Source organism: Serratia sp. PGPR-27, assembly GCF_022678525.1.
Lineage (GTDB): Bacteria > Pseudomonadota > Gammaproteobacteria > Enterobacterales > Enterobacteriaceae > Serratia > Serratia nematodiphila.
Window position 1 is genome coordinate 1 of sequence record NZ_JALBYS010000025.1, and the last position, 56,659, is coordinate 56,659.

Annotated in this window: 55 protein-coding genes (1 of these 55 cut by a window edge); 26 read left to right on the plus strand and 29 right to left on the minus strand. The window is 60.1% G+C overall.

Annotated elements, in window-relative coordinates; genetic code table 11:
- The 3 genes from MMS95_RS14785 to MMS95_RS14795 all read right to left on the minus strand — a co-directional run.
- On the minus strand, window positions 1-583 hold a 583-nt coding region (locus MMS95_RS14785), incomplete at its 3' end, for a glycine--tRNA ligase subunit beta (RefSeq protein WP_242141858.1).
- A 9-nt stretch (window positions 584-592) separates the two neighbouring features.
- Window positions 593-1,510 carry a glycine--tRNA ligase subunit alpha gene (gene glyQ, locus MMS95_RS14790; RefSeq protein WP_004933966.1) on the minus strand — a complete coding sequence of 306 codons (918 nt, stop codon included), beginning with the start codon at window positions 1,508-1,510 and terminating at the stop codon, window positions 593-595.
- A 766-nt stretch (window positions 1,511-2,276) separates the two neighbouring features.
- Entirely contained in the window at window positions 2,277-4,265 is a 1,989-nt protein-coding gene (locus MMS95_RS14795; protein WP_242141860.1) for an autotransporter domain-containing protein, read from the minus strand.
- Window positions 4,266-4,461: 196 nt separating this feature from the next.
- Between MMS95_RS14795 and MMS95_RS14800 the strand changes: the two genes are divergently transcribed.
- From MMS95_RS14800 to ghrB, 8 genes are all read left to right on the plus strand, one after another.
- Window positions 4,462-5,028, plus strand: coding sequence for a DNA-3-methyladenine glycosylase I (locus MMS95_RS14800; RefSeq protein WP_033631404.1), 567 nt, complete (start codon window positions 4,462-4,464; stop codon window positions 5,026-5,028).
- Entirely contained in the window at window positions 5,025-5,477 is a 453-nt protein-coding gene (locus tag MMS95_RS14805) for an N-acetyltransferase (RefSeq protein ID WP_015376160.1), read from the plus strand. The genes MMS95_RS14800 and MMS95_RS14805 overlap by 4 nt, the downstream gene beginning before the upstream one ends.
- Window positions 5,478-5,724: 247 nt before the next feature.
- Entirely contained in the window at window positions 5,725-6,387 is a 663-nt protein-coding gene (locus MMS95_RS14810; RefSeq protein ID WP_004933954.1) for an OmpA family lipoprotein, read from the plus strand.
- Between the two features lie 124 nt (window positions 6,388-6,511).
- On the plus strand, window positions 6,512-7,546 hold the full coding sequence (locus tag MMS95_RS14815) for a LacI family DNA-binding transcriptional regulator (protein ID WP_015376159.1): 1,035 nt from the start codon (window positions 6,512-6,514) through the stop codon (window positions 7,544-7,546).
- Window positions 7,547-7,711: 165 nt separating this feature from the next.
- On the plus strand, window positions 7,712-8,464 hold the full coding sequence (locus MMS95_RS14820; RefSeq protein WP_015376158.1) for a xylose isomerase: 753 nt from the start codon (window positions 7,712-7,714) through the stop codon (window positions 8,462-8,464).
- A gap of 7 nt (window positions 8,465-8,471) precedes the next feature.
- Window positions 8,472-9,437 (plus strand): sugar kinase, encoded by a 966-nt coding sequence (locus MMS95_RS14825; RefSeq protein ID WP_033645233.1) that lies wholly within the window; start codon window positions 8,472-8,474, stop codon window positions 9,435-9,437.
- A gap of 129 nt (window positions 9,438-9,566) precedes the next feature.
- A complete protein-coding gene (locus MMS95_RS14830) occupies window positions 9,567-10,835 on the plus strand; it encodes an MFS transporter (RefSeq protein ID WP_004933942.1) in 1,269 nt (422 codons plus the stop codon).
- Window positions 10,836-10,908: 73 nt separating this feature from the next.
- Window positions 10,909-11,886, plus strand: coding sequence for a glyoxylate/hydroxypyruvate reductase GhrB (ghrB, locus tag MMS95_RS14835; protein WP_033631399.1), 978 nt, complete (start codon window positions 10,909-10,911; stop codon window positions 11,884-11,886).
- Between the two features lies 1 nt (window position 11,887).
- Here the strand turns inward: ghrB and MMS95_RS14840 are convergent, their stop codons facing one another.
- Window positions 11,888-12,040, minus strand: a complete 153-nt coding sequence (locus MMS95_RS14840; RefSeq protein WP_015376155.1) for a hypothetical protein — start codon at window positions 12,038-12,040, stop codon at window positions 11,888-11,890.
- 195 nt (window positions 12,041-12,235) lie between these two features.
- Here MMS95_RS14840 and MMS95_RS14845 point away from each other — a divergent pair, with 195 nt between their 5' ends.
- From MMS95_RS14845 to MMS95_RS14860, 4 genes are all read left to right on the plus strand, one after another.
- Window positions 12,236-14,299: an alpha-amylase gene (locus MMS95_RS14845; RefSeq protein ID WP_156866337.1), complete on the plus strand. Its 2,064-nt coding sequence runs from the start codon at window positions 12,236-12,238 to the stop codon at window positions 14,297-14,299.
- A 135-nt stretch (window positions 14,300-14,434) separates the two neighbouring features.
- Window positions 14,435-15,685, plus strand: a complete 1,251-nt coding sequence (locus MMS95_RS14850) for a valine--pyruvate transaminase (RefSeq protein ID WP_004933935.1) — start codon at window positions 14,435-14,437, stop codon at window positions 15,683-15,685.
- Window positions 15,686-15,759: 74 nt separating this feature from the next.
- Window positions 15,760-15,981 (plus strand): ribbon-helix-helix domain-containing protein, encoded by a 222-nt coding sequence (locus MMS95_RS14855; protein ID WP_004933932.1) that lies wholly within the window; start codon window positions 15,760-15,762, stop codon window positions 15,979-15,981.
- On the plus strand, window positions 15,981-16,361 hold the full coding sequence (locus MMS95_RS14860) for a type II toxin-antitoxin system VapC family toxin (protein WP_004933929.1): 381 nt from the start codon (window positions 15,981-15,983) through the stop codon (window positions 16,359-16,361). Before MMS95_RS14855 ends, MMS95_RS14860 begins: the two co-directional genes overlap by 1 nt.
- Window positions 16,362-16,371: 10 nt before the next feature.
- On the opposite strand, the gene MMS95_RS14865 is transcribed toward MMS95_RS14860, so the two are convergent.
- The 3 genes from MMS95_RS14865 to ibpA all read right to left on the minus strand — a co-directional run bounded on the left by MMS95_RS14865 (window position 16,372) and on the right by ibpA (window position 19,147).
- The gene (locus MMS95_RS14865; protein ID WP_242141862.1) at window positions 16,372-18,030 is read right to left on the minus strand and encodes a putative transporter; all 1,659 of its coding nucleotides are present in this window, start codon (window positions 18,028-18,030) and stop codon (window positions 16,372-16,374) included.
- Window positions 18,031-18,197: 167 nt separating this feature from the next.
- Complete coding sequence (ibpB, locus tag MMS95_RS14870) at window positions 18,198-18,626, minus strand: small heat shock chaperone IbpB (RefSeq protein WP_004933922.1); 429 nt, start codon at window positions 18,624-18,626, stop codon at window positions 18,198-18,200.
- 107 nt (window positions 18,627-18,733) lie between these two features.
- Entirely contained in the window at window positions 18,734-19,147 is a 414-nt protein-coding gene (ibpA, locus tag MMS95_RS14875) for a small heat shock chaperone IbpA (protein ID WP_004933919.1), read from the minus strand.
- A 309-nt stretch (window positions 19,148-19,456) separates the two neighbouring features.
- Between ibpA and MMS95_RS14880 the strand changes: the two genes are divergently transcribed.
- Window positions 19,457-19,804 carry a YceK/YidQ family lipoprotein gene (locus MMS95_RS14880; RefSeq protein ID WP_004933911.1) on the plus strand — a complete coding sequence of 116 codons (348 nt, stop codon included), beginning with the start codon at window positions 19,457-19,459 and terminating at the stop codon, window positions 19,802-19,804.
- Between the two features lie 30 nt (window positions 19,805-19,834).
- On the opposite strand, the gene MMS95_RS14885 is transcribed toward MMS95_RS14880, so the two are convergent.
- Entirely contained in the window at window positions 19,835-21,115 is a 1,281-nt protein-coding gene (locus MMS95_RS14885; RefSeq protein WP_021504162.1) for a DUF3748 domain-containing protein, read from the minus strand.
- 38 nt (window positions 21,116-21,153) lie between these two features.
- Window positions 21,154-21,567, minus strand: coding sequence for a hypothetical protein (locus tag MMS95_RS14890; protein WP_242141864.1), 414 nt, complete (start codon window positions 21,565-21,567; stop codon window positions 21,154-21,156).
- A 39-nt stretch (window positions 21,568-21,606) separates the two neighbouring features.
- On the opposite strand from MMS95_RS14890, the gene MMS95_RS14895 reads away from it, so the two are divergent.
- Both MMS95_RS14895 and MMS95_RS14900 read left to right on the plus strand, forming a co-directional pair.
- The gene (locus MMS95_RS14895) at window positions 21,607-22,575 is read left to right on the plus strand and encodes a threonine/serine dehydratase (RefSeq protein ID WP_242141867.1); all 969 of its coding nucleotides are present in this window, start codon (window positions 21,607-21,609) and stop codon (window positions 22,573-22,575) included.
- On the plus strand, window positions 22,562-23,503 hold the full coding sequence (locus MMS95_RS14900; RefSeq protein ID WP_242141869.1) for an ornithine cyclodeaminase family protein: 942 nt from the start codon (window positions 22,562-22,564) through the stop codon (window positions 23,501-23,503). Before MMS95_RS14895 ends, MMS95_RS14900 begins: the two co-directional genes overlap by 14 nt.
- A gap of 25 nt (window positions 23,504-23,528) precedes the next feature.
- On the opposite strand, the gene yidA is transcribed toward MMS95_RS14900, so the two are convergent.
- The 5 genes from yidA to dnaA form a co-directional block, all read right to left on the minus strand.
- Window positions 23,529-24,344, minus strand: a complete 816-nt coding sequence (gene yidA / locus MMS95_RS14905; RefSeq protein WP_021504165.1) for a sugar-phosphatase — start codon at window positions 24,342-24,344, stop codon at window positions 23,529-23,531.
- Between the two features lie 124 nt (window positions 24,345-24,468).
- Window positions 24,469-26,883, minus strand: a complete 2,415-nt coding sequence (gyrB, locus tag MMS95_RS14910) for a DNA topoisomerase (ATP-hydrolyzing) subunit B (protein WP_004933898.1) — start codon at window positions 26,881-26,883, stop codon at window positions 24,469-24,471.
- Window positions 26,884-26,901: 18 nt separating this feature from the next.
- Entirely contained in the window at window positions 26,902-27,987 is a 1,086-nt protein-coding gene (recF, locus tag MMS95_RS14915) for a DNA replication/repair protein RecF (protein WP_004933895.1), read from the minus strand.
- A 45-nt stretch (window positions 27,988-28,032) separates the two neighbouring features.
- Window positions 28,033-29,133, minus strand: coding sequence for a DNA polymerase III subunit beta (dnaN, locus tag MMS95_RS14920; RefSeq protein WP_004933892.1), 1,101 nt, complete (start codon window positions 29,131-29,133; stop codon window positions 28,033-28,035).
- Window positions 29,134-29,137: 4 nt separating this feature from the next.
- Window positions 29,138-30,532 (minus strand): chromosomal replication initiator protein DnaA, encoded by a 1,395-nt coding sequence (gene dnaA, locus MMS95_RS14925; protein ID WP_004933889.1) that lies wholly within the window; start codon window positions 30,530-30,532, stop codon window positions 29,138-29,140.
- A gap of 682 nt (window positions 30,533-31,214) precedes the next feature.
- Here dnaA and rpmH point away from each other — a divergent pair.
- From rpmH to MMS95_RS14970, 9 genes are all read left to right on the plus strand, one after another.
- A complete protein-coding gene (rpmH, locus tag MMS95_RS14930; protein WP_000831330.1) occupies window positions 31,215-31,355 on the plus strand; it encodes a 50S ribosomal protein L34 in 141 nt (46 codons plus the stop codon).
- Window positions 31,356-31,372: 17 nt separating this feature from the next.
- Entirely contained in the window at window positions 31,373-31,732 is a 360-nt protein-coding gene (gene rnpA, locus MMS95_RS14935; RefSeq protein WP_004933883.1) for a ribonuclease P protein component, read from the plus strand.
- Entirely contained in the window at window positions 31,696-31,953 is a 258-nt protein-coding gene (gene yidD / locus MMS95_RS14940; protein WP_004933881.1) for a membrane protein insertion efficiency factor YidD, read from the plus strand. The genes rnpA and yidD overlap by 37 nt, the downstream gene beginning before the upstream one ends.
- A 2-nt stretch (window positions 31,954-31,955) precedes the next feature.
- The gene (gene yidC / locus MMS95_RS14945) at window positions 31,956-33,593 is read left to right on the plus strand and encodes a membrane protein insertase YidC (RefSeq protein ID WP_004933876.1); all 1,638 of its coding nucleotides are present in this window, start codon (window positions 31,956-31,958) and stop codon (window positions 33,591-33,593) included.
- Window positions 33,594-33,689: 96 nt separating this feature from the next.
- The gene (mnmE, locus tag MMS95_RS14950; RefSeq protein WP_118892614.1) at window positions 33,690-35,054 is read left to right on the plus strand and encodes a tRNA uridine-5-carboxymethylaminomethyl(34) synthesis GTPase MnmE; all 1,365 of its coding nucleotides are present in this window, start codon (window positions 33,690-33,692) and stop codon (window positions 35,052-35,054) included.
- Between the two features lie 149 nt (window positions 35,055-35,203).
- The gene (locus MMS95_RS14955) at window positions 35,204-36,004 is read left to right on the plus strand and encodes an MBL fold metallo-hydrolase (RefSeq protein WP_060558010.1); all 801 of its coding nucleotides are present in this window, start codon (window positions 35,204-35,206) and stop codon (window positions 36,002-36,004) included.
- Window positions 36,005-36,137: 133 nt separating this feature from the next.
- Window positions 36,138-36,863 (plus strand): 4'-phosphopantetheinyl transferase superfamily protein, encoded by a 726-nt coding sequence (locus MMS95_RS14960; protein WP_004933861.1) that lies wholly within the window; start codon window positions 36,138-36,140, stop codon window positions 36,861-36,863.
- Window positions 36,864-37,024: 161 nt separating this feature from the next.
- Window positions 37,025-37,591: an NADPH-dependent FMN reductase gene (locus MMS95_RS14965; protein WP_004933859.1), complete on the plus strand. Its 567-nt coding sequence runs from the start codon at window positions 37,025-37,027 to the stop codon at window positions 37,589-37,591.
- Window positions 37,592-37,667: 76 nt separating this feature from the next.
- The gene (locus MMS95_RS14970) at window positions 37,668-38,720 is read left to right on the plus strand and encodes a hypothetical protein (RefSeq protein ID WP_099982548.1); all 1,053 of its coding nucleotides are present in this window, start codon (window positions 37,668-37,670) and stop codon (window positions 38,718-38,720) included.
- Window positions 38,721-38,755: 35 nt separating this feature from the next.
- Here MMS95_RS14970 and MMS95_RS14975 read toward each other — a convergent pair whose 3' ends face one another.
- On the minus strand, window positions 38,756-40,093 hold the full coding sequence (locus MMS95_RS14975; RefSeq protein ID WP_033631389.1) for an NCS2 family permease: 1,338 nt from the start codon (window positions 40,091-40,093) through the stop codon (window positions 38,756-38,758).
- A gap of 234 nt (window positions 40,094-40,327) precedes the next feature.
- On the opposite strand from MMS95_RS14975, the gene MMS95_RS14980 reads away from it, so the two are divergent.
- The gene (locus tag MMS95_RS14980) at window positions 40,328-40,732 is read left to right on the plus strand and encodes an NUDIX domain-containing protein (protein ID WP_033631388.1); all 405 of its coding nucleotides are present in this window, start codon (window positions 40,328-40,330) and stop codon (window positions 40,730-40,732) included.
- 46 nt (window positions 40,733-40,778) lie between these two features.
- Window positions 40,779-41,447 (plus strand): 6-phosphogluconate phosphatase, encoded by a 669-nt coding sequence (yieH, locus tag MMS95_RS14985; protein WP_033631387.1) that lies wholly within the window; start codon window positions 40,779-40,781, stop codon window positions 41,445-41,447.
- Here yieH and MMS95_RS14990 read toward each other — a convergent pair.
- From MMS95_RS14990 to atpA, 14 genes are all read right to left on the minus strand, one after another.
- Entirely contained in the window at window positions 41,444-42,184 is a 741-nt protein-coding gene (locus MMS95_RS14990; RefSeq protein WP_015376138.1) for an amino acid ABC transporter permease, read from the minus strand. The two genes, yieH and MMS95_RS14990, sit on opposite strands and share 4 nt — an antisense overlap.
- Window position 42,185: 1 nt before the next feature.
- Window positions 42,186-42,899 carry an amino acid ABC transporter permease gene (locus MMS95_RS14995; RefSeq protein WP_015376137.1) on the minus strand — a complete coding sequence of 238 codons (714 nt, stop codon included), beginning with the start codon at window positions 42,897-42,899 and terminating at the stop codon, window positions 42,186-42,188.
- 81 nt (window positions 42,900-42,980) lie between these two features.
- A complete protein-coding gene (locus MMS95_RS15000; protein WP_015376136.1) occupies window positions 42,981-43,820 on the minus strand; it encodes an ABC transporter substrate-binding protein in 840 nt (279 codons plus the stop codon).
- A 168-nt stretch (window positions 43,821-43,988) separates the two neighbouring features.
- Window positions 43,989-44,723 carry a phosphate signaling complex protein PhoU gene (gene phoU, locus MMS95_RS15005; RefSeq protein ID WP_004933833.1) on the minus strand — a complete coding sequence of 245 codons (735 nt, stop codon included), beginning with the start codon at window positions 44,721-44,723 and terminating at the stop codon, window positions 43,989-43,991.
- 11 nt (window positions 44,724-44,734) lie between these two features.
- On the minus strand, window positions 44,735-45,511 hold the full coding sequence (gene pstB, locus MMS95_RS15010; protein ID WP_004933831.1) for a phosphate ABC transporter ATP-binding protein PstB: 777 nt from the start codon (window positions 45,509-45,511) through the stop codon (window positions 44,735-44,737).
- Window positions 45,512-45,559: 48 nt separating this feature from the next.
- Entirely contained in the window at window positions 45,560-46,450 is an 891-nt protein-coding gene (gene pstA, locus MMS95_RS15015) for a phosphate ABC transporter permease PstA (RefSeq protein WP_004933824.1), read from the minus strand.
- A 1-nt stretch (window position 46,451) separates the two neighbouring features.
- Entirely contained in the window at window positions 46,452-47,408 is a 957-nt protein-coding gene (gene pstC / locus MMS95_RS15020) for a phosphate ABC transporter permease PstC (protein WP_004933822.1), read from the minus strand.
- Window positions 47,409-47,499: 91 nt separating this feature from the next.
- Window positions 47,500-48,540: a phosphate ABC transporter substrate-binding protein PstS gene (gene pstS / locus MMS95_RS15025; protein WP_004933819.1), complete on the minus strand. Its 1,041-nt coding sequence runs from the start codon at window positions 48,538-48,540 to the stop codon at window positions 47,500-47,502.
- A 335-nt stretch (window positions 48,541-48,875) separates the two neighbouring features.
- Complete coding sequence (glmS, locus tag MMS95_RS15030; RefSeq protein ID WP_004933817.1) at window positions 48,876-50,705, minus strand: glutamine--fructose-6-phosphate transaminase (isomerizing); 1,830 nt, start codon at window positions 50,703-50,705, stop codon at window positions 48,876-48,878.
- Window positions 50,706-50,856: 151 nt separating this feature from the next.
- Window positions 50,857-52,230, minus strand: a complete 1,374-nt coding sequence (glmU, locus tag MMS95_RS15035) for a bifunctional UDP-N-acetylglucosamine diphosphorylase/glucosamine-1-phosphate N-acetyltransferase GlmU (RefSeq protein ID WP_015376135.1) — start codon at window positions 52,228-52,230, stop codon at window positions 50,857-50,859.
- Between the two features lie 290 nt (window positions 52,231-52,520).
- Window positions 52,521-52,940 (minus strand): F0F1 ATP synthase subunit epsilon, encoded by a 420-nt coding sequence (locus tag MMS95_RS15040; protein WP_004933814.1) that lies wholly within the window; start codon window positions 52,938-52,940, stop codon window positions 52,521-52,523.
- Window positions 52,941-52,960: 20 nt separating this feature from the next.
- The gene (atpD, locus tag MMS95_RS15045; protein WP_004933813.1) at window positions 52,961-54,343 is read right to left on the minus strand and encodes a F0F1 ATP synthase subunit beta; all 1,383 of its coding nucleotides are present in this window, start codon (window positions 54,341-54,343) and stop codon (window positions 52,961-52,963) included.
- A gap of 32 nt (window positions 54,344-54,375) precedes the next feature.
- Window positions 54,376-55,239 carry a F0F1 ATP synthase subunit gamma gene (gene atpG / locus MMS95_RS15050; protein WP_004933811.1) on the minus strand — a complete coding sequence of 288 codons (864 nt, stop codon included), beginning with the start codon at window positions 55,237-55,239 and terminating at the stop codon, window positions 54,376-54,378.
- Between the two features lie 59 nt (window positions 55,240-55,298).
- On the minus strand, window positions 55,299-56,659 hold the 3' portion of the coding sequence (gene atpA / locus MMS95_RS15055) for a F0F1 ATP synthase subunit alpha (protein ID WP_004933808.1). It continues 181 nt past the right edge of the window; only the last 1,361 of its 1,542 coding nucleotides appear in the window; the start codon falls outside the window, past its right edge — the gene reads right to left on this strand; its stop codon occupies window positions 55,299-55,301.

The window sequence follows — 56,659 nt, forward strand, 5'->3', positions numbered from 1 at the left end:
CTTCGCCCATGAAGCGGTGGCCACGCACGGTGCGCGCAGATTCGATGCCCAGCACGGTGCCCGGGATCAGATCGGCGCCCAGCAGCATCGTAACGGTGTGCACCGGACGCACGAACTGCACGTCGGAGTCGCCCCAACGCATCAGTTTCGGGATCGGCAGTTTAGCCAGCGCGGTGCTGACCATGCCGGCCAGCAGTTGTTGCGCCGACTGGCCTTTGACGTGGGCGCGGTACATCAACCACTCGCCCTTGTCAGTCACCAGGCGTTCAGCCTGATCGACGGTGATGCCGCAGCCGCGCGCCCAGCCTTCGGCCGCTTTGCTCGGTTTGCCTTCGGCGTCGAACGCCTGGGCGATCGCCGGGCCGCGTTTTTCAATTTCGCGATCGGCCTGCGCCGCGCTCAGGTTGGCCACTTTCAGCGCCAGGCGGCGCGGTGCGGCGAACCAGCTCACTTCACCGTGTTCCAGGCCGGCGTTGTCCAGCTCGGCGGTGAAGTTGGCGGCGAAAGATTCCGCCAGGGAACGAAGAGCCTTCGGCGGCAGCTCTTCCGTGCCGATTTCCACCAGGAAAGTCTGTTGAGTCATGGCTGCCTCTTAGTTCTCGTTCTTCTTGTTGCACATCGGGAAGCCCAGCGCTTCGCGGGAAGCGTAGTAGGCTTCGGCAACGGCTTTGGTCAGCGTGCGGATGCGCAGAATGTAGCGTTGGCGCTCGGTGACCGAAATCGCCTTGCGCGCGTCCAGCAGGTTGAAGGTATGACCCGCCTTCAGGATGCGTTCGTAGGCCGGCAGCGGCAGCGGTTTTTCCAGCGCCAGCAGCGATTGAGCTTCTTTCTCGTACTGCTCGAAGCAGGAGAACAGGAAGTCGACGTCGGCGTATTCGAAGTTGTAGGTGGACTGCTCCACTTCATTCTGATGGAACACGTCGCCGTAGGTGGTGACGCCCAGCGGGCCGTTGCTCCACACCAGATCGTACACGCTGTCCACGCCCTGGATGTACATCGCCAGACGCTCCAGACCGTAGGTGATCTCGCCGGTCACCGGCTTGCACTCCAGGCCGCCGACCTGCTGGAAGTAAGTGAACTGCGTCACTTCCATGCCGTTCAGCCACACTTCCCAACCCAGGCCCCAGGCGCCGAGCGTCGGGTTTTCCCAGTTGTCTTCCACGAAGCGAATGTCGTGGATGGTCGGATCCAGACCCAGCTCTTTCAACGAGCCCAGGTAGAGTTCCTGAATGTTGTCCGGCGATGGCTTAATCACCACCTGGAACTGGTAGTAGTGCTGCAGACGGTTCGGGTTTTCACCGTAGCGGCCGTCGGTCGGGCGGCGAGATGGCTGCACATAGGCGGCGGCCATCGGCTCCGGCCCCAGTGCGCGCAGGCACGTCATCGGGTGTGAGGTTCCCGCGCCGACTTCCATGTCCAATGGTTGAACGATGGTGCAGCCCTGGCGCGCCCAATAATCCTGCAGTGTCAGGATCAGGCCCTGGAAGGTCTTGGTATCAAACTTTTGCATGTTGAATTCGCACGCGATACAAGTGGATTTAGATGGAATGAGCCAGTATACCCGTTGACCGTAAGATATACAGCCAGAATCCGGCAACAAGTGCGAATCGGGGCGAGAAACGCTGGATTTTCGCGCGCGGCGCGCGCAGGACAGGGCACCGGTTAGCCGGCTAATTTCACCGGCGACGAACGGGGCGAAAATACGGCCCGCCAAAAACATTAGAATAACTTAACAAAAAACGAGACTAATCGTTGCTTAAATCGTCACTTATTCGCCCGCAGCTCCTGTTCTCACCAACCCTATTTACGCAGATTGAAATGCACACATGCTTATATTTGCCACAGGGAAAAGTTACGCCAATGTTATTTTTGTTAATTTTATCAACTAAAAAACTCGCCTCACCGGCAGATAATGTGACTAACCGCCAAATTATTTCTTATATCGTGAAAAATAAGGAGAGATCACGCGATGGGCCGCTGCAGCGACTCGAGGAGAAACAAGCGGATATGTAATACGCCAACAATGAGCCACATAAACCCATTGACAGTTAATCTTTGGTTATACAATAATAATTAAAATTTTCCCTGGTGTTGGCCAAGTGGCTACCTGATCCTTTCATAGGATCAGTTTTTTTTTGTATTTCCGTCAGCATCATGACGGCCCGCATAATTAATTCCCGCCCGCTTCCTCTTAATTAGTTTCCCTTATAAGAACGTATCGCTTACGCAATGCCATTTAGCGCGCCTTTGGCAAACGCGCTCTGCAGGCACCCCATTCAAAAACGCGCGCTGACGCCGACGTTATACATAAACTGCTCGCCGCTGCTCAGCCCGCCGGTTTGCGAGACGGTGGCGAAGGCCGATACCCTGTCCGTCAACGGCATGTTGGCCCCGAGCGTGACATCCACCCAGTTTTTGTCCTGGCCCGCACTGTCGCGAGTAAATGAGGTTTGCGTCGATTTCAGGCCGCCGCCGGCGCGGTAAACGTCGTCGCCGAACTGGTGCTGATAACTCACTTCCGCATAAGGGTTAAACACGCCGAATTGCGTATCCAGCCGCCAACCCAACGCACCGATCTGCGAGTGGTAGGTTTGATCGTTGAAGCGCATGGCGGTGCTGTCATCGCCGTCTTCGCTGTAACCGGAAACGCGGCTGTAATCCCAGGCGAACTGCGCCACCGGCCCGGTGGTCAGGTAAGAAGCGATCGGGAAGTCATAGCCGGCGGTCACGCGCGCCCCCCACTGCCTGCCGGTGGTCGAACCGGTTTCGGTGCGCGTCAGCGGCCCCAGCCGCATGCTGCGGCGGATGTCGTCATAATCCATCGTCGCATAGTGCAGATCGGCGTTGACCCAGCCGTGCTCGAATATCGCCAGTGAACTGAAAGCCGAGAACAGCAGCCCGCGCGCCTTGTAATCAAAGCGGCTGGAAGGATGCTGATCGTCGTTGGAACCGGCGATCAACGCGCCGATCAACCAGCTGTCGGTCAGCTGATAGTCCACGCCGACGGTCAGGTTGTGGGTGGTGGCGTTGCCGTCCCCCGCGGCCCGGTTATCGGCATAGTCGTAGTGCTGGCCAGCGTAACCGCCGAACACGCCCAGCGAACCCTGCGGATTGTCGCCGTTGCGCAGCTGCTGGAAACGGCTGTCGAGCGTGGCGCGGCTGTCGCGCGCCATCGCCGCCGTCGCCTGATTCAGCGCCACCACCTGCGCCGGGCCATCCAATACCGCCTGGATATAATCCGCAATCAGCAGGTGCGCCTGTGGGCTGGGGTGGAAATGGTCGGAGAACAGATAGGACTGGCCGGCGTCGAAGCCGGGCATGTCGGAACGGCAAATCGCCGAAGAAACGCCTGGCGGGCAAGCCATGCCGGCGGTGTTGGCGAAGCCGAACTGCGCCGGATTGGCGATCGCTTCGGCGAACAGCTTGTTGACGTCCACCCGCACGATATTGCCGCTTCCCTGCGCCAGCAAACGGTCTTCGCTTTGATTATAGAAATCGGTCAGCTGAGCGGCCTGCGCGCTCAGGCCGTCATACGCCGCGATAAGCTGCGCGGCGATCGCCTGCTGCACCTGAGGAATGGCGCTGCCCTGCTTCGCCGCTGCGGCCAACGCTGCGTGGATCGCCTGCGTGCGTGAAGCGTTGTCCGGCGTCGCCACCGAATTAAGCGTGGCATAGGCCGCCTGGATCGCCGCCCCCTGCACCGGTGACAGCGCCTGTTGAATGATCAATTCCATCAGCTGCGGCGTGGAGCCGATGTTCGGCACCGTCGGCACGATCACCGTGCCGGCGCCGGCGTTCAGCAGCGAATGCACCTGCGCGGCCGCCGCGGCGGCGCTGTTATAGGCCACGCCGGGCGCGGTAGCGGCATTCAGCGCCGCCGCCGCCAGATCGTTGCCGCCGATCCAATGAATATACAAACCGTCGCCGTCGGCCTGGCCATTGACCCGGTTCAGGTAACGCTGCACCTGCTCCTGGGTGTTGTCGGCCGGGTTCAGGCCCGGCACCGCCACGGCGCCGCCAGCGGCGTAGTTCTCACCGCCGTTGTCCGAAGCCACCAGCGCCGCGCCGATGCGCTGCGCCAACGCTTCGTCGTACAGCAGGTGCTGGCTGCCGTCATAGGTGAACCGGCCGTTGTTGCCGGTATCGCTCAGGCTGTCGCCAAAGACGTAGAGTTGATCGTACGCCTGAGCCGGAAGGGTCACACTGCAAAGTAACGCCACTGCAAGCGCCGCCGGGCGGGGCATGCACGTTATTTTTAGAGGCATGAATCGACTCCTGAGAGCCTGCAAATGAAGGCCATGTCGTTTTTATCGTTGGTCAGTTTTCCACCGGCCATGTAGTAACTATTGTCGGCTTTTTCGTCACGTCAAGCGGGCTGATGACAAAACAATCAGAGACTTGCCAAGTTCGGCGCTTCGAGCGATGATTACTGTTCATAAACACAGCATAAGGACATTCAGGATGGCAGACGAACGTTGCGGTTGGGTGACGGCCGATCCGTTGTATCTCGAGTATCACGACAAGGAATGGGGCGCGCCCACCACCGACGCGCGCGAGCTGTTTGAAATGTTGTGCCTCGAGGGGCAGCAAGCCGGCCTTTCCTGGATCACCGTCCTGAAAAAGCGCGAGAACTACCGCCGCGCTTTCCACGGTTTCGATCCGCAGCGGGTCGCCGCCATGACCGAACAAGACGTGGAAAACCTGCTGCAGGACAGCGGCATCATCCGCCATCGCGGCAAGATAGAAGCCATCATCACCAACGCCAAGGCCTATCTGGCGATGGAGGCGGCCGGGGAGAATTTCGTTACCTTCATTTGGGACTTCGTCGGCGGCCAGCCGCAGCTCAACCGCTGGCAAGCGCTGAACCAGGTGCCGGCCAAAACCGAGCAGTCCGACGCCATGTCCAAGGCGCTGAAAAAGCGCGGCTTCAAGTTTATCGGCTCCACCATCTGTTACGCCTTCATGCAGGCCAGCGGGCTGGTGAACGATCATCTCACGGGGTGCATGTGTTACCCAAAGCCACGGTGATCCGCCCCTGTGGCCCGGAGGATATCGAACGGCTGATGGCGCTGTGGCTGCCCAGCACCATCGCCGCCCATCCGTTCGTGGCGGAAAAATACTGGCGTGAGAGCGCCGCGCTGGTGCGGGAAAACTACCTGCCGCGCGCGCAAAGCTGGGCCTGCTGGCACGAAGGCGAGATCGTCGGCTTTATCAGCGTGCTGGACGAGCAGTTCATCGGCGCGCTGTTTGTCGATCGGGCGTTTCACGGCCGCGGCGTCGCCCAGGCGCTGATGACGCATGTGCAGCAGCGCTACCGCCGACTCAGTCTGGAGGTGTACCAACAGAACCTGCGCGCCTGTGCGTTCTACCACAAGCACGGCTTCCAGATAACGCAGCGCCTGTTCAATGATGAAACCCAGGCCTATACGCTGATCATGAACTGGCCGGCAGTCGAAAACTCAACCGGTTACGCTTAAAAAAGGCGCATCCGCACCCCGGATGCGCACAATTAGGAATCCGCTGCATGGCGCCGCCCGGCGTTTTGCCGCATAACTCCCCCAGCACTTACCCGCGCTCATCATTTGTCACGTTTTTTTCCGGAACTGCCGGCGAAACCGCGCGTCATAGGTAGCGCGGCGATGCGGGCTCCCTGCGTCACCCACTTTTTTGCGTCCCCGTTTTGGGCCGGCGCGTACAGATTCTGATGCCATTAAGGACAAGAACATGAAAAAACGCATTGCAATTATTGCCGGCGCCGTGAGCCTTACGCTCGCGCTGTCGGCCTGTACCACCAACCCTTACACCGGTGAATCCGAAGCCGGCAAATCCGGCATCGGCGCAGGCCTCGGCGCCGCACTGGGCGCCGGCGTCGGCGTGCTGTCCTCTTCCAAGAAAGATCGCGGCAAGGGTGCGCTGATCGGCGCAGCGGCCGGTGCAGCCCTCGGCGGCGGCGTAGGCTATTACATGGACGTGCAGGAAGCCAAACTGCGCGACAAGATGAAAGGCACCGGCGTCAGCGTCACCCGCCAGGGCGACAACATCGTGCTGAACATGCCGAACAACGTGACCTTCGACAGCAGCAGCGCCACGCTGAAACCGGCGGGCGCCAACACCCTGACCGGCGTCGCCATGGTGCTGAAAGAGTATCCGAAAACCGCGGTCAACGTGGTCGGCTACACCGACAGCACCGGTTCCCGTTCGCTCAACATGAACCTGTCGCAACAGCGCGCCGACGGCGTAGCCAGCGCGCTGATCACCCAGGGCGTGGCGGCGAACCGTATCCGCACCACCGGCGCCGGCCCAGACAACCCGATCGCCTCCAACAGCACCGCGGAAGGCAAGGCGCAAAACCGCCGCGTCGAGATCACGCTCAGCCCGCTGCAGTAATCCCGTGCGGGGCGCCACCTGCCCCCCGCCGCCTCCCTGCGATTTTCTCCTTACCCTTCAACATTCCCGCCCGCACATCGGGTATGGTAGTCTCCTTGGCAATTAACCGCAGGAGGGATCGGCTGTGAGCACTGTCAAGGCAACGCGCGCATCGGGACGCGCCACCATCAGCGATGTGGCCAGCATCGCCAAAACCGGCAAGACCAGCGTGTCGCGCTATCTGAATGGTGAACAACACCTGCTTTCCGACGATCTCAAACAGCGCATCGAACAGGCGATCCAGCAGCTCGACTACCGGCCAAGCCAGATGGCGCGCAGCCTGAAGGGCGGCCAGACCCGCCTGATCGGCCTGATCCTCGCCGATATCACCAACCCCTATTCGGTGGACGTGATGCGCGGCATCGAGGCCGCCTGCCGCCAGCACGGCTTTACCCTGCTGGTGTGTAATACCAACAACGAAGTCAATCAGGAACAGCACTATCTGCAGTTGCTCAGCAGTTACCGGGTGGAAGGTATCGTGGTCAACGCGGTCGGCATGCGCGAGGAAGCGTTATCCACGCTGCAACAGTCGATGCTGCCGATGGTGTTGATCGACCGCAAAATCCCCGACTTCGCCTGCGACGTGGTGGGCCTGAACAACCGCGAAGCGGCCACCGTCGCCACCGAACACCTGTTGCAACAAGGTTTCGAAGCGATCCTGTTCCTCAGCGAGCCGCTCGGTACGGTCAATACCCGCCTGGAACGCCTGCACGCCTTCAGGCATACCATGGCGCAGCACCCCGCGCTGTTGGCGGAGCAGGCCGAAACGCCGCTCAACGATCGGCAGAAACTGGAGCAGGTGCTGAGCGATTTCAGCGGCCGCCACCGCGGCATGCGCAAGGCGGTGATCTCCGCCAACGGCGCCCTGACGCTGCAGGTGGCGCGCGCCATGCGTCGGCTCGGCATCCAGTGGGGCAACGACATCGGCCTGCTGGGCTTTGACGAACTGGAGTGGGCGGAACTGGCGGGCGTCGGCATCACCACGCTGAAACAGCCCACCTACCAAATGGGGCACGCTGCGCTGGAACGGCTGGTGCATCGCATTCAGGGCCTGGCCGCCCCCAGCGGCGAGCAGATGTTCTCCGGCGAGCTGATCGTCCGCGGCTCCACCACCCGCTAACCCGCCTTTTCCGGGGCGTTAACCGTCCCGCCCTCACCGGCTGTTTTTTGCTCAGCTTCGTGATTGCGATCATATTTTTACACTCTGCCGCTTTTCGCTGGAACCGGTTCCATTTAACGTACCGGTAACAGCAGCGGCGGCGACAATGCCGCCTCAGGAGTCAAAATGAAAACAGAAATCATCGTGGTCACCGGCGCCTACGGCACCGATACCGTCAAACAACACGGCGGCCAGCGCGCGCTGTTGCCCCTCATCGCCGGCGCTGGCGCCGACGGGGTGGAGATCCGCCGCGAACTGTTCGCCGCCGGCGAGCTGGACAGCCTGCCGGTGCTGGCGCAAGAGATCGATCGCCAGCAGCTGTTCGCCGTCTACTCCGCCCCTGAGGCGCTGTTCACCCCGCAACATACGCTGAACCCCAACCTGCCGGCGCTGCTGGCGGAAGCGCAGGCGCTGAACGCGCGCCAGCTGAAGCTGTCCCTCGGTCATTTCCGCCCCGGCTTCGATTTTACCGAGCTGAAAGTGGCGCTGGAGCAACACCCGGTCAAGCTGGTGGTCGAGAACGACCAAACGCCGGACTGCGGCATTTTGTCGATGCTGAACGCCTTTTTCCACGCCGCGGAAGATAGCCATCTGCCGGTCAGCATGACCTTCGATATGGCCAACTGGCTGTGGGTGGGGCAAGACGCCTTCGCCGCCGCCGAGCGCCTGGCCCGCCACGTCGGTTACGTGCACGTCAAAGCCGCCACCCAAGGCCCGCGCGGCTGGCGCGCCGTCGCGCTGGACGATACCGACGGCAGCTGGCGCGATCTGCTGGCCCGCCTGCCGCACGATGCGCCGCGCGGTATCGAATTCCCGTTGCAGGGCGATGACCTGGAGGCCGTCACCCGTCATTACGTCAATATTTTGCGTGCGGAGTAACCCCATGATGACAACGTTAACGGCAACGACGGCGCAGCAGACGCCCCTGGATGTGGTCACGCTGGGCGAAGCCATGGCGATGTTCGTGGCGGCGCAAACCGGCGACCTGGCGGAGGTGGAAACCTTCACCAAACGCATCGCCGGCGCCGAACTGAACGTGGCGATCGGCCTGGCGCGTCTGGGCATGAACGTCGGCTGGGTCAGCCGCGTCGGCAATGACTCGTTCGGCCGCTTCGCCCTGCAGCAGCTGAAAAAAGAAGGCATCAACTACCGGCAGGTGACGGTCGATGGCCACTATCCGACCGGTTTTCAGGTGAAATCCAAAACCACTGATGGTACCGATCCCAGCGTGGAATACTTCCGCAAGGGCTCGGCGGCCAGCCACCTGTCGATTGCCGATTTTAACCGCGAGTATTTCGGTTCCGCGCGCCACCTGCACCTGAGCGGCGTGGCGGCGGCGCTGTCCGGCGAATCGCTGGCGCTGTGCCACCATGCGGCGCGCGAGATGCGCGCCATGGGCAAAACCATTTCGTTCGACCCCAATCTGCGCCCGGTGCTGTGGCCCAGCCGCGAGGTGATGATCGAGCAGCTGAACCAGCTGGCGTTCGCCGCCGACTGGGTGCTGCCGGGGCTGAAAGAGGGGCAGATCCTCACCGGCCAATCGACGCCGGAAGGCATCGCCGATTTCTATCTGGAACGCGGCGTGCAGGCGGTGATCATCAAAACCGGCCCGGACGGCGCCTGGTTTAAAACCGCCGCCGGCGATAAGGCGGCGGTGGCCGCAGTCAAGGTCGACAACGTGGTGGATACCGTGGGGGCGGGTGATGGCTTTGCCGTCGGCACCCTCAGCGCCCTGCTGGAAGGCAAAACGCTGGTACAGGCGGTGCAGCGTGGCAACAAAATCGGTTCGCTGGCGATCCAGGCCATCGGCGACAGCGAAGGCCTGCCGACCCGCGCGGCGCTGGCCGAATAACAATAAAAAAACGACTTCTCCGCATGACGTTAGCCTCTGGCCCTACAACCGGGAAGCGTCGGGAGAGCATCTGCCCCTTCTTCTGGCATCCGGGCGAAGGGGATGCAACACCACTGAAGGATACTGAACATGAACAAAGCGACTGTCGCGGCCAAACGCTGGTGGTACATCATGCCCATCGTGTTTATCACCTACAGCCTGGCCTATCTCGATCGCGCCAACTTCAGCTTCGCCTCCGCCGCCGGCATCAATGAGGATCTCGGCATCACCAAGGGCATGGCCTCGCTGCTGGGCGCGCTGTTTTTCCTCGGTTATTTCTTCTTCCAAATTCCCGGCGCCATCTACGCCGAACGCCGCAGCGTCAAAAAATTGATCTTCTGGTGCCTGATCCTGTGGGGCGGTTGCGCCTCGCTGACCGGCGTGGTGAGCAATATCCCGATGTTGGCCGCCATCCGCTTTATCCTCGGCGTAGTGGAAGCGGCGGTGATGCCGGCGATGCTGATCTACATCAGCAACTGGTTCACCAAATCGGAGCGGTCACGCGCCAATACCTTCCTGATCCTCGGCAACCCGGTGACGGTGCTGTGGATGTCTGTGGTGTCAGGCTACCTGATCCACGCCTTCGGCTGGCGCGAAATGTTCATCATCGAGGGCATTCCGGCGGTTATCTGGGCGTTCTGCTGGTGGGTGCTGGCGAAAGACAAACCGGCGCAGGCCGGCTGGTTGAGCGCCGATGAGAAACAGGCGCTGCAACAGCAGTTGGACGAAGAACAGAAAGGCATCAAGGCCGTGCGCAACTACGGCGAAGCCTTCCGCTCACGCAACGTGATCCTGTTGTGCGTGCAGTACTTCGCCTGGAGCATCGGCGTATACGGCTTCGTGCTGTGGCTGCCTTCCATCCTGCGCAGCGGCATGCAGATGGGCATGGTGGAAGCCGGCTGGCTGTCGGCGGTGCCTTACCTGGCGGCAACCATCGCCATGATCGTCGTCTCCTGGGCGTCGGACAAAATGCAAAACCGCAAGCTGTTCGTCTGGCCGCTGCTGCTGATCGGCGCGCTGGCGTTCTTCGGCTCTTACGCCGTCGGCACCAACCACTTCTGGATCTCCTATGGCCTGCTGGTGGTCGCCGGCGCCGCGATGTACGCCCCTTATGGGCCGTTCTTCGCCATCATTCCGGAAATGCTGCCGAAAAACGTCGCCGGGGGCGCCATGGCGCTGATCAACAGCATGGGCGCGCTGGGTTCGTTCTTCGGTTCGTGGTTCGTCGGTTACCTGAATGGCGCCACCGGCAGCCCGGCGGCCTCTTACATGTTTATGGCCATCGCACTGGTGGTGGCGGTGGTGCTGACGCTGATCGTCAAGCCCGCCCGCAACGAGATCCAGCCACAATTGGCTTGATCCGGTTATACTTTTTCTCTGTTAACCCAACCGGGGGGGCGCCATGCCCCCTTTGGCCCAGCTGGAGTTCGTGATGAAGCCTTCTATCGTATTGTACAAAAGCCTGCCCGCCGATCTGCGTGAACGTCTGGAACAGCACTTCACCGTGCACGCCTTCAACGGCCTGCAGCCGGAGAACCGCGACGAACTGCGCCAGGCGCTGCAGCAGGCCGAAGGGATCATCGGTTCCGGCGGTAAAATTGACGAAGCTTTCCTGCAGCAGGCGCCCAAACTGCGCGCGGCCTCGACCGTTTCCGTCGGCTACGACAACTTCGACGTCGAGGCGCTCAACGCCCATAACGTGCTGCTGATGCATACCCCGACGGTGCTGACCGAAACCGTCGCCGACACCATCATGAGCCTGGTGCTGGCGACCGCGCGCCGGGTGGTGGAAGTGGCGGAGCGGGTGAAGGCCGGCGAATGGCGCGGCAGCATCGGGCCGGACTGGTTCGGCGTCGACGTGCACCACAAAACCATCGGCATCCTCGGCATGGGGCGCATCGGCCTGGCGCTGGCGCAGCGCGCGCACTTCGGCTTCGGCATGCCGGTGCTGTACAACGCCCGCCGCACGCACGAAGAGGCGGAGCAACGCTTCAACGCCCGTCGCTGCGATCTGGATACCCTGCTGGCCGAATCGGATTTCGTTTGCATCACGTTGCCGCTGACCGAACAAACTTTCCATCTGATCGGCCGCGATCAGCTGGCGAAAATGAAGAAAAGCGGCATTCTGATCAACGCCGGCCGCGGGCCGGTGGTGGATGAGCAGGCGTTGATCGAAGCGCTGCAAAACGGCGTGATCCACGCCGCCGGGTTGGACGTGTTCGAGAAAGAGCCGCTGCCGGCCAATTCGCCGCTGCTCAGCATGCCGAACGTGGTGGCGTTGCCGCACATCGGCTCCGCCACCCATGAAACCCGCTACGGCATGGCCGCCTGCGCGGTGGATAACTTGATCGCCGCGTTGACCGGCACGGTGAAAGAAAACTGCGTCAATCCGCAGCTGTTGCGGAAATAACTCAGCGCGGCCGGTGGTCTGCGGATAACCGGCCGTGTTGCTCTTCCTGCTGCGGCGCGAACAGCGCCTGCAGCTGATGTTCTTCGGCGAAGTGCTGCAATTCGGCATCCTGAATTGCCCGAACGATCTCTTCTCGCCAGTTTTTGTCCGTCATCGCTAACCTCCTTTGATGTTCATCGTTTAATCTGCCGCAGCGCGCGCGCAAAGCCAAGCCGAATCAATCCGAAAACGCTCCGCCCTTCTCCTCCTCCCCGAAAAAACCTCGCAGGGAGGAGGCCATTTTTCCGCCGTTTGCCACACTGGCGCTACCCAGCGGAAAAAACGCTTCCTGCCACGCGTAAGGAGAGCCATGAAACTGTTACCCCTGCCCTTGTTGATACTGCTGTCGCCTTCGGCGCTGGCCGGCTGGACGTTGCCGGGTTTCCCGGCCTTCGACGAAACTGCCGCCGGGCTGTTCGCCAGCCAGGCCGCGCTGCCCAAAGGCCAGCTGCCGCTACGGCTGTATCAGGATAACCGCTGCTGGCAGCCGGCCGAGGCGGTGAAGCTTAACCAAACGCTGTCGCTGCAGCCCTGTGGCGCCCATCCGCCGGTCAGCTGGCGGCAGTTCCGCGCCGGCGATTATCAGGTGCGCATCGACACCCGCAGCGGCACGCCGACGCTGCAGCTCAGCCTGAGCAGCGCGCCGGAAAGCGCCGCCGTTGCCGTGCGCAGTTGCCCGCGCTGGGACGGCAAGCCGGTCACGGTCGACGTCGCCTCCACCTTCGCCGAAGGCGAAACGCTGCGCGATTTCTATTCCGGCCAAACGGCGCAGGTGAGCCAGGGGAAAATCACGTTGCAGCCCGCCGCCGCCAGCGACGGCCTGTTGCTGCTGGAATCCGCCGCCACGGCGAAACCGGCGGCGTTCAGTTGGCATAACGCCACGGTCTACTTCGTGCTGACCGATCGCTTTGAGAACGGCAATCCGGCCAATGACCACAGCTACGGGCGCCGCAGCGACGGCCTGCAGGAAATAGGCACCTTTCACGGCGGCGATCTGGCCGGCCTGACGCAGAAGCTGGATTATCTGCAGCAGCTCGGCGTCAACGCCTTGTGGATCAGCTCACCGCTGGAGCAGATCCACGGCTGGGTCGGCGGCGGCACCCAAGGCGATTTCCCGCATTACGCCTATCACGGCTATTACGCGCTGGACTGGACGCGCCTCGACGCCAACATGGGCACCGAACAGGAGCTGCGCACGCTGGTCGAGCAGGCCCATCAGCGCGGCATTCGCATTCTGTTCGACGTGGTGGTGAATCATGTCGGCTACGCCACGCTGGCGGATATGCAAACGTTCCACTTCGGCTCGCTGTATCTGCAGGGTGCAGAGGTGGAGAAAACCCTGGGGAAAAGCTGGAACGACTGGCGCCCCGGGCCAGGGCAAAACTGGCACAGCTTCAACGACTATATCAATTTCAGCGACAAGGCGGGCTGGCGCCCATGGTGGGGGAAAAACTGGATCCGCACCGACATCGGCGACTATGACGCGCCGGGCTATGACGACCTGACAATGTCGCTGGCCTTCCTGCCGGACATCAAAACCGAAGCGCCCGGCGCCAGCGGCCTGCCGCTGTTCTATCGCCACAAACCCGACACCGCCGCTCGCGACATTCCCGGCGCCACCACCCGCGATTACCTGACCGTCTGGCTCAGCCAGTGGGTACGCGATTACGGCATCGACGGTTTTCGCGTCGACACCGCCAAGCACGTGGAAAAACCGACGCTGGCGCTGTTGAAGCAGCGCGCCACGGCGGCATTGGCGGCGTGGAAAGCGGAGCATCCGCAGCAGGCGCTGGATGACGCGCCGTTTTGGATGACCGGCGAGGCCTGGGGCCACGGGGTGATGAAAAGCGACTATTACCAAAACGGCTTCGACGCGATGATCAACTTCGATTTCCAGGACCAGGCGTCGCAGGCGCTGGGCTGCTTTGCCGACATCGATGCCACCTACCGGCAGATGGCCGAGCGGCTGCAGGATTTCAACGTGCTGAGCTATCTTTCTTCACACGACACCCGGCTGTTCTTCGCCAGCGACGCCAAAGGCTCGCAGGTGCGCCAACAGCGGGCGGCAAACCTGCTGTTGCTGGCGCCGGGGGCGGTGCAGATTTACTACGGCGATGAAAGCGGCCGCCCGCTCGGCCCAACCGGTTCCGATCCGCTGCAAGGCACCCGCTCCGACATGAACTGGCCTGAGTTGCAGGGGGAAAAAGCCTCGCTGCTGGCCCACTGGCAACGGTTGGGACAGTTCCGCGCTCGCCATCCGGCGATCGGCGGCGGCGTGCAAACCCCGCTGCCACACGCCGCCTACTACGCCTTCAGCCGCCGGCTCGGCGACGATAAGGTGATGGTGGTATGGGCCGGCGAACGGTCACAATAATCCAGCGTAATATGCTGACAATCGGCCGATGAGCGAAGCTTTTGCCCACTGGTCGATTTGTCGGCCGCATTGCAGAGGGATTTGTCTGGCGGTATGGTGGGGGATTACCTGCTAAAAAACAGTATTGCTACACCTATGACTTTCTCACTTTTCGGCGAAAAATTTACCCGTTATGCGGGCATTACCCGTTTGATGGACGACCTGAACGAAGGCCTGCGCACCCCCGGTGCCATCATGCTCGGCGGCGGCAACCCGGCGCAGATCCCAGAGATGGAAGCCTACTTCAAACAGCTGTGCCAGGAGATGCTCGACCAGGGCAAACTGACCGAGGCGCTGTGCAACTACGACGGCCCGCAAGGCAAGGATGCGCTGCTGAAAGCGCTGGCCAATCTGCTGCGCGACGAGCTCGGCTGGGAGATTTCGCCACAGAATATTGCACTGACGAACGGCAGCCAAAGCGCGTTTTTCTACTTGTTCAACCTGTTCGCCGGCCGCTACGCCGACGGTTCGCGCCGCCGCGTGCTGTTCCCATTGGCGCCAGAATATATCGGCTATGCCGATGCCGGGCTGGACGAAGGGCTGTTCGTCTCCGCCAAACCGAACATCGAGCTGCTGCCGGACGGCCAGTTCAAATATCACGTTGATTTCGAACACCTCACCATTGGCGACGACATCGGCATGATCTGCGTTTCACGGCCGACCAACCCGACCGGCAACGTGATCACCGACGAAGAGCTGATGAAGCTCGACCTGCTGGCGCAGCAGCGCGATATTCCGCTGGTGATCGACAACGCCTACGGCGTGCCTTTCCCCGGCATTATCTTCAGCGACGCCACGCCGCTGTGGAACCCGAACACCATCCTGTGCATGAGCCTGTCCAAACTCGGCCTGCCGGGCTCGCGCTGCGGCATCGTGATCGCCGACGAGAAGGTGATCACCGCGCTGACCAACATGAACGGCATCATCAGCCTGTCGCCGGGCAGCATGGGGCCGGCGATGGCGACGGAAATGATCGCGCGCGGCGATCTGCTGCGCCTGTCGAACGAGGTGATTCGCCCGTTTTACAAACAGCGCGTCGAACACACCATCGAGATTATCCGCCGCTACCTGTCGCCGGAGCGCTGCCTGATCCACAAACCGGAAGGGGCCATCTTCCTCTGGCTGTGGTTCAAGGATCTGCCGATCACTACCGAGGTGCTGTATCAGCGCCTGAAAAAGCGCGGCGTGCTGATGGTGCCGGGCCACTACTTCTTCCCGGGGCTGGAGCACGACTGGCCGCACACCCACCAGTGCATGCGCATGAACTACGTGCCCGACCCGGAGAAAATCGAGCGCGGCGTGGCGATCCTGGCAGAAGAGATCGAACGCGCGCATCAGGAAGGCTAATGCCAGCTGATTGAAAATCGACCGATAAAGATATACGATGCATATATCGTATATCTTTTTTTGGAGGGCTAGCGATGACTCGCATCGTGATCGATTTACCTGAAGAAGACCTGCGGCAGCTCGACAATCTGAAAAATATCCGCCACGTTCCCCGGGCCGAAATCATCCGTCAGGCCGTCTCCCGCTATCTGACGGAGAACCACGTTGAAGATCCCAGCAATGCTTTCGGGCTCTGGTCCGGGGCGATGGGAGATGGCGTGGACTACGAAAATCGTCAGCGCGAGGAGTGGGAATAATGGTGGCTCAACGGGCGTTATTCGACACCAATATTCTGATCGATTATCTCAACGGCATTCCTCAAGCCAAAGACGTTTTGACCGAATACCACACCAATCCGGCTATTAGCGCCATCACCTGGATGGAAGTGATGGTGGGTGCCAAAAAGCAGGGGCCGGCGCTGGAGCTGAAAACGCGCCAGTTTTTAGGGCAATTCCTGCTGCTGCCTATTACCGATGAAGTTGCCGAACGCGCCGTAGAACTGCGCCACTCACAGCATGTGAAGCTGCCGGACGCCATTATCTGGGCCACCGCGCAGGTGGGGTTCCGGACGCTCATCTCCCGCAACCCCAAAGATTTTGGCACTGACAACGGCGTGTTAATGCCTTACCGGCTGTAGTCGGGCAGCGCTATAGCGTCCAGAACAGCACCGCCAGCAGCTGCGGCGACATGATGCGCAGGAACATCGCCAGCGGATAAACGGTGGCGTAAGACAGCGCCGCGGCGCCGCTGGTGGGATGCAGACCGTTGGCGAACGCCAGCGCCGGCGGATCGGTCATCGATCCCGCCAGCATGCCGGACAGCGTCAGGTAGTTCATCTTGCCCACCGTGCGCGCCAGAATACCGACGCTCAGCAACGGAATCGCGGTGATCAAGGCGCCGTACCCGACCCACGTCAGCCCCTCGCCGTGCAGCAACGTATCGATGAAGTTACCGCCCGATTTCAAACCAACCACCGCCAGAAACAGCACGATGCCCAGTTCGCGCAGCGCCAGGTTGGCGCTCGGCGGCATAAACCAGTACAGCTTGCCGATGCTGCCGATGCGCCCCAGGATCAGCGCCGCCACCAGCGGCCCGCCGGCCAGCCCCAGCCGCAATGCCGCCGGGAAGCCGGGCACAAACAGCGGAATGGAACCGAGCAATACCCCGAGACCAATACCGATAAAGACCGGCAGCATCTGCACCTGCTGCAGTTTTTGTTGGGCGTTGCCGACAATCGCCGTCACCGCGTCGATGGCCTCCGGCCGGCCGACCAGGTTGAGAATGTCGCCAAACTGCAGCGTCACGTTGCTGCCGGCCACCAGCTCGACGCCGGCGCGGTTGAGGCGTGAAATCACCACGTCATACTTTCGCTTCAGGTTCAGATCGCGGATTTTCTTGCCCAGCACCTGCTCGTTGGTCACCACCGCCCTCACCACCTGCAGCGCAGTGCCGCGCGTCGACAGCGAGGCATCCACCTCTTCACCGATCACCAACCGGGCGTTCTCCAGATCTTCGCGTTTGCCCACCAGGTGCAGGTAGTCGCCAAGCTCCAGCCGCTCGTGCGGCGCCGGCACCATCAACAGCTCCCCGCGCTTGAGGCGCGAACAGACGATCGCTTCACCGTTGAGCAGCGGCACGCTTTTGATCGCCATGCCCTGCAGATTGGGGTTGCGCACCGCCACGTTGATGGCGTGCAGCAACTCGCGCTGATTGCCCAGGCTGCTTTCAAACGCCTGAGCCTCACGCTCGATGTTGATGCGGAAAATCAGCCGGATCAGCCACATCACCAGCAGGATGCCGCATATGCCAAACGGATAGGCCATGGCGTAACCCATCCCCATGCCGTCCACCAGCGCCGGATCGGAACCGAGATCGGTCAGGATTTGCTGACCGGCGCCCAGCGCCGGGGTGTTGGTGACCGCGCCGGAGAACACGCCGAGGATGATCGGCAGCGGCACGTCGAACAGCTTGTGTACCGCCGCCGCCACGATGCCGCCGGTCAGCACCAGCAGCACCGCGAAGGCGTTGAGCCGCAGACCGGAGACGCGCAGCGAAGAGAAGAAACCGGGGCCGACCTGGATGCCGATGGTGTAGACGAACAGGATCAGGCCAAACTCCTGGATAAAGTGCAGCATGTCCCCATTCAGGCTGATTTGCCCGCTCTGGGCAAAGTGGCCGACCAGGATACCGCCGAACAGCACGCCGCCAATGCCCAACCCGACGCCATACAGCTTCCAGTTCCCCATCCACAGCCCAATGACGGCCGCCAACGCCAACATGCTGACGGTCAGGGCGATATCGCTCATAGGTCACATCCTTGCCAAAGTTAAACATGGGATTTGCGGCCAAAGACACACAATTAACAAGGATTATGGCATCGGGCAGACGGGGGGACTGTGGCGTGCGCCACATAACGCAACGGGGGAGATCCGTTTGGATCTCCCCCGCATGATGATGACCGTTTTTCAGCCGGTTATTTCGCTTCCAGCTCCGGCGTCGCGCCGATGGCGATGCGCTGAGGCTGCAAGGCTTCCGGCACCTGACGCACCAGATCGATGTGCAACAGGCCATTTTCAAATTTGGCCTCGGACACCTGCAGGTGTTCCGCCAGGGTGAAGGTCAACTGGAACTCTTTGCACACCAGCCCCTGATGCAGGTACTCGACCTGTTTTTCCGGCGGCGTGGGTTTACCGCTGACGGTCAGCCGCGGCCCTTCCACTTCAATATTCAGTTCGCTCTGCCGGAAACCGGCCAGCGCCAGAGAAATGCGGTAGTGATTGTCGTCACTTTTCTCGATGTTATACGGCGGGAACCCCTGGGGTTCCTGGCCGCCCATTGAACTGGCCAATTTATCAAAACCAATCCACTGACGCAGAAGCGGGGATAAATCGTAATTACGCATAGGAACAACTCCTTTCATTAAGCGAGATGTGTTTATTCAGCCCCCTGACGGCAGGCTAATCATGACTTCATATTTACCGGCAGCGTACCTGCCGGCGAAACGGAAATTTATTTAATTTCGATGCGGCGCGGTTTTAATGTTTCCGGAACGATGCGTTGCATGTCGATATACAACAGGCCATTCTCCAGTTTGGCGCCTTTAATTTGAATATGTTCGGCCAGCTGGAATTTACGCTCGAAATTACGCTCGGCGATGCCCTGGTATAAATAGGTTTTTTCTGCCGGTTCATTGTTGTGCGCCCCACGCACGATCAGCAGATTGTCCTGCGTGGTGATCTCCAGCTCCTGCTCGGCAAACCCGGCTACCGCGATGGCGATCCGATAATGATTTTCATCCACCAGCTCGACATTATAAGGGGGATAACCGCCGTTGCCCTGACTCTGGCCAGCCTCCAGCGCGTTGAACAGGCGATCGAAACCAATGGCGGAACGGTATAGCGGGGAAAGATCAAAATTACGCATAAAACAGCCTCCTAAGGCACTTCAGCGAGGTTGAAATAAATACGCCTTCCACTCTGGACAGGCTAATTAAGCCAGAATTCCCTTACGGCGAATTCTCAATTCGGCTCTGATGATAAAATGGGGGTTGCTTTCATCAATTCAACAGGCGAGGATCAAAAAAATTTGCACCAATAAGGTAAAAGTTTTTTTTACCACTTACACTAAAGTGAGAGAGCCGCCACAGAGCGGGATTTTGCTTCTTTTAAAGCAGCAACAGGATGTTATAAATCAGCTTAATTTAGGGGCACAGCAACCCTGCAGGATGGATTAATGACGATGATGAAAGCGATAGCGACGGGCTGCATGTTGTTGGCGACCAGCGGTTGCTCCAGCGTGATGAGCCATACCGGCCCGAATCAGGGTTACTATCCCGGCACCCGCGCCAGCGTGGACATGCTGAAGGACGACAACACCAGTTGGGCGATGATGCCGCTGGTGGCGCTGGATCTGCCGTTCTCCGCGGTGATGGATACCGTGCTGCTGCCTTACGACTATCTGCGATCCGGCAACGACGCCACCGCAGACTCGCCAAAAGCGCGTATCCTGCGCAGCGAGCAGCAGAATTTGGCGGCGACCGGCAATCCCGGCCAGGGCGACGACAGCACCGCCACGCACTAATCGCGCACGCAGCGGGTCATCAGGCCCGCCTTACGCCTCAACCACGAAGATCTGGTTGAACCCCGCTATCTCGCGCATAAACGCCACTTTCTTGCCATCCGGCGAGAACACCACGGCATCCCCCGACGGCGGCTGCACGCTGCGCGGCGTCAAACGCTGCAGGCGACCGCTGGCCACCTCGCACAGCATCACGCTGTTGTCGCACACCAGGGCTATCGTCCCGCCCTGCGGGTGCCAGCTGAACGCCGACTGGATGTCATGCTCGCTGCGGCTCACCTGGCGCGGCTCGCCACCGTTAGGCGACACCGTCCACAGCTGCACCACGCCGCCGTCGTCCTTCATCAGAAAAGCTATCTGGCTGCCGTCCGGCGAACTGCGCAGCCAGTGGCGCGGCGCACCAGCCACGCCAGGAAAACGGCGATCCCCGGTAAAGGTTACCCGCCGCTGCCTGACGCCAAGCGGCGGCGCCGGCAGCTCGCTTTCCGTCCCCTGCAGCGGCAGAGCGCCCGCCCGGGCGTAGTCGACGTCGTTCTCCGGCAGATCGACGATAAACACCTCAGACAGCTTCTCTCCGGCAGCGGACAACGTATCGCCGATAAATGCCAGCGCCCAGCGCTGCCGGCTGCCGTCGGCCTTACGGTAGCCTTCGCGCCCGATCCAGCCTTCTTCGTAAGCGCGATTGATCTGATCGCTACCCGGCTGCGGCTGCGGCACCGTCTCGCTGACCAACACGCAATAGTGGCTGCCGTCGTACTCGCGCGGGTGCTGTTTTGGCGGATTAACCCCGTGCAGCGGCACGGCCACGCCGACGTTGCGCAGATCGCGCGCCGGATCGCGTTCATGCATCACGTGATCGTTGTAGGTAAAGCTGAGGCGGCTGCCGTCCGGACTGAAAACGTGCACGTGGCTGCCGCCGCGCAGCGCGCCGGGGGTATAGGGCGCGGTGATATCCAGCGCGTCGAGGGTGATGGCCAACTCGCGATCCGGTTCGCTGACGATCACCCCGCGGCGGTGGTGAAAATCATACTGCCAGGCGCTGTCCGGGTGCTCAGGTCCGTGAATAAAGGCATAGCGCGCCGGCGCATCGGGGCTGACCGTGACCACGCCAACGTGGGCGCCGTGCTGGGCGCGATAAATCACCTCCACCGCGCCGCTGGCGACGTTGACACGCTCGATGCTGAGGCCGGTGAAAGAGGCGCCGCGCGGGCGCACGTCATAAGCCAGCCATTGACTGTCCGGCGTCCAGACGTTGATATTGGTTAACTGATGCCCACGAGGGTCGAAAGTCAGTTGTTTTTCCCGATGGCTCATGGCGGCTCTCCTGCACATGCTGGCACTGAGCCGTCATCTTACCGGATCGCCCGCAGCGTTTCATATGGCCTGTGAGGGTGAGGCGGGAGGATTTTTCGATTCGAAATCACGCAATTATTTTCCAGCGTCTTATCATTTAAGCCGATCGACGGCGTCGGCAGGAAATAAGCGGCCGACCAGGCGATAGAATTCCTGCCGGCGAGACTCAACGGCGCCAATGTAATAGAGGTGGGTGATGCAAACGCTATTTTTTTATTCTCACTTCCCTTATAAGAATAAGGCAGCGGCAGCGCCTTACTTAACGCAAATAAATAAAAAATCGTGCCGCTAAACGACAGGTTTATGATTATTTTCACCGAAAACGGCAATGCTCCCGCCGACCGTTGCCGTTTTCTGATCGGTGTGCCCGAAGGTCGGGCCGCGGGGTTTACAATAAATACAAAAAAGTACAAACTGGATTTTTAAGTCCAAATTAATTTTCTGGAGCCGGTATGAACACCCTCTTCTATGCCATTGTTTCCGCTCATCAGCAACTGCGCCCTCAGGTGCGGGTCACGCCGCTGGAGCGCAGCGTGCTGCTTTCTCAGCAGTTGGGCTGCGAGCTGTATCTGAAATGCGACCACCTGCAGCACACCGGTTCCTTTAAATTTCGCGGCGCCAGCAACAAGCTGCGGCTGTTGGATAACGAGCAACGCCGGCGCGGCGTGATCGCCGCCTCAACCGGCAACCACGGCCAGGCTGTCGCCCTGGCGGGGCAACGGATGGGCGTTGGCGTCACGGTTTATGCGCCGGAGACGGCGGCGAGCATCAAGCTCGACACCATCCGGGCGCTGGGCGGCACCGTGGAATTGGTGCCGGGCGACGCGCTGAACGCCGAACTGGCGGGGGAACAAGCCGCACGCGAACAGGGGAAAACCTACATCTCGCCGTATAACGACGAGCAGGTCATTGCCGGCCAGGGCACCTGCGGCATGGAGCTGGTTGAACAACTCGCCGATCTTGACGCGGTGTTCGTGGCGGTCGGCGGCGGTGGCTATATCGCCGGCATCGGCACCGTTTTGCGGCAACTGTCGCCGAACACGCAGCTTATCGCCTGCTGGCCGGAAAACGCCACCAGCCTGTACAGCGCGCTGGAAGCCGGCCATATCTTCCCGGTGGAAGAACAAGAAACCCTGTCCGACGGCACCGCCGGCGGCGTCGAGCCGGGCGCCGTGACCTTCCCGCTGTGCCAGCAGCTGATTGACCGTAAAGTGCTGGTCAGCGAGGCGGAGATCAAACACGCGATGCGCCGGATCGCCGCCAGCGATCGCTGGATTATCGAAGGCGCGGCCGGCGTGGCGCTGGCGGCGGCGAGCAAACTGGCGCCGGAATACCGAGGTAAAAAGGTGGCGGTGGTGCTGTGCGGTAAAAACATCGTGCTGGAGAAATACCTCAAGGCCATCGCCGATGCGCATCCTTAATCAGCAGCAAATCCTCGCCGCGTTCGACGCCGAGGCCATTACGCCGCTGCTGAAGCAGGGTTTTATCGCCTACTCGCAACAGCGGGTGCAACAGCCGCCGGTACAGCATTTCCTGTTCGAGCAGGCCGCCGGCGACTGCTGCATCAAGTCCGCCTGGTTGGAAAGCGACGAACTGTTCGTGGTCAAGATCTCTACCGGTTTCTATCGCAATGCCGAACACGGCCTGTCGAGCAATCAGGGGCTGATGATGGCGTTCTCCGCCCAGACCGGCGAGCCGCAGGCGCTGCTGCAAGATGAAGGTTGGCTGACCGCGCTGCGCACCGCCCTGGCCGGCCGCATCGTCGCCGAGCTGTGCGCGCCGCCGCATATTCAGGCGATCGGCATGGTCGGCACCGGCCTGCAGGCGCGGCTGCAGCTGCAATGTCTGAAACCGGTGACCGATTGCCGCGAGGTATGGGTGTGGGGCCGCAACGAACAGGCGCTGGCGGCGTATCAGCGCGATGCCGAGGCTGAGGGTTTTCGGGTGCGGGTCACGCAGGATGCGGCGGAGCTGGCGGCGCACTGTCAGCTGATCGTCACCACCACGCCCAGCCGCGAACCGATTTTGCAGGCGGCGGATATTCGGCCCGGCACGCACATTACCGCAGTGGGTGCCGACGCGCCCGGCAAGCAGGAGCTGGCGACCGAGCTGGTGGCCCGCGCGGACGCGCTGTTGGTCGATGCGCTGGCTCAGTGCACAGACTATGGCGAGATCGCGACGGCTTATCGGCAGAACAAGCTGACTTCAACGCCGATCGTCGAAATGGGCGCCGCATTGGCGCAGGGCGGGCGGGTACGACGCGAGCCGCAGCACATCACCATCGCCGATCTCACCGGCTTGGCGATTCAGGATCTGCAGATCGCCAAAGGGGTGTTGCCGAAAGTATAAAGGGGCGCCGCAGCGCCCCGTTTTCTCAGGCGTTGAGCACGAACTTCTCGATAGCGCGCGCCACGCCGTCTTCAGTATTGGCGCTGGTGACAAACTGCGCCACCGCTTTCAGCTCGGGAATGGCGTTGCCCATCGCCACGCCGACGCCGGCATATTCGATCATCGCCGTATCGTTAGCCTGATCCCCCAGCGTCATGATGTTTTCCCGCGCCACGCCGAGGTGCTCGGCCAGCATTTTCACCCCGGCGCCCTTATCGACGTTTTTATGTAAGATCTCGAGGTAGTAAGGCGCACTTTTCAAGATAGTGTAACGCGCGCGCGTTTCCTCCGGGATGCGCGCGATGGCGCTGTCCAGCAGCGCCGGTTCGTCGATCATCATCACTTTTGGAAAACGCATCTGGCGATCCATCTCTTCCACGCTGCGGTATTTCAGCGGAATGCCGGTCATTTCCGCCTCGTGTATGGTGTACTTGCCGATGTCCTTGTTCGGGGTATACAAGGTATCGAAATCAAACGCCTGGAAGTGAACGCCTAACTCGCGCGCCATCTGCTCGAAGTGCAGATAATCCTCGAAGCCCAGGGTTTCCTGCAGGATGCAGGCGCCGTCGACCGCGCGCAACACCAGCGCACCGTTATAGGTGATACAGAAATCGCCGGGGCCCTGAATGTCCAACTGGCGCAGATAGTCCTGCACGCCGACATAAGGCCGCCCGGTAGCCAGCACCACGTGCACCCCTTTACGCCGCGCCGCCGCGATAGCCTGCTTTACCGCCGGCGTGATTTGATGCTGCGGATCCAGCAACGTGCCGTCCATGTCGATCGCAATCAGTTCAATAGCCATTCAACGCTTCTCCCAGTGGTTTTTATTCATGCTAACGCGTTTCAGCCTCGGCTGTCAGCGCCAAAAAAGGCGTAAAAAAATCCGCGCGGGTCGCCCGGCGCGGATTTTCACAGCCATTAACGCATCAGATATCGATGTTCGCCGCTTTCAGGGCGTTTTCTTCGATAAAGGCGCGGCGCGGCTCAACCGCATCGCCCATCAGCGTGGTGAACAGCTGATCGGCAGCGATGGCGTCCTTGACGGTCACGCGCAGCATGCGGCGGCTTTCCGGATCCATGGTGGTTTCCCACAGCTGCTCCGGGTTCATCTCGCCCAGACCTTTATAACGCTGTACGGACAGGCCGCGGCGCGACTCTTTCACCAGCCACTCCAGCGCCTGTTCGAAGCTGTCTACCGGCTGACGGCGTTCGCCGCGCTCGATGAACGCGCCCTCTTCGATCAGCCCGCGCAGCTGCTCGCCCAGCTGGCAGATCTTGCGGTATTCACCGCCGTGGATGAAGTCGAAGTCCAGCTTGTAGTCGGTATCCACGCCGTGGGTGCGGATGCGCAGCGCCGGCTCGAACATCTGGCGTTCGCGGTTCTCGAAGATCACGAAATCATAGCTGCTGCCGTGTTGCTCTTTGTCGTTCAGCGCCTGCACCAGCGACGCGATCCAGGTCTTCACCTTGGCTTCATCGCTGAGATCGCCTTCGTTCAGCGTCGGCTGGTAGATCAGGCTGTTCAGCAGCGCGCGCGGGTAGCGGCGCTCCATGCGGCCAATCAGCTTCTGCACGCCGTAGTGCTCGGCCACCAGTTTTTCCAACTGCTCGCCGCCGAGCGCCGGTGCGCTGGCGTTGGTGTGCAGCGTAGCGCCGTCCATCGCGATGGCGATCTGGTACTGATCCATCGCCTCGTCATCTTTGATGTACTGCTCCTGCTTGCCTTTCTTCACCTTGTACAGCGGCGGCTGTGCGATGAACACGTGGCCACGCTCGATGATTTCCGGCATTTGGCGGTAGAAGAAGGTCAACAGCAGCGTACGGATGTGCGAACCGTCGACGTCGGCATCGGTCATGATGATGATGCTGTGATAACGCAGCTTGTCCGGGCTGTACTCGTCGCGGCCGATGCCGCAACCCAGCGCGGTGATCAGCGTCGCCACTTCCTGCGAAGAGAGCATTTTGTCGAAACGCGCTTTCTCGACGTTGAGGATTTTCCCCTTCAGCGGCAAGATAGCCTGATTCTTGCGGTTGCGCCCCTGCTTGGCAGAGCCGCCCGCGGAGTCCCCTTCCACCAGGTACAGTTCGGACAGCGCCGGATCGCGTTCCTGGCAGTCCGCCAGCTTGCCCGGCAGGCCGGCCAGATCCAGCGCGCCTTTGCGGCGGGTCATCTCACGCGCTTTACGCGCCGCTTCGCGCGCGCGCGCCGCGTCGATGATTTTGCCGACCACGATTTTCGCGTCGCCCGGGTTCTCCATCAGGTAATCCACCAGCTTCTCGTTCATCAGCGTTTCAACCGCGGTTTTCACCTCGGAAGAGACCAGCTTGTCCTTGGTCTGAGAGGAGAACTTCGGATCCGGCACCTTCACCGACACCACGGCGATCAGGCCTTCACGCGCGTCATCGCCGGTGGCGCTGACCTTGGCCTTCTTGCTGTAACCTTCCTTCTCCATGTAGCTGTTCAGCGTACGGGTCATCGCGGTACGGAAACCGACCAGGTGCGTGCCGCCGTCGCGCTGCGGAATGTTGTTGGTGAAGCAGTAGATGTTTTCCTGGAAACCGTCGTTCCACTGCAGCGCCACTTCCACGCCGATGTCGTCTTTCACGGTGGAGAAGTAGAACACGTTCGGGTGGATCGGGGTTTTGTTCTTGTTCAGGTACTCGACAAACGCCTTGATGCCGCCTTCGTAATGGAAGTGGTCTTCACGGTCGGTGCGCTTGTCCTTCAGGCGAATAGACACGCCGGAGTTGAGGAAGGACAGCTCGCGCAGGCGCTTGGCCAGAATGTCGTACTCGAATTCGGTCACGTTGGTGAAGGTCTGGTGGCTCGGCCAGAAACGCACCATGGTGCCGGTCTGCTCGGTTTCGCCCACCACGTTCAGCGGCGCCTGCGGCTCGCCGTGGCTGTAAGTCTGTTCGTGCACTTTGCCTTCGCGACGGATCACCAACTCCAGTTTCTCCGACAGGGCGTTAACCACCGAGACGCCCACGCCGTGCAGGCCGCCGGAAACTTTATAGGAGTTGTCGTCGAATTTACCGCCGGCGTGCAGCACGGTCATGATGACCTCTGCGGCTGAAACCCCTTCTTCCGGGTGAATGCCGGTCGGAATGCCGCGGCCGTCATCCTGTACCGATACCGAGTTGTCGGCATGGATGGTGACCTGAATGTCACTACAGTGGCCCGCGAGCGCTTCGTCGATAGCGTTGTCCACAACCTCGAATACCATGTGGTGCAGACCGGTGCCGTCATCGGTATCGCCGATATACATGCCCGGGCGCTTGCGCACCGCATCCAGCCCTTTTAATACCTTGATACTTGAGGAGTCATAAGAATTCGACATCAACGTTTCTCGCTCATTTTAGTCCTGTGGTTGAACCTCTATTTTACCCTGTTCCACGCGGAACATCTTGCCCTTTTCACCGGCCATGTCGGTCACTTGTTCAGCGCTGACCGCGCTGACAAAAACCTGGGCCTGGGTGGCTTTCAGGCGATCGGCCAGCAACCGGCGACGGCCGGTGTCCAGCTCGGAGGCAAAATCATCAATCAGATACAGGCAACGCCGCCCGCTCTGCCGGGTGAGAAACTCACCCTGCGCCAAGCGCAACGCGCACATCAGCAGCTTAAGCTGACCGCGCGATAACAAATCCTCTACCGGCGTGCCGTCGGCACGAATGCGAAAGTCCGCTTTATGCGGCCCCACCGCGGTATAGGTCAACGCCCTGTCGCGCTCAAACTGACGCTCCAGCAGCTCGCCGTAGTCGCTCTCTTTGTCCCAGCCGCGCTGGAAGGAGAAGCTCAGGGCAAATTCAGGCAGAAACTGCGCGCAGGTCGCGGTGATATCCGCGGCGATCGCGTCGCTGTATTCCGCCCGCCATTCGCTGATGCGCTCCGCGAGCGGGATCAGTTCCTGATCCCAGGCGCGGATCTGCGCATAGCGACTCACCTGGCGCAGCGCGGCATTGCGCTGCTTCAGTAACCGTTTCAGGTTGCTCCAGGCGGTGAAAAAACCGGGTTCGTTATGAAAACAGCCCCAGTCCAGGAAAGCGCGCCGGAATTTCGGCCCGCCGTTCAGCAGGGTAAAACCTTCGGGGGTGATCAGCTGCATGGGCAGCAGCTGCGCCAGCTCGGCCACCTTGTGGCCGTCGCTGCCATCGATGCGTACTTTGCTGTCACCCTGACGGCTCTTGCTCAATCCTACCGACAGCTCGCGCTCCGCGCCTTCGATGCGGCCGTGCAGCACGAACTCCGGTTGGTCGTGGCGAATGACCCGACCGGCCTGCAGGCTGCGAAAGGCGCGGCCATGGCCGAGCGTATACACCGCCTCCAGCACGCTGGTCTTGCCGCTGCCGTTGGCGCCGACCAGGAAGTTGAATCCCGGCGCCAGCGCCAAATCCGCCGCCTCGATATTGCGGAAGTCTTTAATCAATAAACGCGTCAGAGCCATGCAATCTCTTTACCGATGACGGTGCTGTAATTCAAGGTAACGAGACTACAACCGCATTGGCATGACAACGTAGGCCGCCGCCTGGCTGGCGCCGTCTTCGATCTGCACGCTGGAGACCGAGTCGGTCAACAGCAGGCGCACGTCTTCACACTTGAGCGCGTTCAACACGTCCAGCACGTAGCTGACGTTGAAACCGATCTCCATCTCCGCGCCGTCGTAGCTGACGTCGAGGATCTCTTCCGCCTCTTCCTGCTCCGGGTTGTTGGCGGTGATCTTCAGCTGGTTCTGGCTGACGTACAGCCGCACGCCGCGGAATTTCTCGTTCGAGAGAATGGCCGCGCGGGCAAACGCCTGCTTGAGCAGATCGCAGCCGGCTTCCAGCGTTTTGTCCGGATTCTTCGGCAAGACGCGGCGATAGTCCGGGAAACGGCCGTCAACCAGCTTGGACGTGAAGATGAAGTCGCCAACGTGGGCGCGGATGTTGTTGCTGCCGATCTGCAGTTGCAGCAGCGAATCGCCGCCGTCCAGCAGACGCACCAGTTCCATCACCCCTTTACGCGGCACGATCACCGAATGCGATGGCAGCTGCTGGCCGATCGGCATCGAGCACACCGCCAGGCGGTGGCCGTCGGTCGCGACGGTGCGCAGCTCTTCGCCTTCGGTTTCAAACAGCATGCCGTTCAGGTAGTAACGCACGTCCTGATGGGCCATCGAGAACTGGGTGGCTTCGATCAGGCGCTTCAGCGTCGCCTGCGGCAAGGTGAACTCCACCTCGCTCTGCCAGTCGTCCAGGTTCGGGAAGTCCGCCGCGGGCAGCGTGGACAGCGAGAAGCGGCTGCGGCCGGACCGCACCAACATGCGCTCGCTCTCCAGCGTGACGGCAATCTCCGCCCCTTCCGGCAGGCCACGGCAGATATCAAAGAATTTGCGCGCGGGCACAGTCGTCGCACCCGGCTCGTGCGGCTGGGACAGGGCGACGCGCGCCACCATCTCCATCTCCAGATCGGTGCCGGTCAGCAGCAGGGAGCCTTCCGTCACCTGCAGCAGCAGGTTGCCCAGGATCGGCAAGGTCGGGCGGCCGCCCAGCGGGCTGCTCACCTGTTGCAGCGGTTTTAGCAGATGCTCACGTTCAACGATAAATTTCATAGCGCTATGAAGATAATGTTCTGATTAAATTGGAGAAATCTTCTTTGATGTCGTGACTTTCCTCACGCAGCTGCTCGATCTTCCGGCAGGCGTGCAACACCGTGGTATGGTCGCGGCCACCAAACGCATCGCCGATTTCCGGCAGGCTGTGGTTGGTGAGCTCCTTCGCCAGCGCCATCGCCATCTGGCGCGGGCGGGCAACGGATCGCGAACGCCGCTTGGACAGCAAATCCGCGACTTTAATCTTGTAATACTCCGCCACCGTCTTTTGGATATTGTCGATGGTGACCAGCTTTTCCTGCAGCGCCAGCAGATCGCGCAGCGCTTCGCGCACGAAATCGATGGTGATGGCCCGGCCAGTAAAGTTGGCGTTGGCGATCACGCGGTTCAGCGCCCCTTCGAGCTCACGCACGTTGGAACGCAGGCGCTTGGCGATGAAGAACGCCACTTCGCCCGGCAGGCGAATGTCGTTTTCGTCGGCCTTTTTCATCAGGATCGCCACGCGGGTTTCCAGTTCCGGCGGCTCGATCGCCACCGTCAGCCCCCAGCCGAAGCGGGACTTCAGACGATCTTCCACCCCGTTGATCTCTTTAGGGTAGCGATCCGAAGTCAGGATGATCTGCTGATTGCCTTCCAACAGGGCGTTAAAGGTATGGAAGAACTCTTCCTGCGAACGCTCCTTGTTGGCAAAGAATTGGATGTCATCGATCAGCAACGCGTCGACCGAACGGTAGTAGCGCTTAAACTCTTCGATGGCATTGTTCTGCAACGCTTTGACCATGTCCTGCACAAAGCGTTCCGAGTGCATGTAGACCACTTTGGCGTTAGCCTTGCGCGCCATGATGCCGTTGCCGACCGCATGCAGCAGGTGAGTTTTACCCAGGCCGGTGCCGCCATACAGGAACAAAGGGTTGTAGGCGCCGCCCGGATTGTCCGCCACCTGGCGAGCCGCCGCGCGCGCCAGCTGGTTGGACTTACCCTCGACGAAGTTGTCAAAGGTGTGTTTAGGGTTGACGTTGGAGCGGTAAGAGAGCTCGGGCTGCGCCGCCGCGTTGTCCCAGCTCGGGCGCGAAGGCGCGGCCGTGCGCGCCGCCGGAGCCGCAGGGGCGCTGCTGACGCTGGCGGTCACGGTCTGGCTGATCACCTGCGTGATCGGCTTGCTGCCGACTTCAAAACGCAGCAAAGGCGCGTCCGTGCCGCAGAAATCATTCAGCAGACCATTGATGTTGTTTAAGTACTTATCGCGAACCCAATCCAGCACAAAACGGTTAGGCGCGTACAGCGCCAGGGTGTTGTCACTCAGTTCCGCCTGCAATGGGCGAATCCACATACTAAATTCTGTGGCAGGTAACTCATCCTGCAATCGGGCAAGACACTGCTGCCAAAGCGAAAGTGACACGGCGGACTCCACTCGAACAAGATCAATAAAGAAAAGAAACGGACAACTTTTTTATAACTCATGATTTTTGACACATACCCGGCATCGGCTGTTTGCCTGTGGGGGATGCGAACCGCCTTTCACGGTTTGTGTCCCTCACGATCCCGGCATGAGGGATCGCGATCGGAATGACGGATCATAGCGCAATCCGCGCAAGAGATCCTCCCCTTCCTCACAGATTAGATCCATTTTATCCACAGGCCGCGGCCGGCGGCGATCTTTTCACCGCCAGCGCCGAATGACCGCGCAGATCCCGGCCGCTGCGCCGCGTTTTTTACATTGTCAACCGGTTATACCCTGTTATCCACGCCGGATCCTGCGAACGCGCGCAAAGGATCTCACGGGGATCCTTGCGATTTCACCCCGAGTCCGTATAATCTTCGCCCTACGTGTGATACCTGGTTCCTTATGGTGCGTCATTAGCCAGACAGGATTCTGCGGTGACCACGGGCCAAGAGCGGATTTTGTTCCGTTATTGGCAGACAACCAGGTAGGCTGGCGCGATGCGAATTGACTCAGGACTGTACAATTATTACAATCCCGCTTCTTTATGTATTGCGATTGAGGCGTCGGTCATCTTCACGCCGAGTAGCCAAACGCGTTTACTGATCAGTAATTATTTTAAGTTTAGGTAGAAATCGCTATGAAACGCACTTTCCAACCGTCCGTATTGAAGCGCAACCGTAGCCACGGTTTCCGTGCTCGTATGGCCACCAAAAATGGTCGTCAAGTTCTGGCCCGCCGTCGTGCGAAAGGCCGTGCTCGTCTGACTGTTTCTAAGTAATAAAGCTAACCCGCTGAGTGGTTAAGCTCGCTTTTCCCAGGGAGTTACGTTTGTTAACTCCCACTCATTTCACTTTCGTCTTCCAGCAGCCACAACGGGCTGGCACGCCGCAAATCACCATCCTCGGCCGCCTGAACCAGCTGGGGCATCCCCGCATCGGTCTTACCGTCGCCAAAAAACACGTCAAACGCGCGCACGAGCGTAATCGGATCAAACGCCTAACCCGCGAAAGCTTCCGCCTGCGCCAGCACGAATTACCGGCGATGGATTTTGTCGTGGTGGCCAAAAAGGGGATAGCGGATTTGGATAACCGCGCGCTGACGGAAGCTTTGGATAAATTATGGCGTCGCCACTGTCGCCAGGCTCCCGCATCCTGATCGGGCTGGTGCGGGCCTATCAGCTCGTCATCAGCCCGCTGCTAGGGCCTCGTTGTCGCTTCCAGCCGACATGCTCTCATTACGCAATTGAGGCATTAAGCAGGTTTGGCATGATAAAAGGCAGTTGGTTAGCATTGAAACGCGTATTAAAATGCCACCCTTTGAACCCAGGTGGCGATGATCCGGTGCCGCCAAAAACCGACGATAACAGAGAACACTAACGATGGATTCGCAACGCAATCTTCTTCTCATCGCTCTGCTGTTCGTGTCTTTCATGATCTGGCAGGCATGGCAAACGGACAACGCTCCGCAGCCGGCCGCACAGACCACGCAACAGACTTCGAACGCAGTAGCCGGTGATGCCGCCAGCCAGGCCGTGCCAGCCAGTGGTCAGGGTAAGCTGATTACCGTGAACACCGACGTGCTGTCACTGACCATCAACACCCGTGGTGGCGATATCGAGCAGGCTAAACTGTTGGCCTACCCGGATACTCTGGGTTCATCGACTCCGTTCCAACTGCTGGAAACCACCCCGTCGTTCGTCTATCAGGCGCAAAGCGGCCTGACCGGTAAAAACGGCCCGGACAACCCGGCCAACGGCGAACGCCCGCTGTACCAAGCGGCGCAAGACAGCTACACCCTGCCGGAAGGCCAGGACGAGCTGCGCATCCCGTTGACCTACACCGGTAAAGACGGCGCGATCTACACCAAGACCTTCGTGCTCAAACGCAACCACTATGCGGTCGGCGTGGATTACAGCATCGACAACAAAGGCGCGACGCCGCTGGAGCTGACCCTGTTCGGCCAGCTGAAGCAGACCACCGAATTGCCTAAGCACCGTGACACCGGCAGCAGCAACTTCGCGCTGCATACCTTCCGCGGCGCGGCGTACTCGTCCAGCGAGGACAAGTACCAGAAATACGCGTTCGACAAAGACGAAAACCTGAGCGTCACCACCAAAGACGGTTGGGTTGCGATGCTGCAACAGTACTTCGCCACCGCGTGGGTGCCGGCGACCAAGGGTGACAACACCTTCTACACCGCCAAACCGGGTGACAACCTGTCCACCATCGGCTTCAAATCTACGCCGGTCGTGGTGCAGCCGGGCGCTCAGCAACAGCTGAACGCCACCCTGTGGGTCGGCCCGGAGCTGCAGGACCAGATGGCCCAGCTGGCGCCACACCTGGATCTGACCGTGGATTACGGTTGGCTGTGGTTCATCTCCCAGCCGCTGTTCAAACTGCTGAAGTTCATCCACGGCTTTATCGGCAACTGGGGCTTCTCCATCATCATCATCACCTTCATCGTGCGCGGCATCATGTACCCGCTGACCAAGGCGCAGTACACCTCGATGGCGAAAATGCGCATGCTGCAGCCGAAGCTGCAGGCGATGCGCGAGCGCATCGGCGATGACAAACAGCGCATGAGCCAAGAGATGATGGCGCTGTACAAGGCGGAGAAAGTGAACCCGCTCGGCGGCTGTCTGCCGCTGATCATTCAGATGCCGATCTTCCTGGCGCTGTACTACATGCTGATGGGTTCGGTCGAGCTGCGCCACGCGCCGTTCGCCCTGTGGATCCATGACCTGTCGGCGCAGGACCCGTACTACATCCTGCCAATCCTGATGGGCGTGACGATGTTCTTCATTCAGAAGATGTCGCCGACCACCGTGACTGACCCGATGCAGCAGAAAATCATGACCTTCATGCCGGTGATCTTCACAGTGTTCTTCCTGTGGTTCCCGTCCGGTCTGGTGCTGTACTACATCGTCAGCAACCTGGTGACCATCCTGCAGCAGCAGCTGATTTACCGTGGTCTGGAAAAACGCGGTCTGCACAGCCGCGACAAGAAAAAAAGCTAAGCGTAGTGTAGGGGTTCGGCGCGCCGACCCTTGCAGTCACACCAAAGGCGGTCATTAGACCGCCTTTTTGCATCTTAATCGTCAGAGAGAACCGTTATGAGCACCACCGATACCATCGTAGCCCAAGCCACCCCGCCGGGACGCGGCGGCGTCGGCATTCTGCGCATTTCCGGAAGCAAGGCCAAAGACGTCGCTCAGGCGTTGCTCGGCAAGCTGCCGAAGCCGCGCTACGCTGACTATCTGCCGTTCCGCGACGCCGCCGGCGCCACCCTCGATCAGGGCATCGCGCTGTGGTTTCCGGGGCCAAACTCCTTTACCGGCGAAGACGTGCTGGAGCTGCAGGGCCACGGCGGGCCGGTGATCCTCGATCTGCTGCTCAAGCGCGTGCTGGCGCTGCCCGACGTGCGCATCGCCCGGCCCGGCGAGTTCTCCGAGCGCGCGTTTCTCAACGACAAACTCGATCTGGCGCAGGCCGAAGCGATCGCCGATCTGATCGACGCCAGCTCCGAGCAGGCGGCACGTTCGGCGATGAACTCGCTGCAGGGCGCATTTTCCATCCGCATCCACCAGCTCGTGGAAGCGCTCACTCACCTGCGAATCTACGTGGAAGCGGCGATCGACTTCCCGGACGAGGAAATCGACTTCCTGTCCGACGGTAAAATCGAGGCGCAGCTCAACGACGTGATGGCGGATCTGGACAGCGTGCGCGGCGAAGCGCGCCAGGGCAGCCTGCTGCGCGAAGGGATGAAGGTGGTGATCGCCGGGCGCCCCAACGCCGGTAAATCCAGCCTGCTCAATGCGTTGGCCGGGCGTGAGGCGGCGATCGTCACCGATATCGCCGGCACCACCCGCGACGTCTTGCGCGAACATATCCATATCGACGGCATGCCGCTGCACATTATCGACACCGCCGGCCTGCGCGACGCCAGCGACGAAGTGGAGCGTATCGGCATCGAACGTGCCTGGAACGAGATCGAACAAGCCGACAGGGTGCTGTTTATGGTGGACGGCACCACCACCGCCGCCACCGAGCCGGCGGAGATCTGGCCGGAGTTTATGGCGCGCCTGCCGGCAACGCTGCCGATCACCGTGGTGCGCAACAAAGCCGACATCACCGGTGAAACGCTGGGCCTGACGGAAGTGAATAACCACTCACTTATTCGCCTGTCGGCCCGCACTGGCGAAGGCGTCGATGTGCTGCGCGATCATCTGAAACAGAGCATGGGCTTCACCAGCAACATGGAAGGCGGCTTCCTGGCGCGCCGTCGCCACCTGCAGGCGCTGGAACTGGCGGCGCAGCATCTGGTGCAGGGCAAAGAACAGTTAGTGAGCGCTTACGCGGGCGAACTGCTGGCCGAGGAACTGCGCCAGGCGCAGCTGGCCTTGAGCGAAATCACCGGCGAATTCACCTCCGACGACCTGCTGGGCCGCATCTTCTCCAGCTTCTGTATCGGGAAATAACGCGCTGCCAGAGGCCTTCACGGCCGGGATAAGCCCTTGTTCCGGCCGTTTTTCTTTCCCGCTCTCGCTCTGCGCGCTGGCTCACAGCGCCGCTGCAACTGCCCGCGATATACTGGACGGTCAGGTGTCTTTCTCAGGAACGAGTCAACATGGCGTTAACCCTCAAGGTATTGCTGGAAAACCGCCGCGCCGCCGGCGCCAACCCGCTATTGCAGGCCAAGGCCGGGTTAAGCCTGCTGATTGAGGACGAGACGACCTCCATACTGTTCGACACCGGCCCCGACGACAGCTTCCTGCGCAATGCGGCGCTGATGAGCGTCGATCTCTCCCGCATCACCGCGACGGTGCTCTCCCACGGCCACTATGACCACTGCGGCGGCGTCGCCTGGCTGCCGGACAACAGCCGCATCATCTGCCACCCGCAGGTCGGCGATGAGCGCTATGCGGCGCTGAAGGTGCTGGGCCACACCCGCAAAATCAAAAAGCTCTCTTTGGACATCGACTACTCACGCCACCGCATGCACTACAGCCGCGAGCCGCTGGCGATCGGCGATCGCTTTATGTGGTCAGGTGAAATCGCCGTGCCCGCACCGCGCGCCTACGGGGTGATTACCGGGGAAAACGCGGCGGTGGATTACGTTATCGACGAAGGGGTGCTGATTTACAAATCGGATCGCGGTCTGGTGATCGTGACCGGCTGCGGGCATCGCGGGATCGTGAATATCGTGCGCCACTGCCAGAAAATCACCGGAATCGATCGGATCCACGCCTTAATTGGTGGTTTTCATCTGCGTTGCGCTTCCCCGCGCACGCTCTGGCGCGTGCGCCGTTTTTTACGGCAGCACCAGCCGGAAAAGATCATGGGCTGCCACTGTACCGGCGCGTGGGGCCGGCTATGGCTGCCGGAAGGTATCGCGCCGGCCACCGGCGATAGCTGGATCCTGGAATAACGCCTGTGCCGCTCATCACTGAGATCGGCAACAAATCGGATAAAACGCATAGTGTTTTTTGATGATAAATCCTCAACTTAGTCTTAATCTAACACCCCTGCGTTCTTAGCGACCCTCTGTCATGGAGCGAACAATGGCGTGTCATTTTGCCCGATGGACCCCGGCCTCCGCTGTCCTGGATACCCAGAGACTCGCCGACGAAGTGATAGCCGCCACCCGCACCTTTTCCGTTAAGCGCCGCACGCGCTACCTGCAAGGGCGCATTCTGCTCGCCGAAATGATGTTCTACCTGTACGGCCTGCCGACGCTGCCACCCATCGCCACCACACCCACCGGCCGCCCCTGCTTCGCCGATCATCAGCTGCCCGATTTTAGCCTCGCCTATGCCAGCAACACCGTGGGCGTGCTGCTCAGCGACGAAGGCAAAGTCGGACTGGATATCGAAGTGATGCGGGCGCGCGGCAGCCGGCAAAGCGCGCTGCAGAACGCGCACCAGACGCCGGCGGAAAGCGCCTGGATCGGCGCGCAGGACGATCGGCTGGAGGCGGAGACTCAGCTGTGGAGCATTCGGCAAAGCGTGCTGAAAATTTCCGGCCTCGGCAACAGCGGCCAGTCTACGCTGCGTCTGCATCCCTTCTCCGGCCACCTGCGTTCCAGCGCCACGCCGGACGTTCAGGTGATGAGCGATGCCGACGAATATCTGAGCTGGGCCTGCGCCGGCAGCCCCGGGCTGGATCGCCTGCTGTGCTGGCGCTACGAAGAGCGCGGCGGCCTGCACAAAGACGGGGAAATCTCGCCGCGCAGCCCGGCGGCATCCTCACGCTTCGTTAAACTGACGGGCCTGAAGACGCCAGGTTGACGCGGCGCAAAGCGGATAACGCGATCTTTACCGCACCAGTTACTGGATTAAATTGTAAAGACAGCTAAATGTTGAGCAATCGCCTATTCTCGACCCGCGCTTTAGCCTACTATTCGCCCATGTTGTACGCTGAATCTGCTCATTCGAAAGGGAGAATCACCATGTCAGACCAAGCCTTAAAAATCGTCACTCTACTCGGCAGCCTGCGCAAAGGCTCCTACAACGCCATGGTGGCCCGCGCCCTGCCTGGCCTGGCCCCGCAGGGCGTCACCATTGAAGCGCTGCCCTCCATCCGCGATATCCCGCTGTACGACGCCGACATGCAACAGGGTGAAGGCTTCCCTGCCGCGGTCGAGGCGATCGCCGAGCAGATCCGCCAGGCCGACGGCGTGATCATCGTCACCCCTGAATATAACTATTCCGTACCCGGCGGGTTGAAGAACGCCATCGACTGGCTGTCTCGCGTACCGAATCAGCCGCTGGCCGGCAAGCCGGTCGCCATTCAAACCAGCTCAATGGGGCCGATCGGCGGCGCGCGCTGCCAATACCATCTGCGCCAGATCCTGGTGTTCCTCGATGCGATGGTAATGAACAAGCCTGAGTTTATGGGCGGCGTGATCCAGAGCAAGGTCGATGAACAGGCCGGTGAACTGAGCGATCAGGGAACGCTGGATTTCCTGACCGGCCAGCTGTCCGCGTTCAGCGATTTTATTCGCCGCGTGGAGTGAAGGTCTCGCGGCGCCCGCTGGGCGCCGCAACAGGACATGACGTCCGTCAATTTATTGAAATTAAAGCCATAGCATCATGTATTTTTTCATTTTAGCGTTATTTTTCGTTTCCATCACCAGTCCCGCTTTCGCCGCAGACATGCGTTATCCCGCCGGTGAAGAGCCGCTGGAGCTGCCGGCGCACAGCGCGCTCAACGCCCAACTGTCGCGTTCCGCGCAAACCCAGGAAGACAAAAAGCTCGGCGCCATGTCGCTGTACCTGACGCTGATGCGCGAAGACGGCCGCAACGTCTGGGCGCCCTACCAGCTGGCGGTGTCGTCGGCGGAGAAAGGGCAAACCGAACTGGCGGAGCGTTACCTGCAGCTGAGCGCCGACCGCGGCCTGTGGTACTACTACAACCTGCTGGAGGACGACGCCTTCAACAGCATCCAACACTCCGCCACTTACCAATCCATTTTGGCCGTCACCAAAGCGCGCTATCTGCAGCACGCCCGTCAGTATGAAGGCAAAGCCAGCTACGCGGTGCCGGACGGCGAAGCGCCGCCCGCAGGCTGGCCAACGGTGATCTTCCTGCATACCTACGGCAAAGCCGCCGCCATCAGCCCCGAGGAGCGGCTGCTGTTCGGCGAAATGGGCGTGGCCTACATCGAGATCAACGGCACGCAGATGCTGTCGGAAAACAGCTTCCGCTGGTCAAATTACAGCGACGAGAGCACCCAAACCACCCTGCAGCGCACGGTGCAACAGCTGGCTCCGCAGCTAAAGCTGGATCCCCGGCGGATTTACCTCAGTGCCCGCGGCCAGGGCGCGTTGCACGCCGCCAACCTGATCGCGAAGTACCCGCAGTTTTACGCCGGCGCGCTCCTGATCGCCCCCCACGGCGAGATCAAGCCGGCCCAGCAGTCGCTGGCGGCGAAAAAGAAAATCGTGATGGCGTATTACGATCGGCAGACCTTCAGCGAGCAGGCGCTGGCGCTACATTTCGCCAATCTGTTCGGGGAGGAGAATCAGGTGCAGACGCTGCACTTCGCCCAGGGAGAGGATGCCGCCGGCAGCTGGCAGGCGCGCTTCAGGCGGCCGTTGCAGTGGGTGTTGGATCAGGCGCCGGATGCGACGCCGGGCGTCTAGGGATTCAGGGCCGACCGCCGTCGGCCCTTTGGCTGTCAATGGCCGTCGACGAAGACGATCTTCAGCACGAACAGCAGCGCCACCACCACCACGCACGGGCTGATTTCACGCCAGCGGCCGGTACCCAGCTTCATCACGCAGTAGGAGATAAAGCCGAGCGCGATGCCCTCGGTGATCGAGAAGCTGAACGGCATCATCACCGCGGTGACAAACGCCGGCACCGCTTCGGTCAGATCGTCCCACTTCACCCGCGCCAGGCTGGAGGTCATCAGCACGCCGACGTAGATCAGCGCACCGGCGGCGGCGTAAGCCGGCACCATGCCCGCCAGCGGCGACAGGAAGATCACCAGCAGGAACAGCAGGCCGGTGACCACCGCCGTCAAACCGGTACGGCCGCCGACGGCGACGCCAGATGAGCTTTCGATATAAGCGGTCACGGAAGAGGTGCCAGCCAACGAACCGGCCACTGAGCTGATGCTGTCAACGTACAGCGCCTGCTTCATGCGTGGGAACTTGCCCTGGTTGTCGGTCAGACCGGCTTTATCGGTGACGCCGATCAGGGTGCCGGAGGAGTCGAACAGGTTCACCAGCATAAACGAGAAGATGACCCCGGCCAGCCCGATGTCCAGCGCGCCGGCCACGTCGACCTGGCCCACCACCGAGGTAATGCTCGGCGGCAGCGAAAACAAACCGCCGTATTTCACGTCGCCCAGCATCCAGCCGATCAGGGTAGTGACCACGATCGACACCAGCACCGCCGCATGGAAGTTACGCGAAGAGAGCACGGCGATGATAAAGAAGCCGAGCGCCCCCAGCAGCACGTTGTGCGAGGTCAGGCTGCCGATGGTCACCAGCGTGTCCGGGTTGGCCACCACGATGCCGGCGTTTTTCAGCCCCATCATGCCGATGAACAGACCGATGCCGCTGGTGATGCCGACCCGCAGGCTGACCGGAATGTTGGCGATCATCCAGTAGCGAATGCGGAAAATGGTCAGCAGCAGCAGGCCGACCGCGCCCCAGAAGATGGCGCCCATGCCCACCTGCCAGGAGATGCCCATCGCCCCGACCACCACGAAGGCGAAGAAAGCGTTCAGCCCCATCGCCGGCGCCAACGCCACCGGCAGGTTCGCCAGCAGGCCCATAAAGATGCTGCCGAAGGCGGCGATCAAACAGGTGGTGACAAATACCGCCTGGGTATCCATGCCCGCCGCGCCCAAAATTTGCGGGTTAACGAACACGATATACACCATGGTGAGGAAGGTGGTGATACCGGCAATCGTTTCCGTACGCGCCGTCGTGCCATGTTGCTTGAGTTTAAACACGCGCCCAAGCAAGCCTTGCTCAGCGTCAAGGCCAGATACTGGTTTGGTCATTATCAGAATTCCGAAAATGGGAATGGACAGTCGCCGGCTATCCTATAACAAAAAGTGGGGCTTTTGACGCCGGTCACAGGTTTTTTTCGCCGTCTTTACGGCTAAACGCGTCAACGGCTTGTATTTACAGGCATTCATTCTCCATCACAGCCCGCCGCGTTGCCGTTTGCCGGCACGGCCGATAAAATGGCCTATCACATCTCTTACCCTACCCGCTAAAAAACAGGAACCCGCATGTCTTCGACCTTTATCGATAAACTCGCGTTGATCGCGCTGAAAGATGACAAAGTGGCGCTGGTGCGCTCGCACAACAAGACGCTGTTTTATGTACCGGGCGGAAAGCGCGAAGCGGGTGAAACCGATGAGCAGGCGCTGTGCCGCGAAATCGACGAAGAGCTGACCGTTGCGCTGCAGCCGCAATCCATCGCGTTTTACGGCGAGTTCTCCGGCCCGGCGGACGGCAAGCAGGACGGCACCCAGGTGCGCATTCGTTGCTACCAGGCCGACTTTACCGGGCAGTTGCAGCCGGCCGCCGAAATCGCCGAGCTGAAGTGGTGCGACAGCCGCGATCTGCCGCAGTGTTCACACGTCGCCGCGCTGATTTTGCACGATCTCAAGGCGCGTAGCCTGATCAAGTGATCGCTGAGCGGCCTCAGCGGCGTTAACCCGAAGGAACCTGTCCCGCATGAATCAGATTGACTGCATTTTGTTCGACTGCGACGGCACGCTGGTGGACAGCGAAGTGCTGTGCAGCAAAGCCTATGTGCACATGTTCGCCCGCTACGGCATTCATCTGTCGCTGGAAGAGGTGTTCAAGAAATACAAAGGGGTGAAGCTGTACGAGATCATCGATCGAGTCAACGCCGAGCAGGGCACTGACCTGGCAAAAGAGACGCTGGAGCCGCTGTATCGGCAGGAAGTGGCGCGGCTGTTCGACAGCGAGCTGCAGCAGATTGCCGGCGCCCGCGAGCTGCTGGCGCAGGTGACGGTACCTGTCTGCACCGTCTCCAACGGGCCGGTCAGCAAGATGCAGCACTCGCTCGGCCTGACCGGCATGCTGCCTTATTTTGATGACCGGTTGTTCAGCGGCTATGACATTCAGCGCTGGAAGCCGGATCCGGCGATCGTGTTTCACGCCGCCGAACAGATGCAGGTGCCGGTGACGCACTGCATCCTGGTGGACGATTCACCCGCCGGCGCGCAGGCCGGCATCAATGCCGGCATCCCGGTCTTTTACTTCTGCGCCGATCCGCATAACCCGCCGATCGATCACCCGCTGGTGACGACGTTTGACGACCTGGCTCAATTGCCCGCGCTGTGGCGCGAACGCGGCTGGCGGCTGACGGCCGATTAACTGGCCGGCAACGGCGGCTTGTTGCGCCACCAGCGCCAGGACCGCTTCAGCGCGCGGGTTTGCGCGCCGAAGCGGCGGTTGACCGCATTGGCCAGCAGATCGAGCGCCAGGCAGAACACGAAATAGACCAGCGCCACGAACAGGAACACTTCCATCGGGTAGACCATGCTGCGGTTGTTGACCTGGGTCGCCAGGAAGGTCAGTTCGCCAACGCCGACGATATAAGCCAGCGAGGTGTCTTTGATCAGGGAGATCCACTGGTTGATGAACGACGGCACCATCATGCGCAGCGCCTGCGGCAGCACGATCATGCGCAGCGTCTGCCAGCGGGTCAGCCCCAGAGAAAGCCCGGCCTGCCACTGGCCGGGGCCGATGGCGGCGATGCCGGCTTTCACCGCATGGGCCAGATAGGCCGAGGCGATCAGCGCCAGCGCGCACACGACGGTGGTGATTTCCGGGATCTCGACGCCAAACACCATTGGCAGCAGGAAATAGGTCCAGAAGATCAGCATGATGACCGGAATGGCGCGGAAAAAGCCCAACACCGCCGCCAGCAGCCCGGCGGCGATGCCGCGCGACATCGCCAGCGCCACGCCGAGCAGGGTGCCGAGCACCGCCGAGGCCACGCCGGCCATCAGGCTGATCGCCAACGTCAACGCCGCGCCGCCCAACGGCCCGTCCGGCCAGGTGCCCCACAGCAGGTAACCCAGGTTGTCGTGAATCACGCTGAAATCCATCTCAATGTCCTCCCAGCGGTTTACGCTGTTGTCGCCACATGCCCCAGCCTTCCAGCAGCGCGATGATGGCGATATACAGTACCGTCGCCACACCGAACGCCTGGAAAGTGCGCAGGGTTTCGGTTTCGACCTGACGCGAGGCGTAAGAGAGTTCGGCCACGCCGATCGCCATGGTCAGCGACGAGTTCTTGATCACGTTCATGTATTGCCCCAGCAGCGGCGGCAGCGCGATTTTCAGCGCCTGCGGCAACACCACGTAGCGCATCGCCTGCCAGCCGGTCAGCCCCAGCGCCTGAGCGGCATATTTCTGCCCGCCGGCGACGCCGCGAATGCCGGAACGGATCTCTTCGGCGATAAAGGCGGTGGAGTAGAGCGTCAGGCCGAAGAAACCGGCGAGAAACTCAAACGACGGCCACTCAAGCGGGCCGATCTGATGGGCGCTGTTCAGCCACTGCATGGCGGCGGACGGCAAGATCTGGCCGGCGGCGAAGTACCAGAAGAACAGCTGCACCAGCAGCGGCGTATTGCGAAACAGCGAGCTGTAGCCCATCGCCAGCCAGCGCAACGGCCGCAGGCTGCTGTCGCGCATCGCCGCCAGCACGAAGCCCAGCAGCGTGGCCGCCAGGCCCGCGCAGGCGGAAAGCCACAGCGTCAGCAGAAAGCCGTGCCACAGCCAGCTCAGGTATTGCGGCGCCAGCAGCCAGTCCAGGTTCATGTTCAATCCTTGTCTTGCAGAATGCATCAGGGGCGCAGCAAGCTGCGCCCCTCCGTACCGATCTCACCGCGCGCGGTTAAATCAGGCTTTCGGTTGCTGATCCAAAGGCGCGATTTTGAAATCGCCGCGCGGCTGGGCGGATTGGGTTTCCGGCCCGAACCAGCGATCGTAAATCTTAACCGCTTCACCGTCTTTTTCCAGCTTGATCAGCGTCTCGTTCACCGCGGCGGTCAGGCGATCTTCGCCCTTGGGAATGCCGACGCCCTGATACTCTTTGGTCAGGCTGAACGGCGAAATTTCAAACTCCGCCTTTTGCGCTGCCGGCAGGTTGCCGAGCAGGCCGACCAGCTTGGCGTCGTCCTGAGTGATCGCCTGCACGTTGCCGTTACGCAGTGCCACGAACGCCAGCGGGGTATCATCGTAGGAGATCACTTTCGCCGTCGGGAAACGCTCGCGCAGGGTGATTTCCTGCACCGTGCCCTTATCCGCGCCGATGCGCAGCTTCTTGATGTCTTCCGGCGTTTTCAATACGCCTTTGCGGGCGATGAATTTCTGGCCGGTGGCGAAATACGGCACGCTGAAGTTCACTTCCTTGGCGCGCTCGTCGGTAATGGTGAAGTTGGCGGCAATCAGGTCAACCTTCTTCGACACCAGCAGCGGAATGCGGTTGGCCGGGTTGGTGGCGCGCAGCTCCACTTTCACCCCCAGCGCTTTGCCGATCGCGTCGGCGACATCCACATCGTAGCCCACCAGCTTCTTGCTCTGCGGATCGATGTAACCGAACGGCGGATTGCTGTCGAACACCGCGATGCGCACCACGCCGGCTTGCTTGATATCGTCAAGTTTGTCCGCGTGCGCGGCGCCGGCGGCGAAACCGGTCAGACTGGCTAACAACGTTAAGGCCAAAGCGCGATGTTTCATAGAAAGCTCCTAAGTGGTTGATGTCCTGCTGGCGGATAAGCTAGCAAGCGCCACATAGGTCAGGAAATAATATAAAAAGCTATATTTATAACCTTTTTATCTTTACGCGCTTAAGATGGAATAAAGGCGCGGGAAACCGCGCCTTGGAAGGATATTACCCGGAAAGGGTTAGTCGTCTTTTTCGTCTTTACCGCCCGGAGACAGCAGCTTTTCCAGGGCGTCGCCGCCCAAATGACGGAAATCCTGTCCTTTGACGAAATAGAAGATAAATTCGCAGATATTCTGGCAGCGATCGCCGATACGCTCGATAGAACGGGCGCAGAACAGCGCGGTCAGCACGCTCGGAATGGTGCGCGAATCTTCCATCATGTAGGTCATCAGCTGACGCACGATGCCTTCATATTCCTGGTCGACCTTTTTATCTTCCCGGTAAATACGGATCGCCTCGTCCAGATCCATGCGCGCGAACGCGTCCAGCACGTCGTGCAGCATCTGCACGGTGTGGCGCCCCAGCGACTCCAGGCTGACCAGCAGCGGCTGGTGCTGGTGCGAGAACTTCTCCAGCGCGGTGCGGCAGATCTTGTCCGCCACGTCGCCGATGCGTTCCAGTTCGGAAATGGTTTTGATGATCGCCATCACCAGACGCAGATCGCTGGCGGTCGGCTGGCGCTTGGCGATAATGCGCACGCAGGCTTCGTCGATCGCCACTTCCATCATGTTGACCTTGGCGTCGCCTTCGATCACGCGCTTGGCCAGCTCGCCATCCTGATTGTGCATCGCGGTGATGGCGTCGGTCAGCTGCTGCTCCACCAGCCCGCCCATGGTCAGCACCTGGGTGCGGATATGCTCGAGCTCTGCGTTGAACTGGCCGGAAATGTGTTTGTTTAAATTCAGGTTATCCATGATGCTTCCTATCAACCATAACGGCCAGTGATGTAGTCTTCAGTCTGCTTTTTCTGCGGCGCAGTGAACAGGTTATCAGTATCACTGAACTCGATCAGCTCGCCCAGATACATAAATGCGGTAGAGTCGGAGCAGCGCGCCGCCTGCTGCATGTTGTGCGTCACAATCACCACGGTGTAATCGGCCTTCAGTTCGCTGATCAGCTCTTCAATCTTGCCGGTGGAGATCGGATCCAGCGCCGAGCAAGGCTCATCCAGCAACAGCACTTCCGGACGAATGGCGATGCCGCGGGCGATGCACAGACGCTGCTGCTGGCCGCCGGAGAGGCTGTAGCCGCTCTGGTGCAGCTTGTCCTTGGTTTCGTTCCACAGCGCCGCCTTGGTCAGCGCCCACTGCACGCGCTCGTCCATATCGGCGCGCGACAGCTTTTCAAACAGGCGAACGCCGAAGGCGATGTTGTCGTAAATCGACATCGGGAACGGCGTCGGCTTTTGGAACACCATGCCGACCTTGGCGCGCAGCAGCGCGATATCCGAGTTGTCGGTCAGGATGTTCTGGCCGTCCAGCAGGATGCCGCCTTCCGCACGCTGTTCCGGGTACAGCTGGTACATCTTGTTGAAGGTGCGCAGCAGGGTGGATTTGCCGCAGCCGGACGGGCCGATAAACGCGGTGACCTTGTTCTTGGCGATATCCAGCGTGATGTTCTTCAGCGCATGGAATTTGCCGTAGTAGAAGTTCAGATCGCGTACCTGAATTTTGCTGCTGGAAGCGTCAGTAACCATACTCATCAAGACTTCTCTCTTTTCATCAGCGCCGCCAAAGCGGCGCTCAAAATTTTATGAATGCTTTTTCTTGGCGAAAATTACGCGCGCCAGGATATTCAGTAACAGTACGCACAGGGTGATCAACAGCACCCCGGCCCAGGCCAGCTGCTGCCATTCGGCGAACGGGCTCATGGCGAATTTGAAGATGGTCACCGGCAGGTTGGCGATCGGCTGCATCAGGTCGGTGCTCCAGAACTGGTTCGACAGCGAGGTGAACAGCAGCGGCGCCGTTTCCCCCGCGATACGCGCAATCGCCAGCAGCACGCCGGTGATGATGCCGGACACCGACGCCTTCAGCGTGATAGCGGAAATCATGCGCCATTTCGGCGTGCCCAGGGCATAGGCGGCCTCGCGCAGCGTATCCGGCACCAGCTTCAGCATGTTCTCGGTGGTGCGAATGACGATCGGCACCTGCAGCAGCGCCAGCGCCACGATGCCGGCCCAACCGGAGAAGTGTTCCATCTTCGCCACCACGATGGTGTAAACGAACAGGCCCACCACGATCGACGGGGCGGAGAGCAGAATGTCGTTGATAAAGCGGATCACTTCCGCCAGCCAGGATTTACGGCCGTATTCCGCCAGGTAGATGCCGGCCATGATGCCCAGCGGCGTACCGAAGAGGGTCGCCCACAGGATCAACAGACCGCTGCCGGCGATGGCGTTGGCCAGGCCGCCGCCCGCGGTATTCGGCGGCGGGGTCATCTCGGTGAACAGCGCCAGCGACATGCCGTCGAAGCCTTTGGTGACGGTGGCGATCAGGATCCAGATCAGCCAGAACAGCCCGAACGCCATGGTCGCCATCGACAGGAACAGCGCGAGGCGGTTTTTCTGCCGGCGCCAGGCCTGCATTTTGCGGCGGCTTTCCGCCAGAACGACTGCGTTTTGCATATCCATCGTCGCCATGTTAACGCCCCTCATTCTTGGCCAGACGCATGATCATCAGTTTCGACAGCGCCAGCACGATAAAGGTGATAACAAACAGAATCAGGCCCAGCTCCATCAACGCGGCGGTGTGCACGCCGGACTCGGCTTCAGCGAATTCGTTGGCCAGCGCCGAGGTGATGCTGTTGCCCGGCATGTACAGCGAAGCGCTGTCGAGCTGGTAGGTGTTGCCGATGATAAAGGTCACCGCCATGGTTTCCCCCAGCGCGCGGCCCAGGCCCAACATCACGCCGCCGATGACGCCGTTTTTGGTGAACGGCAGCACGATGCGCCAGATGACCTCCCAGGTGGTGCAGCCGATACCGTAGGCCGACTCTTTCATCATTACCGGGGTCTGTTCGAACACGTCGCGCATCACCGCAGCAATGTAAGGAATGATCATGATCGCCAGGATCACCCCGGCGGCCAGGATGCCGATGCCGAAGGCCGGGCCGGAGAACAGCTCGCCGACGATTGGAATGCCCGACAGTACTTCGCCCACCGGCGTCTGGAAGTATTCGGCGAACAGCGGGGCGAACACGAACAGGCCCCACATGCCGTAGACGATGCTCGGAATGGCCGCCAGCAGCTCAATGGCGATGCCCAGCGGCCGCTTCAGCCAGTTCGGCGCCAGTTCGGTCAGGAACAGCGCGATGCCGAAGCTCACCGGCACGGCGATGATCAGCGCGATAAGCGAGGTGACCACGGTGCCGTAGATCGGCACCAGCGCGCCGAACTGCTCCGCCGGCGCGTCCCACTCTTTGGTCCACAGGAACGCAAAGCCGAATTTCTGCATGCTTGGCCAGGAGGCGAAGATCAGCGAAACGATGATGCCACCCAGCAACAATAGGGTAATCAGCGCAGCCAGTCTCACCAGCGCGCTGAAAATGATGTCACCGTTTTTGCCCGGTGCTTTGATGGTCGGCTTGTACTCAGCCATAGATTACTCTCTGTTTGAACCCTGGCAGCCCCAATCGGGATCGGAGCCTGAAGAACTGTGTGGGGCGCGGCGAACCCGCGCCCCTGCGTTGTTAGTACAGCGCTTTACCTGAACTGTCTTTTACGTTGGTTTTCCAGGCCGCACGCACCTGCTCAACCACTTCTGCCGGCAGGGTGGCGTAATCCAGCTCGTTAGCTTGTTTTGCACCGGTTTTATACGCCCAGTCGAAGAACTTCAGCACTTCGGCGCCCTGAGCAGGGTTTTTCTGCTCTTTGTGCACCAGGATGAAGGTGGTGGAGGTGATTGGCCACACGTTGTCGCCTTTCTGGTCAGTCAGATCCTGAGCGAAAGTTTTGCTCCAATCCGCGCCTTTGGCGGCGTTGCTGAAGCTCTCTTCGGTCGGGCTGACCGGTTTGCCGTCGGCGGACACCAGCTTGGTGTAAGCCAGGTTGTTCTGCTTGGCGTAAGCGTATTCTACGTAGCCGATAGAGCCTGGCAGGCGCTGAACGAAGGCGGCGATGCCGTCGTTGCCTTTACCGCCCAGACCGGTCGGCCAGTTAACGGTAGAACCGGCGCCAATCTTTTCTTTCCACTGCGCATTGGCCTTGGACAGGTAGCTGGTGAACACGAACGAGGTGCCGGAACCGTCGGCGCGGCGCACTACGGCGATGTTCTGGTCAGGCAGTTTCACGCCTGGGTTCAGCTTGGTGATAGCCGGATCGTTCCACTTTTTGACGTTGCCCAGGTAGATATCGCCCAGGGTTTTGCCGTCCAGCGTCAGTTCGCCGGATTTGATGCCCGGGATATTCACCGCCAGCACCACGCCGCCAATCACGGTCGGGAACTGGAACAGGCCGTCGGCCGCCAGCTTGTCGTCAGACAGCGGGGCGTCGGAGGCACCAAAGTCAACGGTGTTGGCCACGATTTGCTTCACGCCGCCAGAGGAGCCGATGCCCTGATAGTTAACTTTGTTGCCGGTTTCTTTCTGATAAGAATCTGCCCACTTGGCGTAAACCGGAGCGGGGAATGTCGCACCTGCACCGGTCAGGCTGGCAGCAGCGAACGCGGACACGGCGGTCAGGGAGAAGGTCGCTGCCACAATACTGGCGACGGTGGTACGCATCAGTTTCATAATCCCTCCTAATGGGATACTTAAAATCGACTTCGAGTCGTTTTAATCAGAGTAAGTATTGCTGCAGGAGGGAAAATAGGACAGTTTGGTGACAGAAAAATGTACGCAATATGACAGTTATATTACAGCGTATTTGATAGGTATTTGTTTTTATGTAAATCAGAAGGTTAGCCGTGAAACAGCACATTTCCCAAGCAATAAAAAACCGGCTTGGCGCGGCCTATCCGCTTGAATATGACAACGTTTATCACCGAAACGGCAGCGCTGTCATCTTTAAGGTCACTCATGAAAAAAGCCGGCGCTAAGGCCGGCTTTTGCAGTTTACCTGTGACAAATTACTCTACGGTGACAGACTTCGCCAGGTTGCGCGGCTGGTCAACGTCGGTGCCCTTGATCAGCGCCACGTGGTAAGACAGCAGCTGCAACGGCACGGTGTAGAAGATCGGCGCGACGATTTCCTCGACGTGCGGCAGAGGAATGAGGGTCATGCCTTCGCTGCTGACGAAGCCGGCGTCCTGATCGGCGAACACGTACAGCTGGCCGCCGCGCGCGCGCACTTCTTCAATGTTGGACTTCAGCTTTTCCAGCAGTTCGTTGTTTGGCGCCACCACGATCACCGGCATATCGGCGTCGATCAGCGCCAGCGGGCCGTGTTTCAACTCACCCGCCGCATAAGCTTCAGCGTGAATATAGGAGATCTCTTTCAGCTTCAGCGCCCCTTCCATGGCGATCGGATACTGATCGCCGCGGCCGAGGAACAGCGCATGGTGCTTGTCGGAGAAGCCTTCCGCCAGCGCTTCGATCTCTTTATCCATCGACAGCATCTGCTCGATACGCGCCGGCAGCGCCTGCAGACCATGCACGATCTCGTGCTCCACGCTTTCCGCCATGCCTTTCAGACGGCCCAGGCGCGCCACCAGCATCAACAGCACGGTGAGCTGCGTGGTGAAGGCTTTGGTCGAGGCTACGCCGATTTCCGTACCCGCTTTGGTCATCAGCGCCAGATCGGATTCGCGCACCAGCGAAGAGCCGGCAACGTTACAAACGGCCAGCGAACCGAGATAACCCAGCTCTTTGGACAGGCGCAGCGCCGCCAGGGTGTCGGCGGTTTCGCCGGACTGTGACAGAGTGATGATCAGGCTGCCCGGACGCACCGCCGATTTGCGGTAACGGAATTCGGACGCGATCTCGACATCGCACGGCACGCCAGCCAGCGCTTCGAACCAGTAACGCGCCACCATACCGGAGTGGTAAGACGTCCCACAGGCGATAATCTGCACGTGCTGCACCTTGGCGAGCAACTCGTCGGCGTGCGGCCCCAGCTCACTCAGGTTGATTTGGCCATGACTGAAACGCCCTTCCAGGGTGTTTTTCAGCGCCAGCGGCTGTTCGTAAATCTCTTTTTGCATGTAGTGGCGATAAGCGCCCTTGTCGCCGGCGTCATACTGCACCTGGGATTCGATCTCAGGACGCTCGATGGCGTTGCCCTGTTTGTCGAAGATGTTGACGGTGCGGCGAGTCACTTCCACCACGTCGCCCTCTTCCAGGAAGATGAAGCGGCGGGTGACCGGCAGCAGCGCCAGCTGATCGGAAGCGATGAAGTTTTCCCCGACGCCGCGGCCGATAACCAGCGGGCTGCCGGAACGCGCCGCGACCAGCACGCTCGGATCGCGGCTGTCCATCACCACGGTGCCATAAGCGCCGCGCAGCTGCGGGATCACGCGCTGAACCACTTCCAGCAGCGTACCGCCTTGCAGTTGTTCCCAGTGCACCAGGTGCGCAATCACTTCGGTGTCGGTTTCAGAGCTGAAACGGTAACCGCGTTCAATCAGCAGTTCGCGCAGCGGCTCGTGGTTTTCGATGATGCCGTTATGCACCACGGTAATGTAGTCGGAAACATGCGGGTGCGCGTTCGCTTCGGTCGGTTCACCGTGCGTAGCCCAACGGGTGTGAGCGATGCCGGTACCGCCGTGCAGATCGGTTTGTTCCGCCGCTTCGGCCAGCTTTTGTACCTTGCCAACGCGACGCAGGCGACTGACGTTGCCTTTTTCATCGACCACCGCCAGACCAGCGGAGTCATAACCGCGATACTCGAGACGACGTAAACCTTCCAACAGGATTTCTGCGATATCACGTTGCGCTACTGCGCCTACAATTCCACACATCAGTTATATTCCTAATGAACGCCCTTCATGGGCGCTTTCGATGCCTTGACCTGATTTTTGCCGGTTTTTACCGTGCGTCCCCCGAGCCTGTAGATGGTGGGGGTTATTATGTTTTGTATTGGGCTCTGAACGGAGCCCAACGCAAAACACACTATGGCTTCTTCTTCACCGGACGTTGCCAACCCTGAATGTGCACCTGCTTGACGCGGCTCAGCACCAGTTCGTTCTCGGCGATATCGCGCGTCACCGTGGTGCCGGCGGCGATGGTGGATCCTTTGCCGACCGACACCGGCGCCACCAGCTGAGTATCGGAACCGACGAACACGCCATCGCCGATCAGCGTTTTGTGCTTGTTGGCGCCATCGTAGTTACAGGTGATGGTGCCGGCGCCGATATTCACGTCATCACCGATTTCGGCATCGCCCAGGTAGCTGAGGTGGCCGGCCTTGGAGCCTTTGCCCAGACGCGCCTTTTTCATTTCCACGAAGTTGCCGACGTGAGCCCCTGCCGCCAGCTCCGCGCCTGGGCGCAGGCGGGCGAACGGCCCCACCGTGCAGTCTGCTTCCAGCACGCTGTCTTCCAGCACGCTGTAAGGGCTGATCTCGCAGTTATCGCCAATCACGCAGTTTTTCAGCACGCAGCCGGCGCCGACTTTCACCCGGTCGCCCAGCTTGACGTGACCTTCGATAATCACATTCGCATCAATAGTGATGTCACGGCCGTGAACAAGTTCCCCGCGCAGATCGAAACGCGCCGGATCCAACAACATCACGCCGGCCAACAGCAGCTTTTCAGACTGTTCCGACTGGAATACGCGCTCCAGAGTCGCCAGCTGCAGACGGTTGTTCACGCCTTCCACTTCACTTAAACGCGACGGGTGCACGGCTTCGATTTTCTTGCCGTCGGCATGGGCCAACGCAATGATATCGGTGATGTAAAACTCGCCCTGTGCGTTGTCGTTATTCAACATTCCCAGCCAGCGCTTCAGATCGCGCCCGTTCGCCACCAGGATGCCGGTATTGATCTCGTTGATCTGGCGCTGTGCCTCACTGGCGTCCTTGTGTTCGACGATGCCCACCACGTTGCCCTGCTCACGCACGATGCGGCCGTAACCGCTCGGATCGTCCAGCTTGACCGTCAGCAGGCCGATGCCGCCCTGCGGCTTGGCCGCCAGCAGGCGTTGCAGCGTATCCACGGAGATTAACGGCACATCGCCGTACAGCATCAGCACGTCTTCATCGTCGGCAAAGTGCGGCGCGGCCTGCTGCATCGCATGGCCGGTACCCAGTTGCTCGGCCTGCAGCACCCAGTTCAGCGCGCCTTCGGTCAACGTGCTTTTCAACAGATCGCCGCCGTGGCCGTATACCAGATGAACCTGTTGCGCGCCCAGTTTCATCGCGGCATCAATGACGTGTTGCACCATCGGCTTGCCGGCCAACGGATGTAAGACCTTGGGAAGATCGGAATACATGCGTGTTCCCTTGCCCGCGGCGAGGATGACCACGCTCATTGCGCTGTTCGACATAAGCAACCTGATAACTCCATTTTGATAGACGAAAGTAAAACCGTTTAGCGGCGATATTACTACATATTTCTCTGCACGAACCCGGCGCAGGCCGCGTGGGCCTTGGTCTGCCGCTATCACGGCTAATTCGGCGTCGGGACGAAAAAACTGTCGGCGATCGGCGACGTTTATTTCCCGATATCAGCGGTTATACACCACACCGCCCGCCGGGCTGAAATGCTTATTTTAAAGTAAAAAAAAAGCGACCCTATAGGCCGCTTTCTTAAAGTTGGGTGCCGGGCACCCAAACATTACATCGCTTTTCTGGTGAGCTCGATAACGCGCAGTTTTGCGATCGCTTTCGCCAGTTCAGCGGATGCCTGAGCATAGTCGACATCGCCATGAGAGCTGCGAATGTGTTCTTCAGCTTTACGCTTAGCTTCCAACGCTCTCGCTTCGTCGAGGTCAGTACCACGGATAGCAGTGTCCGCCAGCACGGTAACCACGCTCGGCTGCACCTCGAGGATGCCGCCGGACAGGTAGATGAACTCTTCTTCACCGTGCTGCTTAACAATACGCACCATGCCAGGCTTGATGGCAGTCAGCAGCGGCGCATGGCCAGGGAAGATCCCCAGTTCACCTTCGCTGCCTGTCACCTGGATCTTCTGCACCAGGCCGGAAAACATCTGTTTTTCCGCGCTGACTACATCCAGATGGTAAGTCATAGCCATATCACCCTCCTCTCAAGGCGTTACAGTTTCTTGGCTTTTTCCACTGCTTCTTCAATGGTGCCAACCATGTAGAACGCCTGCTCCGGCAGGTGGTCATAGTCGCCGTCCATAATGCCTTTGAAACCACGGATGGTGTCTTTCAGCGATACGAACTTGCCCGGAGAACCGGTGAAGACTTCTGCCACGAAGAACGGCTGAGACAGGAAACGTTGGATCTTACGCGCACGGGATACGACCAGTTTGTCTTCTTCAGACAGCTCGTCCATACCCAGGATCGCGATGATATCTTTAAGTTCCTGGTAGCGTTGCAGAATGGACTGCACGCCACGCGCTACGTCGTAGTGCTCCTGGCCAACAACCAGCGGATCCAGCTGACGGCTGGTGGAATCCAGCGGGTCAACGGCCGGGTAGATACCCAGAGAAGCGATGTTACGGCTCAGTACCACGGTTGCGTCCAAGTGCGCAAAGGTGGTGGCTGGTGACGGGTCAGTCAAGTCATCCGCAGGAACGTAAACGGCCTGTACGGAAGTGATGGAACCGGTCTTGGTCGAGGTGATACGTTCTTGCAGAACGCCCATCTCTTCCGCCAGCGTTGGCTGATAACCTACCGCGGATGGCATACGGCCCAGAAGTGCGGACACTTCGGTACCGGCCAGGGTGTAACGGTAGATGTTGTCAACGAACAGCAGAACGTCACGGCCTTCGTCACGGAATTTCTCCGCCATGGTCAGACCGGTCAGCGCAACGCGCAGACGGTTACCTGGTGGCTCGTTCATCTGGCCGTAAACCAGAGATACTTTGTCCAGAACGTTGGAGTCGGTCATTTCGTGGTAGAAGTCGTTACCCTCACGAGTACGCTCGCCCACGCCCGCGAACACGGAATAACCGGAGTGCTCGATCGCGATGTTACGGATCAGCTCCATCATGTTTACGGTTTTACCTACGCCCGCACCGCCGAACAGACCGACTTTACCGCCCTTGGCGAATGGACAAATCAGGTCCATTACCTTGATACCGGTTTCCAGCAGTTCCTGGGAGCTGGACAGCTCTTCGTAGCTTGGCGCCGCGCGGTGAATCGCCCAACGCTCTTCTTCGCCGATGTCGCCTTTCATGTCGATGGGTTGACCCAATACGTTCATGATACGGCCCAGGGTAGCTTTACCCACCGGCACTTCAATCGGGTGGTCCAGGTTGTTCACTTTCAGACCGCGACGCAGACCGTCGGAGGTCCCCATTGCGATACAGCGAACCACGCCACCGCCCAGCTGTTGCTGAACTTCCAACACCAGTTTTTCGGTGCCGTTTTCTACCTCAAGGGCGTCGTACACTTTTGGTACGGCATCCTGAGGGAACTCGACGTCCACCACGGCGCCGATTACCTGGATAATCTTTCCAGTAGCCATCTTGAATCCTCTACGTAATTCGTAAACCTAGCTTAAACCGCGGAGGCTCCCGAAACGATCTCGGTGAGTTCCTGAGTGATGCTGGCCTGACGCGCCTTGTTGTATACCAACTGCAGCTCTTTGATCAGGCTACCGCCGTTATCGGTTGCGGCTTTCATCGCGACCATTCGTGCGGCCTGCTCGCTGGCCAGGTTTTCCACGACGCCCTGATAAACCTGCGACTCCACATAGCGGCGCAGCAAGGTATCAAGCAGCACTTTTGGATCCGGTTCATACAGGTAATCCCAAGGCGTTTTCTTCAGCTCTTCGTCATCGGCTGGCGGTAACGGCAGCAGCTGAAGCACCTGCGGCTCTTGGGACATCGTATTAACAAATTTGTTGCTGACAATGTACAGCTTGTCCAAACGACCTTCGTCGTAGGCCTGCAACATCACTTTCACCGGCCCGATCAGATCCGACAGGGAAGGTTTATCCCCCATGCCGGTCACCTGGGCAACCACGTTGCCGCCCACGGAACCAAAGAAAGAGGCCGCTTTAGAGCCAATCAGCGCCAAATCGGTTTCGACGCCTTTTTCGGACCAGGCTTTCATCTCCGCCAGCAGCTTTTTGAACAGGTTGATGTTCAAGCCGCCGCAGAGACCACGGTCAGTAGACACCACCAGATACCCGACGCGCTTAACGTCACGCTCATCCAGGTACGGGTGCTTGTACTCCAGATTCCCTAACGCAAGGTGACCAATCACTTTGCGCATGGTCTCTGCATAAGGACGGCTGGCCGCCATGCGATCCTGCGATTTACGCATTTTGGAGGCGGCGACCATTTCCATCGCTTTAGTGATCTTTTGCGTGTTTTGCACGCTAGCGATCTTACTACGTATCTCTTTTGCGCCGGCCATCTCTGCTTCTCCTCAGTGCCAGACGGCCTGCTGTCTTTCAACAGCAGGACCGTTCGGCGTTACCAGGACTGGGTTTTCTTGAAGGTCTCGAGGATGTCTTTCAACTTGCCCTCGATCTCATCATTGAAGTTGCCAGTTTGGTTGATGTGGTTCAGCAGTTCGGCGTGCTCGCGGTCCGCATAGGCTACCAGCGCGGCTTCGAAGCTCACCACTTTGGCGACTTCGACGTCGTTCAGGTAACCGCGTTCTGCGGCAAACAGCACCAGAGACTGTTGTGCAACCGACATCGGCGCATACTGTTTCTGTTTCAGCAGCTCGGTCACTTTCTGACCGTGGCTCAGCTGTTTGCGGGTCGCGTCGTCCAGATCGGATGCGAACTGGGAGAACGCAGCCAGTTCACGATACTGCGCCAGCGCGGTACGGATACCACCGGACAGTTTCTTCATGATCTTGGTCTGCGCGGCGCCACCAACACGGGATACGGAGATACCCGGGTTAACTGCCGGACGAATACCGGAGTTGAACAGGTTGGATTCCAGGAAGATCTGACCATCGGTAATCGAGATTACGTTGGTCGGAACGAACGCGGAAACGTCACCCGCCTGGGTTTCAATGATCGGCAGAGCGGTCAGTGAACCGGTTTGGCCTTTAACTTCACCTTTGGTGAAGGCTTCAACGTATTCGGCGTTGACGCGCGCTGCGCGCTCCAGCAAGCGGGAGTGCAGGTAGAATACGTCGCCTGGGTAAGCTTCACGACCTGGCGGACGACGAAGCAGCAGGGAAATCTGGCGGTAAGCAACGGCCTGTTTGGACAGGTCATCGTACACGATCAGCGCATCTTCACCGCGGTCACGGAAGTATTCGCCCATTGCGCAACCGGCGTATGGCGCCAGGTATTGCAGTGCAGCAGATTCGGAAGCGGTCGCCACCACCACGATGGTGTTGGCCAGTGCGCCGTGCTCTTCCAGTTTGCGCACCACGTTAGCGATGGTGGACGCTTTCTGGCCGATAGCCACGTAAACGCATTTGATGCCGGAGTCGCGTTGGTTGATGATCGCATCGATCGCCAGCGCGGTTTTACCGGTCTGACGGTCACCGATCACCAGCTCACGCTGGCCACGGCCGATTGGAATCATGGCGTCAACGGATTTGTAGCCAGTTTGAACCGGCTGATCAACGGACTGACGCTCGATAACGCCTGGCGCGATAGCTTCTACCGGAGAGAAGCCGTCGTTCTCAATCGGGCCTTTGCCGTCGATTGGCGCGCCCAGGGTGTTAACTACGCGGCCCAGCAGACCACGACCGACTGGAACTTCCAGGATACGGCCGGTGCATTTAACCTTCATGCCTTCGGCCAGATCCGCGTACGGACCCATGACCACGGCACCGACGGAGTCGCGCTCCAGGTTCAATGCGATTG

Coding starts and splice junctions, on each gene's coding strand:
- glyQ (WP_004933966.1), bottom strand. CDS start 1,510: ATGCAAAAGTTTGATACCAAGACCTTCCAGGGCCTGATCCTGACACTG.
- MMS95_RS14795 (WP_242141860.1), bottom strand. CDS start 4,265: ATGCCTCTAAAAATAACGTGCATGCCCCGCCCGGCGGCGCTTGCAGTG.
- MMS95_RS14800 (WP_033631404.1), top strand. CDS start 4,462: ATGGCAGACGAACGTTGCGGTTGGGTGACGGCCGATCCGTTGTATCTC.
- MMS95_RS14810 (WP_004933954.1), top strand. CDS start 5,725: ATGAAAAAACGCATTGCAATTATTGCCGGCGCCGTGAGCCTTACGCTC.
- MMS95_RS14820 (WP_015376158.1), top strand. CDS start 7,712: ATGAAAACAGAAATCATCGTGGTCACCGGCGCCTACGGCACCGATACC.
- MMS95_RS14825 (WP_033645233.1), top strand. CDS start 8,472: ATGACAACGTTAACGGCAACGACGGCGCAGCAGACGCCCCTGGATGTG.
- MMS95_RS14830 (WP_004933942.1), top strand. CDS start 9,567: ATGAACAAAGCGACTGTCGCGGCCAAACGCTGGTGGTACATCATGCCC.
- ghrB (WP_033631399.1), top strand. CDS start 10,909: ATGAAGCCTTCTATCGTATTGTACAAAAGCCTGCCCGCCGATCTGCGT.
- MMS95_RS14840 (WP_015376155.1), bottom strand. CDS start 12,040: ATGACGGACAAAAACTGGCGAGAAGAGATCGTTCGGGCAATTCAGGAT.
- MMS95_RS14845 (WP_156866337.1), top strand. CDS start 12,236: ATGAAACTGTTACCCCTGCCCTTGTTGATACTGCTGTCGCCTTCGGCG.
- MMS95_RS14850 (WP_004933935.1), top strand. CDS start 14,435: ATGACTTTCTCACTTTTCGGCGAAAAATTTACCCGTTATGCGGGCATT.
- MMS95_RS14855 (WP_004933932.1), top strand. CDS start 15,760: ATGACTCGCATCGTGATCGATTTACCTGAAGAAGACCTGCGGCAGCTC.
- MMS95_RS14860 (WP_004933929.1), top strand. CDS start 15,981: ATGGTGGCTCAACGGGCGTTATTCGACACCAATATTCTGATCGATTAT.
- MMS95_RS14865 (WP_242141862.1), bottom strand. CDS start 18,030: ATGAGCGATATCGCCCTGACCGTCAGCATGTTGGCGTTGGCGGCCGTC.
- ibpB (WP_004933922.1), bottom strand. CDS start 18,626: ATGCGTAATTACGATTTATCCCCGCTTCTGCGTCAGTGGATTGGTTTT.
- ibpA (WP_004933919.1), bottom strand. CDS start 19,147: ATGCGTAATTTTGATCTTTCCCCGCTATACCGTTCCGCCATTGGTTTC.
- MMS95_RS14880 (WP_004933911.1), top strand. CDS start 19,457: ATGACGATGATGAAAGCGATAGCGACGGGCTGCATGTTGTTGGCGACC.
- MMS95_RS14885 (WP_021504162.1), bottom strand. CDS start 21,115: ATGAGCCATCGGGAAAAACAACTGACTTTCGACCCTCGTGGGCATCAG.
- MMS95_RS14895 (WP_242141867.1), top strand. CDS start 21,607: ATGAACACCCTCTTCTATGCCATTGTTTCCGCTCATCAGCAACTGCGC.
- MMS95_RS14900 (WP_242141869.1), top strand. CDS start 22,562: ATGCGCATCCTTAATCAGCAGCAAATCCTCGCCGCGTTCGACGCCGAG.
- yidA (WP_021504165.1), bottom strand. CDS start 24,344: ATGGCTATTGAACTGATTGCGATCGACATGGACGGCACGTTGCTGGAT.
- gyrB (WP_004933898.1), bottom strand. CDS start 26,883: ATGTCGAATTCTTATGACTCCTCAAGTATCAAGGTATTAAAAGGGCTG.
- recF (WP_004933895.1), bottom strand. CDS start 27,987: ATGGCTCTGACGCGTTTATTGATTAAAGACTTCCGCAATATCGAGGCG.
- dnaN (WP_004933892.1), bottom strand. CDS start 29,133: ATGAAATTTATCGTTGAACGTGAGCATCTGCTAAAACCGCTGCAACAG.
- rpmH (WP_000831330.1), top strand. CDS start 31,215: ATGAAACGCACTTTCCAACCGTCCGTATTGAAGCGCAACCGTAGCCAC.
- yidD (WP_004933881.1), top strand. CDS start 31,696: ATGGCGTCGCCACTGTCGCCAGGCTCCCGCATCCTGATCGGGCTGGTG.
- yidC (WP_004933876.1), top strand. CDS start 31,956: ATGGATTCGCAACGCAATCTTCTTCTCATCGCTCTGCTGTTCGTGTCT.
- mnmE (WP_118892614.1), top strand. CDS start 33,690: ATGAGCACCACCGATACCATCGTAGCCCAAGCCACCCCGCCGGGACGC.
- MMS95_RS14955 (WP_060558010.1), top strand. CDS start 35,204: ATGGCGTTAACCCTCAAGGTATTGCTGGAAAACCGCCGCGCCGCCGGC.
- MMS95_RS14960 (WP_004933861.1), top strand. CDS start 36,138: ATGGCGTGTCATTTTGCCCGATGGACCCCGGCCTCCGCTGTCCTGGAT.
- MMS95_RS14965 (WP_004933859.1), top strand. CDS start 37,025: ATGTCAGACCAAGCCTTAAAAATCGTCACTCTACTCGGCAGCCTGCGC.
- MMS95_RS14970 (WP_099982548.1), top strand. CDS start 37,668: ATGTATTTTTTCATTTTAGCGTTATTTTTCGTTTCCATCACCAGTCCC.
- MMS95_RS14975 (WP_033631389.1), bottom strand. CDS start 40,093: ATGACCAAACCAGTATCTGGCCTTGACGCTGAGCAAGGCTTGCTTGGG.
- MMS95_RS14980 (WP_033631388.1), top strand. CDS start 40,328: ATGTCTTCGACCTTTATCGATAAACTCGCGTTGATCGCGCTGAAAGAT.
- yieH (WP_033631387.1), top strand. CDS start 40,779: ATGAATCAGATTGACTGCATTTTGTTCGACTGCGACGGCACGCTGGTG.
- MMS95_RS14990 (WP_015376138.1), bottom strand. CDS start 42,184: ATGGATTTCAGCGTGATTCACGACAACCTGGGTTACCTGCTGTGGGGC.
- MMS95_RS14995 (WP_015376137.1), bottom strand. CDS start 42,899: ATGAACCTGGACTGGCTGCTGGCGCCGCAATACCTGAGCTGGCTGTGG.
- MMS95_RS15000 (WP_015376136.1), bottom strand. CDS start 43,820: ATGAAACATCGCGCTTTGGCCTTAACGTTGTTAGCCAGTCTGACCGGT.
- phoU (WP_004933833.1), bottom strand. CDS start 44,723: ATGGATAACCTGAATTTAAACAAACACATTTCCGGCCAGTTCAACGCA.
- pstB (WP_004933831.1), bottom strand. CDS start 45,511: ATGAGTATGGTTACTGACGCTTCCAGCAGCAAAATTCAGGTACGCGAT.
- pstA (WP_004933824.1), bottom strand. CDS start 46,450: ATGGCGACGATGGATATGCAAAACGCAGTCGTTCTGGCGGAAAGCCGC.
- pstC (WP_004933822.1), bottom strand. CDS start 47,408: ATGGCTGAGTACAAGCCGACCATCAAAGCACCGGGCAAAAACGGTGAC.
- pstS (WP_004933819.1), bottom strand. CDS start 48,540: ATGAAACTGATGCGTACCACCGTCGCCAGTATTGTGGCAGCGACCTTC.
- glmS (WP_004933817.1), bottom strand. CDS start 50,705: ATGTGTGGAATTGTAGGCGCAGTAGCGCAACGTGATATCGCAGAAATC.
- glmU (WP_015376135.1), bottom strand. CDS start 52,230: ATGTCGAACAGCGCAATGAGCGTGGTCATCCTCGCCGCGGGCAAGGGA.
- MMS95_RS15040 (WP_004933814.1), bottom strand. CDS start 52,940: ATGGCTATGACTTACCATCTGGATGTAGTCAGCGCGGAAAAACAGATG.
- atpD (WP_004933813.1), bottom strand. CDS start 54,343: ATGGCTACTGGAAAGATTATCCAGGTAATCGGCGCCGTGGTGGACGTC.
- atpG (WP_004933811.1), bottom strand. CDS start 55,239: ATGGCCGGCGCAAAAGAGATACGTAGTAAGATCGCTAGCGTGCAAAAC.